Source organism: Flavitalea sp. (assembly GCF_035489435.1).
In the GTDB taxonomy this organism is placed as follows: Bacteria; Bacteroidota; Bacteroidia; order Chitinophagales; family Chitinophagaceae; genus DATHKG01.
This window is the reverse complement of the sequence record NZ_DATHKG010000091.1, coordinates 1-57,671: the sequence shown is the minus strand read 5'-3', so window position 1 is coordinate 57,671 and position 57,671 is coordinate 1. Positions and strand designations below refer to the sequence as shown.

Annotated in this window: 42 protein-coding genes, 2 tRNA genes and 1 pseudogene; 18 read left to right on the top strand and 27 right to left on the bottom strand. The window is 41.5% G+C overall.

The features are described 5' to 3' along the window. Positions 1 to 56 precede the first annotated feature (56 nt). The gene (locus tag VK664_RS14230; protein ID WP_461399343.1) at positions 57 to 515 is read left to right on the top strand and encodes a response regulator; all 459 of its coding nucleotides are present in this window, start codon (positions 57 to 59) and stop codon (positions 513 to 515) included. A 97-nt stretch (positions 516 to 612) separates the two neighbouring features. On the opposite strand, the gene VK664_RS14225 is transcribed toward VK664_RS14230, so the two are convergent. The 8 genes from VK664_RS14225 to VK664_RS14190 all read right to left on the bottom strand — a co-directional run bounded on the left by VK664_RS14225 (position 613) and on the right by VK664_RS14190 (position 13,559). Further along, the gene (locus tag VK664_RS14225) at positions 613 to 1,530 is read right to left on the bottom strand and encodes a pirin family protein (RefSeq protein WP_461399342.1); all 918 of its coding nucleotides are present in this window, start codon (positions 1,528 to 1,530) and stop codon (positions 613 to 615) included. 218 nt (positions 1,531 to 1,748) lie between these two features. Further along, a complete protein-coding gene (locus VK664_RS14220) occupies positions 1,749 to 2,243 on the bottom strand; it encodes a hypothetical protein (protein ID WP_461399341.1) in 495 nt (164 codons plus the stop codon). Positions 2,244 to 2,629: 386 nt separating this feature from the next. Next, a complete protein-coding gene (locus tag VK664_RS14215) occupies positions 2,630 to 3,790 on the bottom strand; it encodes a Gfo/Idh/MocA family protein (protein WP_461399340.1) in 1,161 nt (386 codons plus the stop codon). Positions 3,791 to 3,892: 102 nt separating this feature from the next. Further along, a complete protein-coding gene (locus VK664_RS14210; RefSeq protein ID WP_461399339.1) occupies positions 3,893 to 4,810 on the bottom strand; it encodes a DUF6807 family protein in 918 nt (305 codons plus the stop codon). 2 nt (positions 4,811 to 4,812) lie between these two features. After that, positions 4,813 to 6,186, bottom strand: a complete 1,374-nt coding sequence (locus VK664_RS14205) for a 3-keto-disaccharide hydrolase (protein ID WP_461399338.1) — start codon at positions 6,184 to 6,186, stop codon at positions 4,813 to 4,815. Between the two features lie 55 nt (positions 6,187 to 6,241). Beyond that, entirely contained in the window at positions 6,242 to 8,596 is a 2,355-nt protein-coding gene (locus tag VK664_RS14200; protein WP_461399337.1) for an outer membrane protein assembly factor BamB family protein, read from the bottom strand. Beyond that, positions 8,559 to 10,253 carry a RagB/SusD family nutrient uptake outer membrane protein gene (locus VK664_RS14195; protein ID WP_461399336.1) on the bottom strand — a complete coding sequence of 565 codons (1,695 nt, stop codon included), beginning with the start codon at positions 10,251 to 10,253 and terminating at the stop codon, positions 8,559 to 8,561. Before VK664_RS14195 ends, VK664_RS14200 begins: the two co-directional genes overlap by 38 nt. Before the next feature lie 33 nt (positions 10,254 to 10,286). After that, positions 10,287 to 13,559, bottom strand: coding sequence for a SusC/RagA family TonB-linked outer membrane protein (locus VK664_RS14190; RefSeq protein WP_461399335.1), 3,273 nt, complete (start codon positions 13,557 to 13,559; stop codon positions 10,287 to 10,289). A gap of 150 nt (positions 13,560 to 13,709) precedes the next feature. On the opposite strand from VK664_RS14190, the gene VK664_RS14185 reads away from it, so the two are divergent. Further along, complete coding sequence (locus VK664_RS14185; protein WP_461399334.1) at positions 13,710 to 14,600, top strand: AraC family transcriptional regulator; 891 nt, start codon at positions 13,710 to 13,712, stop codon at positions 14,598 to 14,600. Between the two features lie 157 nt (positions 14,601 to 14,757). Here VK664_RS14185 and VK664_RS14180 read toward each other — a convergent pair. From VK664_RS14180 to dnaA, 3 genes are all read right to left on the bottom strand, one after another. Then, positions 14,758 to 14,831, bottom strand: a tRNA-Pro gene (locus VK664_RS14180). 209 nt (positions 14,832 to 15,040) lie between these two features. Further along, positions 15,041 to 15,131, bottom strand: a tRNA-Ser gene (locus tag VK664_RS14175). A gap of 206 nt (positions 15,132 to 15,337) precedes the next feature. Beyond that, complete coding sequence (gene dnaA, locus VK664_RS14170; RefSeq protein WP_461399333.1) at positions 15,338 to 16,771, bottom strand: chromosomal replication initiator protein DnaA; 1,434 nt, start codon at positions 16,769 to 16,771, stop codon at positions 15,338 to 15,340. Between the two features lie 656 nt (positions 16,772 to 17,427). Between dnaA and VK664_RS14165 the strand changes: the two genes are divergently transcribed. Beyond that, complete coding sequence (locus VK664_RS14165) at positions 17,428 to 18,999, top strand: NAD(P)/FAD-dependent oxidoreductase (RefSeq protein WP_461399332.1); 1,572 nt, start codon at positions 17,428 to 17,430, stop codon at positions 18,997 to 18,999. On the opposite strand, the gene VK664_RS14160 is transcribed toward VK664_RS14165, so the two are convergent. Continuing rightward, entirely contained in the window at positions 18,959 to 20,014 is a 1,056-nt protein-coding gene (locus tag VK664_RS14160; protein ID WP_461399331.1) for a zinc dependent phospholipase C family protein, read from the bottom strand. The genes VK664_RS14165 and VK664_RS14160 overlap by 41 nt on opposite strands. Before the next feature lie 207 nt (positions 20,015 to 20,221). On the opposite strand from VK664_RS14160, the gene VK664_RS14155 reads away from it, so the two are divergent. The 3 genes from VK664_RS14155 to VK664_RS14145 all read left to right on the top strand — a co-directional run bounded on the left by VK664_RS14155 (position 20,222) and on the right by VK664_RS14145 (position 23,551). Continuing rightward, complete coding sequence (locus VK664_RS14155; protein ID WP_461399330.1) at positions 20,222 to 21,157, top strand: ABC transporter ATP-binding protein; 936 nt, start codon at positions 20,222 to 20,224, stop codon at positions 21,155 to 21,157. 9 nt (positions 21,158 to 21,166) lie between these two features. Next, positions 21,167 to 22,474, top strand: coding sequence for an ABC transporter permease (locus VK664_RS14150; protein WP_461399329.1), 1,308 nt, complete (start codon positions 21,167 to 21,169; stop codon positions 22,472 to 22,474). A gap of 159 nt (positions 22,475 to 22,633) precedes the next feature. Beyond that, positions 22,634 to 23,551, top strand: a complete 918-nt coding sequence (locus tag VK664_RS14145; protein WP_461399328.1) for a hypothetical protein — start codon at positions 22,634 to 22,636, stop codon at positions 23,549 to 23,551. A 569-nt stretch (positions 23,552 to 24,120) separates the two neighbouring features. Here VK664_RS14145 and VK664_RS14140 read toward each other — a convergent pair. Both VK664_RS14140 and VK664_RS14135 read right to left on the bottom strand, forming a co-directional pair. Continuing rightward, a complete protein-coding gene (locus VK664_RS14140) occupies positions 24,121 to 24,540 on the bottom strand; it encodes a carboxypeptidase-like regulatory domain-containing protein (protein ID WP_461399327.1) in 420 nt (139 codons plus the stop codon). Positions 24,541 to 24,666: 126 nt separating this feature from the next. Further along, positions 24,667 to 25,665: a sugar phosphate nucleotidyltransferase gene (locus tag VK664_RS14135; protein WP_461399326.1), complete on the bottom strand. Its 999-nt coding sequence runs from the start codon at positions 25,663 to 25,665 to the stop codon at positions 24,667 to 24,669. 209 nt (positions 25,666 to 25,874) lie between these two features. Between VK664_RS14135 and VK664_RS14130 the strand changes: the two genes are divergently transcribed. Both VK664_RS14130 and VK664_RS14125 read left to right on the top strand, forming a co-directional pair. After that, positions 25,875 to 27,155, top strand: coding sequence for a serine hydroxymethyltransferase (locus VK664_RS14130; RefSeq protein ID WP_461399325.1), 1,281 nt, complete (start codon positions 25,875 to 25,877; stop codon positions 27,153 to 27,155). 55 nt (positions 27,156 to 27,210) lie between these two features. Continuing rightward, on the top strand, positions 27,211 to 27,630 hold the full coding sequence (locus tag VK664_RS14125; protein ID WP_461399324.1) for a DUF4293 family protein: 420 nt from the start codon (positions 27,211 to 27,213) through the stop codon (positions 27,628 to 27,630). 128 nt (positions 27,631 to 27,758) lie between these two features. On the opposite strand, the gene VK664_RS14120 is transcribed toward VK664_RS14125, so the two are convergent. Further along, positions 27,759 to 28,250 carry a hypothetical protein gene (locus tag VK664_RS14120; RefSeq protein ID WP_461399323.1) on the bottom strand — a complete coding sequence of 164 codons (492 nt, stop codon included), beginning with the start codon at positions 28,248 to 28,250 and terminating at the stop codon, positions 27,759 to 27,761. A gap of 422 nt (positions 28,251 to 28,672) precedes the next feature. Here VK664_RS14120 and VK664_RS14115 point away from each other — a divergent pair, with 422 nt between their 5' ends. After that, on the top strand, positions 28,673 to 29,575 hold the full coding sequence (locus VK664_RS14115; protein ID WP_461399322.1) for a T9SS type A sorting domain-containing protein: 903 nt from the start codon (positions 28,673 to 28,675) through the stop codon (positions 29,573 to 29,575). A gap of 68 nt (positions 29,576 to 29,643) precedes the next feature. Here the strand turns inward: VK664_RS14115 and uvrA are convergent, their stop codons facing one another. Continuing rightward, positions 29,644 to 32,469, bottom strand: coding sequence for an excinuclease ABC subunit UvrA (gene uvrA / locus VK664_RS14110; RefSeq protein ID WP_461399321.1), 2,826 nt, complete (start codon positions 32,467 to 32,469; stop codon positions 29,644 to 29,646). Positions 32,470 to 32,734: 265 nt separating this feature from the next. Here uvrA and VK664_RS14105 point away from each other — a divergent pair, with 265 nt between their 5' ends. Further along, positions 32,735 to 33,316: an RNA polymerase sigma factor gene (locus VK664_RS14105; RefSeq protein WP_458925463.1), complete on the top strand. Its 582-nt coding sequence runs from the start codon at positions 32,735 to 32,737 to the stop codon at positions 33,314 to 33,316. Between the two features lie 420 nt (positions 33,317 to 33,736). On the opposite strand, the gene VK664_RS14100 is transcribed toward VK664_RS14105, so the two are convergent. The 5 genes from VK664_RS14100 to VK664_RS14080 form a co-directional block, all read right to left on the bottom strand. Next, positions 33,737 to 35,680, bottom strand: coding sequence for a protein-disulfide reductase DsbD family protein (locus VK664_RS14100; protein WP_461399320.1), 1,944 nt, complete (start codon positions 35,678 to 35,680; stop codon positions 33,737 to 33,739). Next, a complete protein-coding gene (locus VK664_RS14095) occupies positions 35,677 to 36,129 on the bottom strand; it encodes a protein-disulfide reductase DsbD domain-containing protein (protein ID WP_461399319.1) in 453 nt (150 codons plus the stop codon). Before VK664_RS14095 ends, VK664_RS14100 begins: the two co-directional genes overlap by 4 nt. Before the next feature lie 66 nt (positions 36,130 to 36,195). Further along, a complete protein-coding gene (purQ, locus tag VK664_RS14090) occupies positions 36,196 to 36,921 on the bottom strand; it encodes a phosphoribosylformylglycinamidine synthase subunit PurQ (protein WP_461399318.1) in 726 nt (241 codons plus the stop codon). Positions 36,922 to 36,958: 37 nt separating this feature from the next. Further along, positions 36,959 to 37,945 carry a DUF6427 family protein gene (locus VK664_RS14085; protein ID WP_461399317.1) on the bottom strand — a complete coding sequence of 329 codons (987 nt, stop codon included), beginning with the start codon at positions 37,943 to 37,945 and terminating at the stop codon, positions 36,959 to 36,961. 111 nt (positions 37,946 to 38,056) lie between these two features. Then, a complete protein-coding gene (locus VK664_RS14080; protein ID WP_461399316.1) occupies positions 38,057 to 39,535 on the bottom strand; it encodes a hypothetical protein in 1,479 nt (492 codons plus the stop codon). A gap of 384 nt (positions 39,536 to 39,919) precedes the next feature. Between VK664_RS14080 and VK664_RS14075 the strand changes: the two genes are divergently transcribed. The 3 genes from VK664_RS14075 (at position 39,920) to VK664_RS14065 (ending at position 43,666) form a co-directional block, all read left to right on the top strand. Next, entirely contained in the window at positions 39,920 to 41,908 is a 1,989-nt protein-coding gene (locus VK664_RS14075; RefSeq protein ID WP_461399315.1) for a KUP/HAK/KT family potassium transporter, read from the top strand. A 158-nt stretch (positions 41,909 to 42,066) separates the two neighbouring features. After that, positions 42,067 to 42,852 (top strand): alpha/beta hydrolase, encoded by a 786-nt coding sequence (locus VK664_RS14070; RefSeq protein WP_461399314.1) that lies wholly within the window; start codon positions 42,067 to 42,069, stop codon positions 42,850 to 42,852. 1 nt (position 42,853) lies between these two features. After that, the gene (locus tag VK664_RS14065; RefSeq protein ID WP_461399313.1) at positions 42,854 to 43,666 is read left to right on the top strand and encodes an alpha/beta hydrolase; all 813 of its coding nucleotides are present in this window, start codon (positions 42,854 to 42,856) and stop codon (positions 43,664 to 43,666) included. A 141-nt stretch (positions 43,667 to 43,807) separates the two neighbouring features. Here VK664_RS14065 and VK664_RS14060 read toward each other — a convergent pair whose 3' ends face one another. From VK664_RS14060 to VK664_RS14050, 3 genes are all read right to left on the bottom strand, one after another. Then, positions 43,808 to 44,716, bottom strand: a complete 909-nt coding sequence (locus tag VK664_RS14060; protein ID WP_461399312.1) for a S66 peptidase family protein — start codon at positions 44,714 to 44,716, stop codon at positions 43,808 to 43,810. A gap of 189 nt (positions 44,717 to 44,905) precedes the next feature. Continuing rightward, positions 44,906 to 45,928 (bottom strand): S66 peptidase family protein, encoded by a 1,023-nt coding sequence (locus VK664_RS14055; protein WP_461399311.1) that lies wholly within the window; start codon positions 45,926 to 45,928, stop codon positions 44,906 to 44,908. Positions 45,929 to 45,954: 26 nt separating this feature from the next. Next, on the bottom strand, positions 45,955 to 46,386 hold the full coding sequence (locus tag VK664_RS14050) for a VOC family protein (RefSeq protein WP_461399310.1): 432 nt from the start codon (positions 46,384 to 46,386) through the stop codon (positions 45,955 to 45,957). Between the two features lie 207 nt (positions 46,387 to 46,593). On the opposite strand from VK664_RS14050, the gene metG reads away from it, so the two are divergent. Beyond that, positions 46,594 to 48,861: a methionine--tRNA ligase gene (gene metG, locus VK664_RS14045; protein ID WP_461399309.1), complete on the top strand. Its 2,268-nt coding sequence runs from the start codon at positions 46,594 to 46,596 to the stop codon at positions 48,859 to 48,861. Positions 48,862 to 48,890: 29 nt separating this feature from the next. Here the strand turns inward: metG and VK664_RS14040 are convergent, their stop codons facing one another. After that, entirely contained in the window at positions 48,891 to 50,213 is a 1,323-nt protein-coding gene (locus tag VK664_RS14040) for a glycerate kinase type-2 family protein (protein WP_461399308.1), read from the bottom strand. 146 nt (positions 50,214 to 50,359) lie between these two features. Between VK664_RS14040 and VK664_RS14035 the strand changes: the two genes are divergently transcribed. The 4 genes from VK664_RS14035 (at position 50,360) to VK664_RS14020 (ending at position 55,666) form a co-directional block, all read left to right on the top strand. Continuing rightward, positions 50,360 to 52,765, top strand: coding sequence for a 3-hydroxyacyl-CoA dehydrogenase/enoyl-CoA hydratase family protein (locus tag VK664_RS14035; RefSeq protein WP_461399307.1), 2,406 nt, complete (start codon positions 50,360 to 50,362; stop codon positions 52,763 to 52,765). 44 nt (positions 52,766 to 52,809) lie between these two features. Further along, positions 52,810 to 53,484: a peptidase M10 gene (locus VK664_RS14030; RefSeq protein ID WP_461399306.1), complete on the top strand. Its 675-nt coding sequence runs from the start codon at positions 52,810 to 52,812 to the stop codon at positions 53,482 to 53,484. 270 nt (positions 53,485 to 53,754) lie between these two features. Continuing rightward, complete coding sequence (locus VK664_RS14025; RefSeq protein WP_461399305.1) at positions 53,755 to 54,651, top strand: ABC transporter ATP-binding protein; 897 nt, start codon at positions 53,755 to 53,757, stop codon at positions 54,649 to 54,651. Between the two features lie 232 nt (positions 54,652 to 54,883). Beyond that, a complete protein-coding gene (locus VK664_RS14020; RefSeq protein WP_461399304.1) occupies positions 54,884 to 55,666 on the top strand; it encodes an ABC transporter permease in 783 nt (260 codons plus the stop codon). 96 nt (positions 55,667 to 55,762) lie between these two features. Here VK664_RS14020 and VK664_RS14015 read toward each other — a convergent pair whose 3' ends face one another. Continuing rightward, entirely contained in the window at positions 55,763 to 56,689 is a 927-nt protein-coding gene (locus tag VK664_RS14015) for a TIGR01777 family oxidoreductase (protein ID WP_461399303.1), read from the bottom strand. 171 nt (positions 56,690 to 56,860) lie between these two features. Continuing rightward, positions 56,861 to 57,671 (bottom strand): annotated as a pseudogene (locus tag VK664_RS14010) (cell division protein FtsZ); the annotation flags it as partial.

Here is a 57,671-nt window from a genome sequence, read left to right as displayed (position 1 = left end):
CCCGGGTAAACAGGTTTTTCAAATTTCTTATCTTTGCGTCATTAAATTCATTTCAAATGGACCTTTCGAAAACTAGAGTACATTCTATTTTGGTAATAGATGATGACATGGATGATTATGAACTGGTGGCCGAAGCGGTGAAAGACATAGACCCGGCCATTAGGGTTTCATATTTTAGTTCTTTCGAACAAATAGAGAAAGCTACCAGCAATTCCTTCGACCTGGTGTTCCTGGATATTAACATGCCAAAACATGATGGCTTTCATTGGCTGAAGGGTATCCGCGAGATGGGAAACCAGGAATTACCAGTAGTTATGTTTACCAATTCAATGTCGCCAACCCATATTTCCCGCGCCTACAATGAAGGGGCAAATCTGTATTTTTCGAAACCAGAAAATTATCCTGGTCTGCTTGAAGGGCTGAAGCAAATCATTGAAATGGATTGGTCAGATCCATTGTTAATCACTCAAAAATATAATCAACAGGGACATTATTCAACTTTCCAGCTTTCATAATTTTCCAGCTTTCATGATGAAAGTTGATATCAGTATTCAGGAAAATAAATGCCTCCTGAAATCTATCAGCTGTTACTGTCTCCGAATAAATCTCCAATTAAGATAAAGGTTCCGGTCTCGGAGCAGTGCCGGCAGGTCTGGAATCGTCTTCCGGTAGCGGTATAAATTCTTTGTTATCGGTTGGGGGCAATATTATGCGACCTTGTTTCCAGTCTTCTTTAGCCTGCTCGATTCGTTCCTTACGGGATGAAACAAAGTTCCACCAGATAAACCGTTCGCCCAAAGGTTCTCCACCCAGCAGCATTAAGATGGTAATTTCTTTTGCAACGATAAGCGGGTCAACACCTTTATTAAACACAAGCATTTGCCCTTCTCTATAACTTGTTCCCGATATTTCAATGCTTCCTTTTACAATATAAAAGCCGCGTTCTGAATGCTCTTTTGGAAGACCGAAACTTGCATCTTTCTGAATTACCACGTGCAGATAACATAGAGGTGAGTTTGTTTTTACATCGTTGCCAAGGCCGTATGCGGTACCCGCGATGAGTCGCATCCACAAACCCTTGTCTGTATATACAGGGAGTTGATCCGGTGTGTAATTATTAAATGAAGGGTTCGCTTCTTCGTATTTTTCAGGAAGAGCTACCCAGGTCTGTATCATTTCCAGGTTCCCACCTGCAAGTGCAGCCGGATCTTCAAACCTTTCTGAGTGAGCAATCCCCCGGCCTGCTGTCATCCAGTTCACCTCACCAGGCTTGATAATCTGTTCCACTCCTAAACTATCACGGTGTGTGACCTGCCCGCCAAAAAGGTAGCTAACAGTCGAAAGACCGATATGTGGATGTGGCAGTACATCCAATGATGATGATGCTGAAGGTACTTCTGTAATCGGTCCGGCATGGTCCATAAAAATAAATGGACCAACCATTCTTCTCAACCGGAAGGGAAGAATCCGTTTAACCTTCATTGATTTACTGATAGCAGCATTCCGTGCTTCTATTACAATTTCCAGCATAGCTAAATGTTTGATCTATAAAATTATTGGCCCAAACAAGCCAGAATTAATGATCTACCAGTTAACGGGAAGTATCCGCCCGCGCACGATATAACACATTTGCAACTGGTTTTATGGGTTCCTGGTTTTGTTCATCGCCAAAGTAAGTAAAAAAAGGGTTCCGTTAATGCAATCATGCTTTGGGGAATGTTTTTACTTTCCTCTCGTTTCAACAGCGATCAGTTCACCTCATATCCATTAACCAGGTAAATAGGAAGATCGAATTTAATTTCGCCGCAATCGGTTGACTGATCATAAAAATAAAAACCAAGATTCCATCGATTGCTATCATTGTTAACCCATGTATTCTTCAAAACAAGCTTACCAGTACAATTATTCCAAATGGATTCATCGCTGATTTCACCTTCCAGGGGAAACACCAGGCCATCACACGATACTTCATCAAGATCAACTGCGCCTGGCGATAAAATATTCATTTGCATTTGCAATCGCTTTTTGTATGCAAAAAGGTATTGGTTCTCAATGTGGCGACTGAAGTGTATTATACATTTCATGTCAGCCTGCACTGCCATTTTCCCTGCAGCGAAATCAATCTGCACTTGCAGCAATGGCAATTCGCTTTGCCTCCGGGATTTTAAACGCTGATTATTCCTAACTCCCAAGAGATGGTAACTTTTAAATTCAAAGTTTACAAGCATGTTTCTTTGTCCCATATCGTTATTTTTTTTAAGTGAAAGCAAGTGTTCCTCTAAAGCGATGAAATGGACCAGTGAATATGAATGCAATACCAATCGTTGTGTTAGAATGAAGAATGTAGAGAAAGACTCCGTTTGCACAGAGGACGGAATTAAAACCAACTGCCTATGAGAATACTTCCTTGAATGTAAAAAAACATCGAAAAACTGGATGATTTCTGGAGATTTGCTGCAGCACTGACAGTTCAACAGTATTATATGAATTGACCTGGCGAGTTTAAAAACAAAAGAGCCTGCAAATCAATGAGTTTGCAGGCCCTTATTTGGTCCTCTTTTATTTTTTAGTTCGATCAGATGAATATCCTTTATAGGGATACAAGGAGATATGGCCACAGACTATTTATCTACAATTGTTTCATCGGGTTTACCAGTATCTCATTTTCAGCCTGGCTTTTTAAGAAAGTAAACTCGGGCAGGTATTTTATTTCCCCCCCGTTCATAGCTGATTCGTGGGCAAGAATCCCAACACAGGTTATGTTAGCAGATTGGCTGGCATTTGGGTAGGGTTGACGTTTTTGTAAAAGTGAGTTTAAAAATTCATTGACCAGGTGTGGGTGTGATCCACCATGTCCCGATCCCTGTATAAATGAAAGGTGTTGATTTTCCTCCTGATCATAAACGCCCGAGGTAGTAAAAGCCTGAATTTCCGGTGGTAATAAATGTGCATAATCAGGGATCTTCACACGCGAAGGAATTTCACCGACATGAATAACACTGTCCTCATGCTCAATTAATGTCCATTCGAAAGATTTTTTAGAGCCATAAACATCGAAACTTTCCCTGTATTGCCTGGCGGTATTAAATAGTGACCTGGTTATCTCTGTTGAAAGGTCTGAATTGCGAAGTTTAATATGGCAACTTTCTACTGCAAAAGGAGAACCGTACTTTGAAATTAAATTTTCAGCTATTGTGCCTGAGCCAAAACATGAAACATATTCTGCTTCAGCATTTGTGAGCGCCAGCACCGGGCCAACACAATGAGTAGCATAATACATAGGAGGTAGTCCTTCCCAATAGCCAGGCCAGCCAGCCATCTCCTGCTGATGCGAAGCCCGGAGAAACTGGATCTTTCCTAACTCACCTTTTTCATACAATTCCTTAACAAATAAAAATTCACGGCTATATACAACCGTTTCCATCATCATGTAGGTTAGCCCGGTTTCTTTAACTACTTCAACAATTTGCCGGCATTCTTCAACCGTAGTTGCCATAGGAACAGTACAGGCAACATGTTTACCAGCCCTCAGGGCTGCAATTGTTTGTTTCGCGTGATGTTGAATGGGTGTATTAATATGAACAGCGTCAATTTCAGGATCCTTTAGCAATTCGTAGTAATCTTTATAAGTTTTCTCAATTCCAAACGCTTTGCTGATGTTCGCCAATTTTTTCTCGTCCCGTTGACAAACCGCATACATATTTGCAGAAGGGTGTCTTTGATAAATTGGGATAAATTCAGCTCCGAATCCTAAACCGACAATCGCTATATTGATCTTTTTTTGATTCATATGGGTATAAAGTTTTCTTTAGGTTATCATCATATAACACATAAACATTCCGATAGGAAACAGTGCGATAGTTTTCTTAGAGTTACTTTTAAAATCAGTTCGTTATTCACAGATATATGCTTTCCATAATTTTGTTAATTGTTTATCATCACGGTTACCTGTATATATTACTATCCGATAACGAAAAACTTCTGTTTGACCTTTATTCAATTTCCAGTCGCCCAGAATTTGTCTCGATGGTCCTATCCCCAGTTGAGTATCTACCCGCCATGGAACAGGGAAATCTGAATTATCGGGGTGATCGAATACAGTCATGTGACCCCAATCATCTCTTCCTGCTATCTGCACACCAACGTCTGCCCATATGGCGCGCTGCGCTTCCAAAGCCATGTTACGCTGCCCGATGGCATTGACAATTTCTCCCGGGGTGCCCTTACTCCAGGGCATCCTGATAAACAGTCCGCCCACATAAAACTTTCCAAAAGTTATATCCGTTTTTGCTTCTCCTCTCCATTCAAGATCCAGTAAATATCTGCCGTCTTCTTCCTTCAACGACCAATTGGAAGTTTCAACAAGTGTAATATTCGCTTTCTCATCAATCAGGTTATAAACGGTTTGCCATTTAACCTGGTGCCCGTTATTTTTAATAACGTTTACCAAAACACGCTGCCAGTAATCACCCTGCCATTTCATAAAATAATCCCGGCCATTTACCAGTTTCAGTCCCCAATAAATTCCTGTTTGATGCGGATGATGTTCCGGACGGTATTCGGTAAGCACACCCTTTCCGTCGGGAGCATTAATAGGATGGATATAAGGTCGCTCATCAGCTTTTGCTACCTGTGTTAATACGGTATCTTTCCTGTCCTGTTTCAATACAAAAATAGCTCCCGAAACTGCATCCTGTTTCAGCAACAAACTTTTAGCCGGACTAATTCCGGCACCTTCAGTACCACGAGGAGTTTCACAGCTAAATGTAAAAAGGATGATATAGAGGTATAAAAAAATTGGTCTGATCATTATTAATGCTTGTTGAGTTCCTTAATTTTTATACTACGATAAAATACTGTTCCTCCGCGACCTTCCAATAGAATATGGCCTAAGGCAGGCTTAGCGAAATCCGGCAGGTTTTTGTACTTACTATTTGCAACGAGATTAGTAAATTCAGGTGATCCAAGTTTATAGCTAAGAATTTTAAAACCATTTAACCAGTATTCCACCTGGCTGCCTGGAAGCACTTTTATAATGCCCTGATTCCATTCACCTGTTTTTCGTAGTGCAAACCTGTTTTTTTCGGGAGCTAACAAATCTGCCAGTGATCCAAGTGTACGGTTGCCGGATATGCCGGGCACGGAGTCATCAACAATCTGGTATTCCAAAGCGGCAACTGCTTCTCCCGCTTGTGAATTTTTACTTTGATTCACTACAAAATATTTAATCCCGCTATTCGCACCAGTAGTAAGTTTAAAATCAAACTTTAATATAAAAGTACTGAACTGTTTCTTAGTCATAATATCAAACCCGCTGCCATTTCCTGATCGGTCGGGCGTTATCAATGCACTATCCCTTATAGCCCATCCCTTTTCAGGAATTGCTGATCCGTATTTGTCTGTCCAGCCACTTGTCGATTTTCCATCCCACAACAATGAATATCCTGTTGTTTTTTCGTGTTGCGAGAGATTATTAGGAATAGTATTCACCACATAGATATCCTGTTCAGGGGAAGCTTTTATATTTTTTGTTTTTATTCGGATGTTACGAAACCTCACCTGGTTGCCGCCTGGTGGATCAGTTGGATTATTTGCATGAAGCTGAAGGCCGATAAACCCTTTGAGTGATTCAGCATCTACCAAATAAGAGATGGGAATATTATTTACCCATGTTCTTATAGTGGTTCCGAAACACTCAATTCTATATTTATTCCATTGATTATTTTTAAATGCGGTTTTGCCTGGCACATTTAGTTCTGTAGTATATAGCCATCCGCGTCGTCCTCCTTCATCGTAGATACTTCCGCTCCATCTTTGTGGTTTGGGATCTACTTCCATCTGGTATCCATGTACACGTCCGTTAAGATAATCAGCCGTGCTACGGGTTCGAAACTGGATACCCGAATTATTCATGAGGGTATCAATTGAAACCTCCAATTCAAGAATAAAATCTCCATACTCCTTTTCGGTGCAAAGAAATCCATTAGGCTGATCATGTACGTCCGTTCCGATGATCATACCGTCCTTTACTTCCCATTTATGTTTGCCATTCAGTTCTCTCCAGCCTGTAAAGTCTTTCCCGTTAAAAAGCACTTCCCAGTCACCGTTAGACTGTGCCAGCACATCTGAACACAAAAATTGTACTATTACTCCCAGTAAGACCACTGAAAATTTCATCTTTCTCATATTCAAACTTTGGGTAAATAATAAAAACATGTTTACTTTTTGGGATGAGAATTTATCATTGTTTGCCAGGCAGTGCAAAAGCAACATATTTATCACCCGACTTTGTTCTCTGTTTGCCTCCACCACCACAAGCTATAACTACATATTGTTTGCCATTCACTTCATACACGGAAGGAGTTGCAATACCTGCAGCGGGCAGATCTGCTTCCCATAATAATTCCCCAGTCCTTTTATTGAAAGCCCTGATTTTTTCATCTCTCGTTGCAGCTATAAATATTATCCCTCCCGCAGTAACAGCGGATGATCCGAAGTTTTCACTGCCGGCATGAATGCCTTTTGCTTTCAATTCGGGATAGTCTCCAATTGTCTTTTTCCAAACCTCTTCTCCAGTATTAAGATTAATAGCTGTAAGATGTCCCCATGGTGGTTTTACCGCCGGGTAGCCCTGGCTGGTTAAAAACTTACCACCTTCAAGGCGGTAAGGACTTTTAAAATAACTGGGCTGTTTTTCGTCATTTTCTGAAACCCTAAACTCCTCTTTTTGTTTGGAGGTAATATTCAGCACATAAGAAGCTACAGCCGTTTTTTGTTCTTCATTCAAATGACCAAAAGGCGGCATATTATTTCTTCCTGATGTAATGAGGCTTTTAAAAGTTGCTTCAGTATATTTCACGCCGGTATTTAAATTGCTTCTTTTTTCGATTCCTACCAATGATGGGTTCGCCGCCAATGCCGGATTGGTTTCCCCCCCTCTCCTGTCATTGCCATGGCACCCGCTGCACTGTGATTCAAATAAAGATTTCCCGACTTCGAGGTTTGTTCTCACTCGCCTTGTTTTATCAGGTTGATTAACATCTGTCAAGCGAACTACCCAGGGCGACTCATTGCCGTTGACATACATGATGCCGGTTGTTGGATCATAAGAAGGCCCTCCCCATTCATTTCCACCATTCCATCCAGGATTTTGCAAAGTTCCTTGTGAAGAAGGCGGATTCCACATATTACCTGTTTTATAAGATCTGAATTTTTGCAGGATATCCTGATACGAAGAATCAGATATGCCTTCCCGAAACAGGTCATCTTCCGTAAGTACCTGGCGTACGAATGGTTTAAAAAATGTAGGAACCGGTTGCGTTGGCGAAGTCTTTTCTCCATCAAGAGTTGAGGATGGTACAGGCACTTCCTTTATTGGATGAATAGGTTTACCTGTTACCCTGTCGAACATAAATATAAATCCCTGCTTGGTTAACTGCACTGCGACATCTACTTTCTTGCCATCTTTTGTTATGGTAGCCATGATGGGATGTGTAGGAATATCATAGTCCCAAAGATCATGATGCACAACCTGGTAATGCCATATCAGGCGGCCTGATGCGGCATCCAGCGCCAGTACCGAGTTCGCGTAAAGATTATTCCCTTTCCTGTTACCGCCATAAAAATCCGGTGTAGCAGAACCCGTGCCCGCAAACACCATTCCTCTTTTTTCATCGAGGCTGAATCCTCCCCACACATTGGCTCCACCTACATATGTATATGCATCTGGATTCTCCCATGATTCATAACCTGGTTCACCGGGATGTGGAATGGTATGAAATATCCATCGTTGTTTTCCGGTATGTACATCATAGGCCCTGATATGCCCGGGTGCAGATTGCGCTGCTTCAGATAAACGGGAACCCATAATGATCAGATCTTTATAAATAATTCCCGGGCTGGTATTGCTTATATGCAAATCATCCGCATTTTTTATCTCTAAGCCATCATGCAGATCAACGATGCCATTATTTCCGAACGATTTAATAAGCTTCCCGGTCAGTGCATCGATGCAATATAATGCATGTCCTCCCCCGGGTGTGTATAAGATCCGTTGGTCGTTCTCACCACCATTATAATAAGCAACGCCTCTTGAAATTTTTGTAGAAGTGGCGAAATTGCCACGGCCAATGTTTTTACCTTTCTCCGGAACGGTTCCCGGATCATACACCCATTTTTCTTTTCCGGTAGCCGCATCCAGCGCAAATAATTTAAGTTGCGGATTAAGTCCGTAAAGAATACCATTTACAACAATAGGATTTGTTTTCATATCCGTTGTATTAGTGGCAGAAGCCTGTCCGGAGGCATAAGTCCAGGCAACCGTGAGTCCCTTCACATTTAGTGTGTCTATTTCCGTTAGGCCTGAGTATTTTATATTTTCGCTGCTACCGCCATATGCCTGCCAATCTTTATAAGTCTTACTATCTTCGTTACAAGCGGTTGCAGTAAGGAAGACAACACCAACCAACATCATCCTCGCCGAATCGATAATTTTAATACGGATCATCTCCTGGTTTTTTCTTGTTTTAATTTGTAATATTTTTTGGTTAGCAGCCTGTTCAATATCCTGGGTTCTGCGTGAGAACTGATTTTCCATCTTTTTTCGACAGATCAATCTGGGTCTGAGGAATAGGTCTTACTTCGTGTTGGCCTACCAGGAAAACTTTATTCGCTAAAGACGGCAATATTTTACCGTCAACACTCAAGTACTTGTTCAGCACTGGTCCAATAATCCCCCAACGTACCAGGTCAAAAAATCTTGCACCTTCACACGCAAACTCAAGTCGCTCTTCATGGCGAATAGCCAGTCTTGCCGCAGCCTGTGTTGCAAAATCTCCGGGATAAGGTTCTACTATATAGTTAGCTGCGGGATCGCCGTTGCTAAACCTGACCACAGAAGATTTTTTGGCCCTGTTCCTGATCTCATTAACCAGCGTAGTGGCATTATGAATTGAACCTATTTCTGTTTCACATTCTGCGAGCCAGAGAATAACATGACTTAATTTATATTTACGAAAGTTATTCGCATTAGCTCCGGGACGAACAGTGGTGCTGGAAAAAATATTCTTCTCAGATTTCAGATAGGTTGATTTTTTTGAATAATAAGGCCCCCCATTAGCCGGGTCACGAATCCAGGAGATATCCGGAATTCCCCAATCAAAATCCGGAACGCCTGGCCTGGCAATAGTCCAGTCAAGACGTGGATCCACGGGAAGTTTATAGGGAACAGTTTTGCCTGTAGGATCAAAAGGAAGAATTTCATTTGCATTATAGGTAGTAGCATCCGGATTCAATGGAAGGCCATTGTTATCAACTCTGAAAGCGCTTACCAATGCATGTGAGGGCTGAAAAAAATTGCTCGATGATTTAAAAGTCGGAGAATTGAGTGCGTCTGCAATGTTTGCATTATCCGCGCCAAAACCATCGTTCACAGCATATTGAATTTCAAAAATTGATTCGGAATTATTGACGGTTGCAATCAGGAAATTCTGGATAAAATCCGGAACCAATGTATATCCTCCATTTGTGTATACATCTCTGAGTAACGGCATGGCCTTGTCATATTTTTGTTGCGACATATAAACCCTCGCAAGAAATGTTTTCGCTGCCCAGCTTGTTGCTCGTCCTTTATCAACCCATCTTCCCGGAAGATTTGTTATTGCAAATTGCAGGTCAGCTTCCATTTCTGCCCAAAGCAAATGATCATTGGGAACCTCTGTTGGATTAGGGGTATTTTCGTCTATATAGGGAACTTTTCCGTGAACAATCGTTAGTTCATTATAAAAATGAGCACGAAGAAAACGCGCCTGCGCCTGTGCCTGAAGTTTTTCAACATCTGTCATTCCTGTTGCCAGTTGAACAGCCTTCAGAACATCATTACAACGAACTACTCCATCATACCCCAGCATCCAATGGCTATTCACGTATGTATTATCGGCCGTTAAATAAAAGCCTGCAATATCATTGATTAATGCCTGGTCGCCGGAATTAGAGCCCTTATATGCATCTCCACCTGCAACACTTCCCCAAACCCAATTCGACACACCCGAAGACCATGCCTGGGGCTGCGCACTTTTATTATTTGCACCATCTACATCTGCATAGGCGCCAATCAAAAGCAAATTAACACCATCCTTGTTCAATAAAGTTTCAAAGCTGGCCTGGCCCTTTGGCTTAATGGTCAACCACTCCTTTTTACATGATGTAAGTAAGAGTATAAAACTTGTCAATGTAAAAACCAGTATCTTTTTCATATAACAATTATTAGAATAGTTAAGCTAGCCTGTTTAGAATTTCAAATTTACACCGAGCATAAAAATTTGGGAGGTGGGATAAACAGAATTATCGACCCCCTGTTCTGCCACTTCGGGATCTAAACCAGAGTATTTGGTTATTGTAAAGAGGTTTATTGCCTGTACATAAACACGCAGGTTGGTTACTTTGATCTTCGAAAGCAGCGTCGGTGAAAAGTTATAACCCAACTGCAGATTTTTTAACCTGGCGTAGTCCCCGTCCTCAACAAAAAAAGTAGAGGGTAATTGCATGTTAGCATCGCTATTAATAGTAATGGGAACGGTTATTTTTGAGCCGCTGGCGTAACGCTCAGGGGTCCATGATTCATAAAGTCTTTTTCTGAGGTAGTTACCATCGTTACGTATAAACAGCATATTACGGCTAACAGAATTGATAATTTTTCTTCCCTGCAGCCCCTGCAAAAAGATATTCAGATCCCAATTCTTATAACTCAGGTCAATATTAAATCCATAAGTATAGTCCGGGTATCCATCACCAATAAATGTACGATCCAGGGGAGTTATTTTTCCATCGCCATTTACATCCTGGAATTTAAATACACCGGGCATGCTGTAAACATCCACCCCAGCCACATTCGGGTTATATTTTGGCCATTTGTTAACCTCTTCCTGCGTATTGAATATACCTTCTACTACATATCCATAAAATGCATCAAGCGGTTGCCCTGTTACTGTAGCGGTATTAAAGCTTGCTTCTGTTGCATTTCCATAACGGATTTCCGAAGGATTCCCATTTAATTTAACCACTTCGTTTCTGAAGTGTGAGATATTGGCATTTACCGAGAAATTGAAATCCTTACCCACTTTACCACGGTAAGTTAGATTGAGGTCAAAACCTTTATTTTGCATTTCGCCGATATTAACATTAGGAAGATTTACTTCGCCCCATGTAGCCGGCTTTTGATCATTATAAAGCATATCTGTAGTAGAACGCGTGTAAACATCCAGGCTTGTTTCAAATTTTGAATCGAACAATACTAAGTCAAGCCCCAGGTTATTAGCTACGCTGGTTTCCCATCTCGCATTAGGATTGCCAAGTGTGGATTGGTGAATACCCGCAACAGAAGAACTTCTGCTTGAACCGGAAATATTGTAGTAAGATTCACTCCCATTGGCTATGTAGGTCGTATATGCATTGTAGTTACCCACATTGTCATTACCATTTTTTCCCCAGCCCACCCTTAGTTTCAGGTCATTAATCCAGCTAACATCCTGCATAAAGTCTTCCTGTGAAATTCTCCAGCCAACAGAGAATGCAGGAAATGTTCCTGACTGGTATTGATTGATAAACCTGGAAGAGGCGTCCTGGCGAAGCGTTCCTTCGAAAAGATATTTTCCCTGGTAATCATAGTTTATACGTCCGAAATAAGAAAAAAGTCTTGATTGATCAAATGTGCCTGAATTGGTCACATCTTTCTGACCCGAACTTAACACCATATAATTAGGATCTGTAAAAGCATAGGTTGAACGACCACCGGTTACGAATTCTGAATAGTTGTCGACAGCTTCCATTCCCACAAGGACACTTACACGGTGATCGTCGTGAATAAGCTTCGTGTAGTTTAGGGTGTTAGCCCAGTTGTACTGCCTTGCGTTTGTGGCAGTGGTGCTTAATGTACTTACGAGTTGTGTCTGGTTGAATTCAGGATCCATCAGGTTACGGTCTAAGGAACTGTTTGCATCATAACTAAACCCAAACAGCGACTTAAATACGAGATCCTTCATTAAAGATATCTGAACATAGGAACTGGCCTGTAAGAGCAAACCCCGTGTATAATCATTATTGTTACGAACAAGATCCGCAACTGCGTTCCGGCCGTTCCCGGTGACTGGCGATTTTGACCCTGCAAAATTTCCCCGAATATCATAGATAGGAATTAGCGGGCTAAGCGTAAGCGTTGTATTGATTGGACCCGTTCCGTTTGTTCCTGTGAAATTGTTAAAAGTGGCACCCATGCTAATTCCTGCTTTCAGCCATTTGTTCACTTTTACATCGCCGTTAGACCTTAGAGAATAACGTTTATAGCCATTCGATGTGCGCCCGTTTATATCATCTCCACCATAATTAAGGATACCTTTCTGATCCAAATAACCGGCAGATAAAGAATAATTATTTTTACCGGCAGTTCCTCCACTGATATTAATATTATATTCCTGTACCGGAGCCCTGCTGAATATTTGTTCATACCAATCGATATCTCCTTTATTGGTTTTGGTGATAGCATTATAAGGATTAGGCCAGCTATAAGTACTTTCATCTACCTGCCCCACCATTCCGCCTGCCGGCAGTATATAATCCGGAACTACCGGGGTAGCTCCATAGCCGTACTGTGCAGTACCCCATCCCGGATCACCTTGACGAAGACCCATGTTTTTAAACTTCTGCCACAAATTCTCCCCGGCTTCTGCAGAGTTCATCAGATCCGGGCGATTGGTTTTTTGTTGAAAACCGGTACGGACATCAAAACTTAAAACCGGCGCACCGGATGTACCGTGTTTAGTGGTAATAACAATTACACCATTTGCGGCGCGCGATCCATATATGGCAGACGAAGACGCATCCTTCAATACCGTCATGGATTCGATATCGTTCGAATTAATATTATCCATGGTCGTTCTCGGAATACCGTCAATAATATATAATGGGTTATTATTACCCAGCGAGCCATAACCCCGTACCCGCACACTGGATGTGGCACCCGGGGCATTATTGTTTGTAACGGTAACACCGGCTACCCTGCCCTGGAGTCTTGAGGCAGGATCACCGACAGGACTAACGCGCAATTGTTCTTCTTTAACCGTAGCAACTGCACCGGTCAGACTCTTTTTAGTTTGAACACCATAACCCACCACCACCACATCCTGCAGAGCCGAGCCGTCACGAACCATCGTTACATCAATAATTGACTTGTCAGTAACCGGCACTTCCTGGGTGGTGAATCCAACAAAGGTAACCACGAGTACTGAAGATGAATTAGGAACACGAATAGAAAAATTACCACTTGAATCTGTTAAGGTGGCAATGTTTGTATTTTTTACACTAACACTGGAACCAGATAACTCTTTTCCATCCTGGTCCAGAATTCTCCCGGTAACCTGGTGATCCTGGGCAATTACCTGAAAGGAAAAGTTCATTAAGAGAAAAAAAACGATGATAAAATGTTTGCTTTTCGCGGAAAAGAAAAAACGATTTTGGCCAGTTGAATTGGCATTCCCCCGGGTAGGGTTCAGTTGAAAATATTTCATATAAGAAGCAATTAAGTTTGGCAGAAAAAAAATGCTGGAATAAAGGAAATCCATTTTAACTACAAAGGATTGCTTTTTAATATCCGATTATAACTGAATTATATCAGAATATATGACAAGTGTGTTATGTTTATGAAAAAATTTGCCTATATGAAGTTTATTCAAAAATCTCCTATTCCAGAATCAAAAGTGTTTGTAGCAAAAGAATTGCATCAGCCTCATTTCGATACTACTTTTCATTTTCACCCGGAGCATCAATTATTTTTAGTTTTAAAAGGAGAAGGAATGCGGTTTGTGGGTGATGTAATAAAACCTTTTAAGGAAGGAGACCTGGTATTTACCGGCCCGAATGTACCCCATGTCTGGAGGAATGATATTGCCTACTTTGATAAGAAAAATAAACTCGACGCAGCCGGAATCGTGATCTATTTTCATGATCATTTTTTAGGTGAGACCCTTCACCATAAAGAAGAACTTGAAAATATTCATCATTTGTTGCGAAAATCTGTGCGTGGTCTGGAAATAACTGGTACAACAAACCAGGAGGTGAGCAGGATGATGAAAGATTTATTAAAGTTATCGGGTGTTGATAGTATTATCCAGGTTTTAAAGATTTTGGATTTAATAGCCAAGTCCCCGGAATGCCATTTTATTACACATACACACTATGTTGCTTCTCATACTGATGAAGAGAAGGATAGAATGAACAAGGTGTACGAACATGTAATCAAAAACTTCCAACGTAAAATAGCGCTTAAAGAAGTTGCAGATATCGCCAATATGACCCTTACTTCATTTAGCAGGTATTTTAAATCGCGGGTTAATAAATCATTTTCTGATTTTTTAAAAGAGATCAGGATTGATTACGCAGCCAAACTCCTTAATGAAGGAGAATTAAGTATTGAACAGGTATGTTATGAATCCGGCTTTTCTACACTTTCTAATTTTAATAAACAATTCAAAGGTGTAACAGGTAAGCAACCGCTGAAATACAGGAACGAGTACATGAAGGTAAAAATCGATGCTTACAGTGATTTTTAAAGAAAGTTGCGCTGTTAATACTCTCTGTAATACCAAGGTGAATCCCGATGGCAAATTGAGCAAGTTGTTCGAAGATTGCTATGACATAAAAAAACCCACCAACTTAATTTAAGCCGGTGGGTGAAGTTCACCTTTGCTAAAGCTACGGTGAACAATGTCGGGGCGGCAGGATTCGAACCTGCGGCCTCCAGGTCCCAAACCTGGCGCGATACCGGGCTACGCTACGCCCCGATCCTGTTACCGCTTTTTATATTTTTAATCTGCAATCTCTCTCACCTTTTAATCCCCACTCCTTACTTACTAATCTTCAATCTCCCTTTCTAATTCCTGTTCCCATTTACCTTTCTTCACTGGCGGACCGCGTCCGCCATAGCTCGCCTCACAAATTCACTTTCCATTTAATTAGCCCACCTGTTCTAAAAAAAGCCGGTGAGCGACGGCGGAGAGGGAGGGATTCGAACCCTCGATACAAGTTTAAGCTCGTATAACGGTTTAGCAAACCGGCCCTTTCGGCCACTCAGGCACCTCTCCGAGCCCTTTTTTCGGGAGGGCAAAAATAGGGAAAAGTATTGTCAATTGTAATTGTTAACTGACAATTTCACAGATTTTTTTTCGGAGAGCCGGAAACTCGTTCCTGCCACTGATTCTGAGTATCAAAAATACAAAAAGAACTATGGGACCATATTGCCACTTTTAACAAATACCAAATGGATTCAAACCCGGAAAACTGCTGCCTGTTACATAGCAGCCAACTGAACTTTCTGCTGGAGTTCCACTACGCTTTCACGGAACGTGCTATCAGTATCCATCAGATCTTTCACAGTCTGGCAAGAGTGAATGACTGTTGTGTGATCGCGTCCGCCAAAATGTTCACCAATGGTTTTGAGTGAATTTTTTGTAAAAGCTTTGGCAAGATACATTGTGATTTGCCGGGCCTGAACAATTTCCCGCTTGCGGGTTTTCTGAAGAAGTTTATCGTAAGGAACATCGAAGTATTCGCATACCATTTTCTGGATGGTCTCTATCGTTATTTCTTTACTGCTTGTTTTCACAAAATTTCTGAGTACGCGTTTCGCTAAATCAAGGTCAATTTCACGCTTGTTGAGCGAAGACTGTGCCAACAATGATATAAGTGCTCCCTCAAGCTCCCGGACATTGCTGTTGATATTATAGGCAAGATATTTAACCACTTCACGCGGCATATCCAAACCATCATTTTTCATTTTTCTTTCGAGGATCTCGATCCTTGTTTCATAATCCGGAATCTGAAGATCTGCACTTAAACCCCAACGAAAACGACTCAACAATCTTTCCTGTACGCCCTCAAGATCTTTTGGCGGTTTGTCTGAAGAAAGTATAAGTTGTTTACCACTTTGGTGAAGGTGATTAAATATCGCAAAAAAAGCATCCTGTGATTTTTCCGCACGATTGAAGAACTGAACATCATCAATGATCAACACATCTACCAATTGATAAAAATGTATAAAGTCATTGATTGCATTATTGCGGCTGTGATCCTGGAACTGGTTAATAAATTTTTCAGAACTCACATACAAAACCACTTTATTTGGCATCATACGTTTTGTTTCGTTGCCAATCGCCTGGGCAAGATGCGTTTTACCAAGACCCACGCTACCATATATAACCAGCGGATTAAAAGAACTGGAACCAGGTTTTTCAGCAACCGTTTTACCGGCCCTGCGTGCAACCCTGTTAGAATCACCTTCAATAAAATTATCAAATGTATAGATGGGATTCAATTGCGAATCGATCTGCATTTTTTTCAGACCGGGAATCACAAAAGGATTCTTAACGGGATTGTGTATGATTAAGGGAAAATCCATTTCATTATTCGAAAAGGTTTTATACCCATGAGCAGGAACATCCATTGTAAGTGGTTTGTGGGCATGATTACCACTGTCAACCATAATGCGATATTCTAATTGAGCATCTTTACCAAGTACACGACGCAAAGTCTTTGCCAATAAATTTACATAGTGTTCTTCAAGATACTCATAAAAGAACTGACTTGGAACCTGAATTACCAGGATGTTTGATTTTAATTCAACCGGGGCGATAGGTTCAAACCAGGTTTTGTAATGCTGCCACTCGACAATATCTTTAATTATTTCCAGACAATTACTCCAAACTTTATCGAAGGACTTAGCCATTATGCAATAGCGATTTTTAGAATGAGTTAAAGTTTTTTACTCCTCCATTAACACAATTTCACAAGACTTAGATAATAAGTTCTCCACAAAAAATTAACGTAGGGGAGCGAATATCAAAACTTTTTTTTGAAAAAAAAATTTTTTATTCGTTTGATGTTTCAACTATACAACCATGCGTCTTAATCCCATTGTATATTTGTTTGGATGATACCATTCGCACTAGACTGAAACACTGACCGGTAGCGGGTTTTATTAAAACCGTCGTTTAAGAAAATAATAAGAAAAATAAGTTGGCATAATATCTTTTTTTAAAGGGCTTGATATTTATCAAGAATAAAAAACGGCTATGGATTTATGCAACAAGTTGTGTTTAGAAGGGACTATCAACAAGGAAAAAAAATCTTAAAAATTAAACGGATGACGTTATGGGGATTTTTTTTCGATATCTCTTGAAGATACAAATTATTTTAGTCGGCTGATGGTTAAAATTTCTTTTTAAAAAGAATTAGACAAACAATAAGCTTTGCATTGTTTTCATCCAGATTTTGCAAGAAAAAACCCGACAACGTTTCTAACTATTTACATTTCAATGACCCCAAACCGGGAATAATATAGTGTATTTTTGCTGTAATATTTTAGGATAAATACCTAACACCATGCAAAAATCAATTTCGCTAAAATTGCTTCCTTCAGAAGCAAACGATGATAACATTATACAACAGTATGCTGCTCAATCACTCAGCATCTCCCCAACTGAAATTTCAGGCTTCATTATTAACAAAAAATCTATTGATGCACGCGGAAGACAAACTTATATTCTTCTCAATCTTCTAATATATATCAATGAGCCATTTCATAATGAGAAAGTGATCAGGATCAACTTTCCCGATGTTACCCAGTCACCCCAAAAAATTATTGTTGTCGGTGGTGGCCCTGCAGGGTTGTTTGCTGCCTTGAAACTAATCGAAAATGGAATCCGGCCTATTGTTCTTGAAAGGGGAAAAGATGTTCGGTCAAGGCGAAGAGATCTTGCCGCACTTAACAAGGACGGATTGGTGAATCCTGAAAGTAATTATTGCTTTGGTGAAGGCGGAGCCGGAACATACAGTGATGGAAAGTTATATACCCGCAGCACAAAAAGAGGAGATTTACAAAGAGTTCTTTCCCTTTTGTTTCAGTTTGGTGCACCTGAGTCTATTTTATACGATGCTCATCCGCATATCGGAACCAATAAACTGCCGCAGATTATTACTGCTATGCGTAAACAAATCGAAGATGCGGGGGGATTATTCCTATTCGAAAAAAAAGTAACTGATTTTATAATTAATAAGGATCGCATAAATGGCGTTACTGTCGAAGGCGGGGAACAATTCGATGCAAATGCAGTGATCCTTGCAACAGGTCATTCGGCACGCGATATATTTATGCTGCTTCACCGGAAGAACATCCTGGTTGAAGCAAAACCGTTCGCTTTGGGTGTCCGTATAGAACATCCCCAGCAACTTATTGACTCCATCCAATATCATTGCCCTGTTCGTGACGAGTTTCTGCCTCCGGCAGCTTATAGTCTCGTGCAACAGGTAAGTAACCGGGGCGTATTTTCATTTTGTATGTGTCCTGGCGGTATAATCGCTCCCGCAGCTACTAATCCGGGAGAAATAGTTGTAAACGGATGGTCACCATCAAAACGAAACAATCCTTTTGCAAACAGTGGCATGGTTGTGTCTGTCGAACCAAAAGATTATTGGGATGGAGAAACCAGCAATCCACTTGCTGCAATGGAATTTCAGGCCAGCGTTGAACAAAAGGCATTTATCGCCGGAGGCGGGAGCCTGGTAGCCCCGGCCCAACGGGTAGTTGATTTTGTTGAGGGAAAAATTTCAGCATCTTTACCTGACTGCTCCTATCTTCCAGGCATCCGATCAGCAGAGCTAAATACAGTACTACCACGGTTTATCAGCGATTCTTTGCGTGCAGCACTGCCAATGTTTGGCAAGAAGATGCGGGGATATTACACAAACGAAGCAATAATGGTTGCAACAGAGTCAAGAACCTCTTCACCTGTGCGCATTCCACGCGATTCTTTAACGCTTCAACATCCGCAGGTAAAAAATCTCTATCCATGTGGTGAAGGTGCGGGTTATGCGGGCGGTATTGTGAGCGCAGCAATGGATGGAGAGCGCGTAGTCAGCGCGATCCTGGCTGTGTTGAATCCGGTTGGTTCTTAACATCGTTGTTTAACTCATTATCAGTTTTCTTCTTTGCTAACAGCAACTGATTTTTGATCAGGGTGTTTTTTTTATGAGAAATCTTTTCAGACTTAAGATCTCTTTTGTTCTTTTGATTTTTATCCATTAAGATATCGAGAGACGGCTCCCCCGCATCAACCCAGCAGGTATACCAGAAATCTGCGACAAGATTCACAGCCAGCAGCATTTGCAGGTTAACGCTCTTGCCTATGCGTTGATAGTAAGCCTTTGCAAAATCTGTATTGTATGTTTTAACTGTCTTACCTTTTCTTACCTGGATACGATACCTGGAATCGCCGGGGAAATCTTTGGCAGTTAAAGCTTCTTTCTTCAACATATCATCTACAAGCAGGTATGAAGTCCGGAGTGCACCCCAGATCGCCTGTTCGGGATTTTTCAGGTAAGTAACCTTATATGGAATGTACAATTCAAACTGATCCAGGTAGAGCTCGGGCATCATCGATTCCCATAAACTATGCAAACCCTGCTGGCCGGTAAGTTGTCCATCATAATTCAAAGTGGTATGCAGCGGTACATGTGCATCAGCCACATAATGTGCAAGATCAGCAGCATGAAAAAGTATGGAATCTTTGTCCCATGCTTTAAAAGCCGCGGTGAGCCTGTTTTTCGATTCAATCACCTGGTATGGAAGGTACCCATATTTCTGGAGTGAATCTTTGCCATATTTCGCAAGGGCATCTGTGTATTTGAAAGGCATTTTCCATGCTCCCAGCTGATCCGGATCATAGGCTTCAAAATCAATAAAATGTTTTGGCGCTTCGAGTGAATCTTTGTCTCTCCGGGTATCGGCCCTTACTGATTCCTTTACCAGGTAGTCAAGATTCTGATGGAAAAACAAGCCCATTGAGTTGGGAAGAATGTAAATAGCTAATTGGTTTATGGACCGGTGAACCAGGAATCCCCAGCTGGTACAACAGAAACTGATCACAACCAGGATCAATAACGAACAGAAACGGGAAAATGGTTTTTTCATAACTGCAACAAATAAAACATAAATCTGCGACTGATGAGAATGGAAATTTCAAACTTATGTATCAATAAAACGCATTGCCGGCCAAATAATTTTTCGACCACTCAATAATAAAACCCGAAATTGCGATGCACTCATTCATAGTTTTTGTATCATCACAAAACTAACTGGAGTCACATGCCCGGGGCTCCCCAATTAAACCTGTTTGTAATGAATATTCTCGAAGTAAAAAATCTTAAAAAATATTATGCAACCCAGAAAGCGGTTGATGATATAAGCTTCTCACTCGCACCCGGAAGCATATTTGGACTGCTGGGGCCAAACGGCGCAGGGAAAACCACCCTGATCCGGATGATTACCGGTATATTTTACCCGGATGAAGGTGAAATTCTTTTCCAGGGCAAACCTTTTAATGCAGCTGACCATGTGATTAATATCGGTTATATGCCAGAAGAGCGTGGACTCTACAAAAAGATGAAGATTGGTGAACAAGCGGTTTATCTCGCACAATTGAAGGGCCTTAGTAAGTCAGAAGCCATGCGAAAGGTAAAAGAATGGTTTGTGCGTTTCCAGATGGAGAGCTGGTGGAACAAAAAAGTGGAAGATCTGAGTAAAGGCATGGGCCAGAAACTGCAGTTCGTGACAACCGTGTTACATGAACCCAAACTTATTATACTGGATGAACCCTTCAGTGGACTGGATCCTGTTAATTCAAATCTGATTAAGGACCAGATCTATCAGTTGGCGAAAAACGGAAGTAGTATCATATTCTCCACCCACCGCATGGAGCAGGTAGAAGAGATCTGCGATCATATTATCCTTGTAAACAAAGGACAAAAGGTTGTTGATGGTACTGTGCATGATGTTAAGCAGCGGTATAAAGAAAATCTTTATTCCATCAGTATTGACAGATTACCAGCAATTATTGAATCTCCTTATTTTGAAGTGATAGGTCAGAAAGACAATCATAACCTGGTCGTGAAAATACAGGATGGATACAGGTCGAACGATGTGTTAAGACATTTCATCCAGGGTGAAGCCAATGTAAACAGCTTCCACGAGATTCTCCCTTCCCTGAATGATATCTTCATAAAACTCGTTGAAGGGACCCCACTTACACGCCAATTTCAAAAAGTAACTGCTTAAAAAAACTTCATGAATAAGACATGGCTAATTGTACAAAGAGAATATTTCTCCAGGGTACGTAAAAAATCATTTTTGCTGACCACTATCCTGGTGCCGCTTGTTATCATAGGCTTTTATGCAGCTATAATAGCGATATCGGTAAGCGACAACTCAGAAACCGTTAAAGTCGCGGTGCTGGATGAAGCCAACCTGTTTAATAAAAATGTTCTGAAAAGTAAAAACGATATCATTGCGTATGATCTTATAAAAAGCGAAAACGAACAGACTTATAAATCGAAATACAAATCATCGGGATATAATTTTTTTCTGTATGTCCCTAAAACTGACTTTAATAAACCTGCCGGGATCAGGCTGCACAGCGAATCCGCTGTAAGCCTGGGTACGAAGAATAAAATCGAAAGAACGGTTAACCAGGCAATTGAAGCAAAACGACTCGAAGCTGCTAACATTGATCCTGAAAAATACAAAGCAATTAATGCAGATATCAACCTTCAGAACATTATCGATTCTGGAAAGGGTGAAAAGAAAGGCGTAGCTGGCGTTGCTTATGCTATTTCTTTTGCCTGCGGTCTTCTTATATATATGATCCTGATGATCTACGGCACCATGGTAATGCGCGGTGTTATGGAAGAAAAAACAAACCGTATCGCTGAAGTCATCGTTAGTTCTGTAAAACCATTTCAACTGATGATGGGCAAGATTCTAGGTATTGGCGCTGTAGGCATCACACAATTTGTAATCTGGATCGTATTACTTGTCGGTCTGCAGTTTCTTATGCCCGTTTTTTTTCCGGAAATGGGCCAGGAACTCGCACAACAGGCAGCTGCAGGCGCTACACAACCTGAATCCTCAGGTATGTTACTGACAATTACAGAAGGACTCAGTTCAATAAATGTCCCGCTGAATATATTTTGCTTTTTGTTCTATTTCGTTGGTGGATACCTGTTATATGCTTCACTGTTTGCGGCAATAGGCAGCGTGGTAAGTGAAGACCAGTCTGAAGCGCAGCAATTGGTTTTCCCGGTTATGATGCCTATCATACTTGCTTTTGTAATTATGACAAAGGCTATTTCAGAACCTAATAGCAGCCTGGCGGTTTTTGGCAGTCTTTTTCCTTTGACTTCTCCTATCGTGATGATGGCCAGAATCAATTATGATGTTCCGGCCTGGGAATTGATTTTGTCAATGATTTTCCTGGTTATCGGCTTCCTGCTTTTCACCTGGCTAACAGCAAAAATCTATCGCACCGGTATCTTATTATATGGCAAACGGGTAACCTGGAAAGAGATGACGAAATGGGCGTTTAAAAAAAATTAATTATATAACCTCTTTAATGTTCTGCCGCGGGATTTTTTTTAATCCCGCGGCATTTTTTTTATAGATTATCGAAAGTTTTTAAAGCCGGAAACATTTTACGAAATCAATCGTACTTATATACGAAAACAATCGTAATTTGAAATTCTAAAGCTTCTTGTCATGATAATCAATCCTAAACAACATCCTCGTTCTATTGCCATTGCCACGGCCGGGCTGTTCTGTGTAACGCTCATTGCCTGGAATCATGAGCCGGTTTACCAGTCAGGGGATACAATATATTACCAGGACACCGTTCCTTCACAGCGTCCTAAAACTTCCGGACTACGTGATCTTGATGTTGAACTTGAAAAGCTTGACCGGGCAATCGAAAGACTGGAACATTTAAAGACCAGGGACTGGGACCACATATCAGAAAGAGTTCATGAGCAGTTAAACAAGATCAATATTGAGGAGATGTCAAAACAGGCAGAGCTGGCGATGAAAGCTGTTGACCTTAACAAAATCAACATAGAGGCGCAAAAAGCTCTGAAGACAATCGATGTAGAGTTAGTGCAAAAACAGGTTAATGAAGCGATAGCCACCGTAAAAATTGATACCGATGCGATTCAAAAAGCTATGAATGAAGTAAAAATCGATACTGATGTAATTCAAAAAGCAATGAATGAAGTAAAAGTAGAACTCGATAGGGAACTAGCTGAAATAAAGGATCTCAACACTGAAGAAATAAACGAAGCAATGGATGCAGTGAAGGTCGAACTGAAAAAAGCAAAGGAAGAATTAAAAGCTGAAAACAAAGATTTTAAAAAAGAACTGGATAATGCTAAAACTGATATCCAGGAGGCGAAAAAAGAGATCCGCGGATACCAGGATATGATCTATTCAATGGAAAAAGAAGGTTTAGTTGATACAAAGAATGATTATAAAATAGTTTACCGGGATGGTTCAATTTTTATCAATGATAAAAAACAAACAGATGCTGTGACGGCGAAATACAGAAAGTATCTGAAAAATAATATCACTATAAAAAAAGAGAATGGACGTTTCAACATCGATAGCAAGCAATCCAAAGTAGATTGATCGCATAACTATTCGATCGCTTAACTATTCAATCGCATAAATTCTTACAAAAATTTTTCTCTCATGTGACTGTTAGAAATCGGGGCTGTTCTCAGCCCTGTGTTTTTTAGTGGTGAGCTGTGAGTGGGGTAGAAAGTGGTGAGTGGTAAGTGGTGAGTGCAGTTATGAATGAATTGAGTTATGAATGTCAAATAGGTAATTTGTTAATTGGATATGATTATTATCAAATGCGGCCTGGATAGAAGTGTGGGAGTTCCATTCTGGATATGTTAGCTACAATAAAATTTGGAGAGCTAAATTGACTTTAGACTGCCAATGAAAACTATCAAAGTCGAGCAGAGTGAAGGCCCACTGGAGTGAATACAGAATCGTCGATACGATTAAGATTATACAGAAAAAAGCTTAAACTATTAATATATCCCGAAGCGTTGAGATTCGAATTTTAGCAAAGAAGCCTATAAAAAAATATAAAGGGGAATTTTAGAAACAAAATCAAATAACCGCACTCACTCAACAGACACATTCATCACTCTCTTTCATCACTCGTCTCATAACTCATAATTCATAATTCAGTTGAAGTCCATCATTCGCATCATTGGATGAAAATAATCACTGTCTTCTCCCCTGTCTTCTGATTTAAGGTCCATGTTTAACTTTAGGGTGAGACCTTCTTTGATGATAACACCTTCACGACGACAGCTTTTATAACCCTTCTTTTCAAGAACGATTGTTACTTCACCGGATGGCATTTGATTAACTTTAAAGTTGCCACTTGCGTCAGTTGTATATTCTCTCTTATCACTGTTACGTGATCCCATTACAACAACAAGTACACCTGCAACAGGCTTTTTTGTTGAAGCATCCGTAATGCTGCCATGCAAAACCGGCTCGGATTTCCCAAATCCGGCTATTGGCAACTCATTGGCCTTTACAAAAAGGCTCAGTGGCAGGAAAGAAAGGGAAAGAAGTATTTTTTTGACGCCTTTCATATAACAGGTTTTGAGGGCATTTGAATAAAGACAACAACTATTAGGGATATGTTGCACTTCCTCTCAGAAAGTTACTTCAATTATTTCACCACACAAAGCAGGTAAAAAAGATATTCTTACAACTTATCATGATTCACCAAGATCAATCTCAGTGTTGTCGCCGATATTCAGGCTTCTGGCCTCTCCTTTTACTTCGGTATCGCTCCCAATCAGGGAGTGGGTCAAAACTATATCGTAGAGGTCCGCGAAGGACCCGATAATGGAATTTTTTATGATGGAATAGCTGACTGTTGTTCTTTCACCGATTGTCACGTTTGGGCCGATAATGGAATTTTTGATATCGCATCCCGATGAAATGCTGACTGGTGGTACAATGATGGTATTCTCGAACTGATGATCGTCGGCGATAACTCCCCCGAATTTTTTCAGGAGGATGGCATTTGATTCAAGCAGGGTTTCTTTTTTACCACAGTCGAACCAGTTTTGAACCTTGAATGACTTGAATTTTGCGCCCTGGCTAATCATACATTCAATCGCGTCGGTGATGCTGAATTCGCCACGGCTACGAATACCGTTTCTTATATTGTTTTCAATACAGTCAAATAATATTGAAGTTTCTTTTATCCGGTAGATTCCAACAAGCGCCATGTTTGATTTTGGAATCTGTGGTTTTTCAACCACCCGGCTGATCAGGCCGTCCTCTCCAATTTCTGCCACACCGAAATCGCGGGGATCATCCACCCTTTTAACAGCCAACACAGAATATGGAACGTTCAAAAGTTCCTTTACATCATATTCGCAGATGGTATCGCCCAGCACCACGAATATTTCATCATCAGCTACCAGCTCCCTGGTAAGCTGTATTGCATGAGCAATACCATGCCTGTCTGCCTGGTGAACAAAATGACTTTGCAGATCAGGATATTTTTCTCTTATATAATCTTTGATTTTTTCCCCCAGGTAACCAACAATGAAAATGAATTCTGAGATCCCTGCCTCCTTCAGCTGGTCCACGATAATGCTGAGGATTGTTTTCCCGGCAAGTGGTATAAGTGCTTTGGGTTGTGTATATGTATGAGGACGTAGCTTCGTTCCTGCGCCAGCTACTGGGATTATTGCTTTCATTTGTTTAGTGTTTGACACCATGGCCGTCCGAACGCTACGATAGCCATACTACTAATCAGTAAAGGCCATTCCTGGTGTTTAAACTGGTAAGACCCTCCCTTAAGGCGTGTGAAAATAGTGAATTTTGATAAGAAATAATCTTGGGGGTTATTTCCTTAGGTTTATTTTTGCGGTGAATTTAAAAGACCTACTCTTAATATTTATAAATCATGCAAAAAGACACCCAGGTATTTGACCTCATTCGCAAGGAACTTGAACGCCAGCGCCGTGGTATAGAATTGATCGCTTCTGAAAACTTTACCTCGCTACAGGTTATGCAGGCGATGGGTGGCGTTATGACCAATAAGTATGCAGAAGGTTATCCTGGCAGAAGATATTATGGTGGATGTGAAATTGTGGATCAGACTGAGCAACTTGCTATTGATCGTGTCAAACAAGCTTTTAACTGCGATTATGCCAATGTTCAGCCCCATTCGGGTGCCCAGGCAAATGCAGCACTTTTACTCGCCATTATCCAGCCCGGTGATAAGATCCTGGGTCTCGATCTGAGCATGGGAGGCCATCTTACCCATGGATCGGCTGTGAATTTCTCAGGCAAATTATATCAACCCCATTTTTATGGTGTAAAAAGAGAAGATGGCCTGGTTGATTATGACATGATGGAGAAAGTAGCAAAAGCGGAAAAGCCAAAAGTTATTATTTGCGGCGCTTCCGCTTACAGCCGAGACTGGGATTATGCAAGGATACGTAACATCGCAGACAGTATAGGGGCTTTTGTTATGTGTGATATGGCGCATCCGGCCGGGCTGATCGCAAAAGATCTGCTCAGTTCACCGTTCGATCATTGTCATTTTGTTACTTCAACCACCCACAAAACCTTACGTGGGCCAAGAGGTGGTATCATCCTGATGAAAAAGGATTTTGAAAATCCGTTTGGTCAGAAAGACACCAAGGGTAATATCAAAATGATGAGCAACCTCCTGGATATGGCCGTGTTCCCGGGCACCCAGGGAGGACCGCTTGAGCATGTAATCGCTGCGAAAGCTATTGCATTCGGTGAATTGCTGAGCGACGAATTCACTTCCTATGCTAAACAGATTGTAGCCAACGCGCAGGCAATGTCTGGTTTATTTGTTTCGAAAGGATATAATATTGTTTCTGGTGGTACAGATAACCATCTGATGCTTATTGACCTCAGAAACAAAAATATCAGTGGTAAAAAAGCAGAACAGGTGCTTGGCAAAGCGGATATCACTTTAAATAAAAACATGGTACCCTACGATGATAAATCAGCATTCATCACATCCGGTATCCGTGTTGGAGTTCCGGCAATCACAACCCGTGGGATGACAGAGAAACACATGGCAACCGTGGTTGAATTTATTGACAAAGCACTGACCAATGCCGATAACGAGGCTTTACTGGAAAAACTTGCAAAAGATGTAAATGCCTTCATGGATCAGTTTTCCCTGTATCCCGAGTTGGGCTGATGATAGATTGAATGGTTATCTTCGGAATTAATCGACACCTATAATATTTATCCAAATGCTTCAACGTGTTCAATCAATATGGCTGCTGCTGGCTGCAGCAGCCTGTTTTCTTACACTCAAGTTATCATTTTACAGCGGTAATGTGGTCCAGGCAGATCAGACCCGTCTTTTTGAAAACCTCACTGCGATGAGCAATATCTGGCTGATGATCCTGACCTTTCTTCTCGGAACCGGGATCCTGGTGATCGTATTTCTTTACAAGGACCGAAAACTCCAGATGAAACTGACCATTTTCGCTATCCTGCTTTCGATAGTCAACATAGTATTGTTTTTCGGTGAACTAAAAAAGTTTGTGGAAGGTAGCTTCGTTCTTACATCACCGATGGTATTTATTGTGCCCGTTTTCCTGATTCTGGCTTCAAGAGGGATTTATAAAGATCAGAAACTGATAAAAAGTCTGGACAGACTCCGATAAGAAAGTTATGAGTTATGAATTATGAATTATGAAAGTAGTGGTGAGTTGTGAGTGGTGTGAGAACTAACATAACTCAAAAATTTATAACTAAACTCACCACTCACCACTCACCACTCACCACTTATTACCTACCGTCCCAGTTCAAATTCGTAAGATTTGATCCACCGCCCATTCTCCATCTTGTTATTGTTAACTTTTACACGCACGGGTTGTTTACCGTTGTCGAAAACGGTGTGTTTGGAATCCTTGAATTCAAATACATTTTTGGTTTTATAGCCTTTTCCAAGCAGCGCTGACATCATTTTCTGGTATTCGTCCCTGTTATAAGTGCGGTAAGTCAGCACCCGGCTTTTAATATCTTTCAGATTTACATCAACATAGGAAAGCGCCCGAACCCAGGTAGGTGACTGCTCGTTTCTTTCGAGATGGCTGTAATAATACTCTTCGCTTACTGAGTCAACATCTTTTTGCATCAGGCGATAACCCTTTTTCTTCATCAGGGTATCGATTCCAATATGGTCCATATTAACCATGGCAGCCAGCTCATTCACGTTTACTTCCTGGGCTATAACCCGTGCAGGTATTATTATAATAAGTATCAGAATTAACCTTCTCAACATCTCTGGTGTTTCTGCAAAGAAAACTGAATGTGTGCTGATATTATGTTAAAACAGGATAAAGTCAGTCACAAAGCATAATTACAGCTTGCTTTATGGTGCCTGTGAATCCTTTGAAACAAATTGCAACCCTGAAAAACATAGTCGGTTTTGGCTGTTTAAACTGCTATCAGTAAATTGATTACCACGAATTGAGCCTTAAAAAAAAAATTAATCCCCGGGACTTGCACATCATTTTTATTTGTTCTACTTTAGCCTTGTCTAATCCACTCCCTGGAAATCTCAAAGATCCACATCCCCTATTTAAACAGCTACTACCAATCTTCCTACATTAAAGGCCAACACCAATCCTCCTTGTGGTAAACTCACGACTTTACATTCATTTGTATTCGAAACCACTTATATAATATTTAACTTTAATGTACATGAAGAAATTTTACTCTATTCTCAGCCTTTCTATTTTATCACTTGCTTTTTCCGGCAGCGTTTCAGCGCAAGCCCAGAATTGTGCCGACGGTGCCATTCTTGCTTCGGTCGAAGGAAGTAACTGGCCCGGTTCTACTAATTGCCGTATCGTTGTACTCGCTCCAGCGGAGTGGTTTGGTGGCGCTATTGAAGCATACATAGGTGCTGGTTCAAATCTAACAATTGGTACTGCCACCTGGACACTGTCCGGAACCGGCACCCGCCCTGCACGTGGTGTGATTTCTTTCCCTTGTGACCAGGTCGGTGAACCTTTTATCAGCGTTGAAGTGAAATTGAATGGCAATGTTTGTATTAATCAAATTGCATTCAATGCTCCGCTTCCAATCAAATTATCAGCTTTTAACGCAAATCTTCAGGGATCAGGTGTAGTTTTGAACTGGACTTCAGAGCTTGAATCAATGGCTTCACATTATGGCGTTGAAAAAAGCGGCGATGGTAAAAACTTCAATACCATCGGAACAGTTAAGGCTGCAGGTAATTCAGCTAATCCACTGAAATATTCTTTTGACGACAAAAATTTTGCCGGAACAGGATATTACAGATTGAAACTTGTTGATCTCGATGGTAAAAATTCATACTCTAAAGTTGTGTATGTAAATGGTGGATCCGGCGCTTCAACTACACTTTCTGTTTTCCCTAATCCATTCCGTTCTGACGTACAGTTAAAAGGAATCAACGCTTCTGATGTTAACAAAAACAACATCCGCGTGTTCAACGTAGCAGGTAAAGAAGTTAGCTACAGCGTAACAGGAGCCAACTCGATTGCAATAGATGCGAACTTACCAAAGGGTGTATATATCCTGCAGGTTAAAGATCTTCGCTACAAACTTGTTAAAGAATAATTACTTTAAGCTACATATTCAAAAGGCCGGAGTTCTTCGAAACTCCGGCCTTTTGTTTTTAGCGCGTACTATAAATACTTAGCCGTATAACTGCCTTTTACTTTCTTCAAACCTTCGGGCACACCCGCGTAAATTATACTTCCTCCACCATCGCCCGCTTCAGGCCCCAGGTCAATCACCCAATCGGCAGACTTAATAACATCAGTATTGTGTTCAATCACGAGTATAGAATGCCCCTGTCCAATCAGAGCCTGGAAAGAACCGAGTAATTTTTTGATATCGTGAAAATGCAAACCAGTTGTTGGTTCATCAAAAATGAATAAAATATGGCCCTGTGATTTACCCTTAACCAGGAAAGAAGCCAGTTTTACCCTTTGTGCCTCTCCACCTGATAGCGTATCCGAAGACTGGCCAAGTTTCACATAGCCAAGCCCCACATCACTCAAAGGTTTTATTTTTGGGAAGATATCTTTCTCATCTTTGAAAAACTCAAGGGATTCATCGACACTCAGTTCCAGCAATTCATAAATGTTTTTGCCTTTGTAAGTCACTTCCAGCACTTCTTCTTTAAAACGTTTGCCGCCGCAAGACTCGCAGGTAAGATGAACATCAGCCAGGAACTGCATTTCAACAACCTGTTCGCCTTCACCCTTACAGGTGTCACAACGTCCACCATCAACATTGAAAGAAAAATGCTTTGGTTGAAATCCACGCATTTTACTTAATGGCTGCTTCGCATAAAGATCACGTATCTCATCATATGCTTTTATATAAGTCACCGGGTTACTCCTTGAAGACTTTCCAATAGGATTCTGATCAACCATTTCGATCTGCGAGATATAATCCACATCACCGCTGATCAATTTATGAATACCGACCTTATCGCTAAATTCGCCTTTCATCTTGCGTAAGGCGGGATAAAGCACCTGTTTAACCAAGGTGGTTTTTCCACTACCGCTTACACCGCTTACCACGCATAACAAATCAAGTGGAAATACTGCGGTCACATCCTGTAAATTATTTTGTCTTCCGCCTTCAACAACGATTGATCTTTTCCATTTACGTACCTGTGCCGGCGGCTCAATTTTGAGTTTGCCTGTCAGGTATTTACCAGTAAGACTATCAGGATGCGCAGTTATCTCGTCATAATTGCCGCTGGCTACCACTTCACCACCGAGGTGAGAAGCGAGTGGTCCCATATCAATGATATGATCGGCCTCCCGCATCATCATCTCATCATGTTCAACAACAACAACCGTATTTCCAAGATCCCTGAGTTCTTTCAAAACCCGGATCAATCTTTCTGTATCGCGGGAATGAAGGCCGATCGATGGTTCATCCAGTATGTATAAAGAATTGGTCAGATTAGATCCAAGCGAACGCGTTAGCTGTATCCTTTGACTTTCGCCTCCACTCAGGGAATTTGCAAGCCGGTTTAGCGTGAGATAACCCAATCCAACATCCAGTAACGTTTTTAAACGATGATTGATTTCAATAAGAATTCTTTTTGAAACCTGTGCCTGGTATTCGGTCAGCGTTAGTGTCTCAAACCATTTGGATAAATCTTTTACCTGCATCTCACATAACTCACCTATATGCTTACCCGAAATCTGGATATACAAAGCTTCCTTGCGCAGCCGGTATCCATTGCATTCGGGGCAACTTGTCCGCCCACGATATCTGGAAAGCAATACCCGGTATTGCACCTTATAAAGGTTTTGCTCAACTTCTTTAAAAAATGCATTGATCCCTTCCACAAATTCATTCCCTTCCCAAAGTACCCTGTATTGTTCTTTGTTAAGGTCCATGATCGGTTTATGAACCGGGAAGTCGAATTTTTTCGCAGCTTTTATAAACTGGTCTTTCCACAAACTGAGTTTTTCTCCTCTCCAGGGCGCTACAGCGCTTTCGTATACGCTTAGCCGTTTGTCTGGTATTACCAGGTCAGCATCTATACCCAAAACCATGCTGAATCCTTCGCAGACCGGGCAGGCGCCAAACGGGTTATTAAATGAAAACAGGTTTGGAACCGGTTCTTCGAACACAATTCCGTCCAGTTCAAATTTATTTGAGAATGGAAGTTTTGTTGTACTGTTTATTTCAAGTGTCAGCTCGCCTTCGCCTTCATAAAACGCCGTACCGGCAGAATCGGCGATCCGGTGCAGATCATCTTCGTCAAATTCTTTTACAACAAGGCGGTCAATTAACAGGTAAGTATAAATATCAGGCTTCCAGGATGGTGTTTCCAGCAGTTCTTCGAGCCTCATGACTTCACCGGTGCCCTTTGATTTAGGCTTTGGTGCCTGGTATAACCTTGAAAACCCTTTTTGTAAGAGTATATTTAATTCTTCGGTCGTTTGCCGGTTCGCATGTTGCCTGAAAGGAACAAGGATAAGTACCTTGTCGTCGGTTTTCAGCGCACTAATGGTTTTTACAACGTCTGCTACATCGTCTTTTTTTACTTCCCGGCCCGAAACGGGGGAAATGGTTTTCCCTGCCCGTGCGAACAAAAGTCGCAGGTAATCATAAATTTCGGTCATACTTCCGACCGTAGATCGAGGGGTTCTCGTCACTACCTTTTGTTCAATGGCGATAGCAGGACAGAGCCCTTTGATAAAATCTACGTCCGGTTTGCTCATCCGAGCCATGAACTGGCGGGCATAAGCGCTTAAACTTTCGGCATATCTCCGCTGACCTTCAGCAAATAATGTATCAATGGTGAGTGAGGATTTCCCGGAACCGGAAACTCCCGTGACTACAATCAACTTATTCCGGGGAATTTCAACTGAAATATTCTTTAGATTATGAACCCTTGCACCTTTTATATATATGTTATCGGAAGATCTTAGTACTGATTCGCTGGCCGCTTTTGGCTTTTTTGTCTTTACTGGCATATCTGGACTGCAAATTTATTCGATCGAAGCTGGTTTTTAAGTAGAAATATTCATGGAGATTGGGTATAATCTCTAAAAAGATTGCTAAAGTTTTGTTTTCTGCAAAAAGTTAATATCTTTAAACGGTAATTTGTACAATAAATACGAAAACTAAATACATCGCCTATCGAGATCCCCACTTCTACTTATTAAGAAAAGCCGTTTCACACAAAATCCATTTTCACAATTTTTAATATCCTATCACCTTCAAAAACCCGTAGAAGTTATGAATTCTTTACGTACTAAGACCGATCACGAACTCATCCATGATTTCAAGGATGGTAATTTGTATGCGCTGGAAACATTAGTTATCCGCCACAAAGACAAGATGTACACTTCCATTCTGTTCCTCGTTAAGGACAAGTATCTCGCGGAAGACATCTTCCAGGACGTTTTAATTAAAATTATCGACACAATCCGCGGTGGCCGTTACACTGAAGAAGGAAAATTCCTTCCGTGGGCAATGCGTATCGCGCACAATCTTTGTGTAGATCATTTCAGGAAAGTAAAACGTACCCCTGCTATTAAAACCAGCGATGATCGGGACATTTTTGAAGTAATCAACTTTACCGAAGATGGTGCAGACGTTAAAATGATGAAACGTCAGAGCCACGACCGCGTAAGACAGATGCTTGATTTGTTACCAGAAGATCAACGTGAAGTAATCATTCTACGTCATTATGCTGATCTAAGTTTCAAGGAAATCGCTTCTCTTACTAACTGCAGCATCAATACTGCTCTTGGAAGGATGCGCTATGGACTTATCAATCTGCGTAAGATGATGACCCAGAAAAAAATTGCATTATAATCAGTACGAAAGATTATAATAAAGATTATAATTAGATTAAAGTAAAAGTTTTCTATAAAATTTTAACAGCGGCCGTAAAAAGGGAACGGATCGAATGCTTAAATTTGAAGAAAATTATACGCCACGATATTGTCATTCTGTGGCTCCCTCTAAACTCTTTTATTAAATTTGCTTGCTGTTTGGAAGGTTGTTGCAGAATGACGCCTAATTAAAAAGACCTCTGTCGAAAGAAGAGGTCTTTTTTTATTTATACCCGATATTCAGTGATGAGTGATGAGTGAGTTTTGAATGATAAAGTGATGAGTTATCGAGGATGCACTCATAAAGCGAATCCAAAACTCTCTTAACTCATAACTCACTCATAACTCACTCATAACTCACTCATAACTCACTCATAACTCACTCATAACTCATAACTCATCACTTCTTTTTAAAGGCGTTTACCCCACAACTGAGCCATTCCGCAAACTCAGAGGAGTTAGGAGTGTATCCTTTTGTTTTGGTGAGGATTTTTTCGTCCGGGCTGATTATCGCATACTGCGGTTGAGCAACTGCGTTAAAATTTTCCGATTGGAAGGTCGCCCATTTATCACCCACAGTCAGGATCTGTTTAAGCGTTTCGTTTTTCGTCCTATAATTTATCTGGTCAGCAGCGGGAAGTGTTTTGCGTTCGTCAACGTATAGCGACACAACCACAAATTCGTTTTTCATCAACGATCCCACTTTTTCATCCGTCCAAACATTCTCTTCCATTCGCCGGCAGTTCACACAGGCCCATCCTGTAAAATCTATCAATACCGGCTTGTTTTGCTGTTTCGCTAACCTTACTGCTTCTTCATAATCCCTCAGTGGTTCAATGCCCGTTTCACAGTTCACCGGCTTGCCATAAACGCTGTAACAAAGTGGTGGGGGAAAACCACTGATCAATGAAAGATTAGCAGCTTTTGAGTTCGTAACACCCGGGATAAGATAGAGGGTAAACCCTGCAAACATGGCTATAAATACCCACCTGGTTGCACTAAACTTTCCGATCGGGCTATCATGCGGGAACTTGATTTTTCCAAAAAGATAGAGAACCAGCAAAATTCCGATAATGATCCAGGCGCCTATAAAAATTTCTCTTTTTACAAGGCCCCATTGTTCAACCAGGTCGGCGTTTGATAAAAATTTTATTGCCATTGCAAGTTCCAGGAATCCCAATACGACTTTAACGGTGTTGAGCCATCCGCCCGATTTTGGTAGCGATTGCAACCAACCGGGAAACATCGCGAAGATTGCAAACGGTAAAGCCAGGCCGAATCCAAATCCACCCATACCAAAAGTCAGTTGCATTGGACCGCCATTACTTGACAAAGCTCCTACTAACAGGGAGCCCAGGATAGGCCCTGTACAGGAAAATGAAACGATGGCAAGGGTAAGCGCCATAAAAAAGATCCCTGCGAAGTTGGAACCACTCGATTTAGAACCAGCTGTATTCGATACGCTTCCGGGCAGCGTAATTTCAAAGTATCCAAAAAATGAAATCGCGAATACAACGAATACAACAAAAAACAGGAGGTTTAGCCAAACATTCGTGGAAATATTATTCAATATTTCGGGGTTGCCTTCACCTATAAGGTGAAAAGGAAGACTAAGTAATATATAGATCAGGAAGATGAAACCACCATAAACAAGCGCATTCCTTATACCTTTTGAGCGGCTTTGAGACTGCTTTGTAAAAAATGAAACGGTAAGTGGAATTAACGGGAACACACATGGGGTTAATAAAGCAATAAACCCTCCCAATAAACCGAGCATAAAGATCCCAAACAAGCCCTTGCCCTCGGTGCCTTCATCCCCACAATCACTAACCGGGTTATTTAAATCGAAACTATTAATTAAAATTCGCGTTTCCGATTTTGTTCCGCCTTCAAGTGCAACCGAAAAGGGCATTGGGGTCAACGGGTAAAAAGCTTCTCCCCTGCCATAAGTATAGCTCATGGTTCCAATCAGGGTTTCAGGAACTTTGCCAGCAAACTTCAAGGTGACCGCAAAATTGGCTTCTCCATTATAGACCTTAAAAGTCGCGTTATCAAAAAGCGCAGATTTAATACTTTGTGGGCTGCCTTTTTCCTCGAAGGGCTTTAGCGCCTGTATAGAAGAGTCTGAGAACGCGATTTCCACAGCGGGAACTTCAGAGATAATTTCGTTCGGACCATAAAGATCCCAGGCCGCTAAGCCCGGGGTAGTAAAATTCAGCTTATATGTTTTGTCTGCAATCTTCTGACTGCTGACCTCCCATTTAAAAACGGCAGAATCCTGTGCCGCAACTATTGCATAAGTAAATAATAAACAAATTGTAAATAGAAAAACGCGTGTCATCATCCGCCTATGTTTACAGCGAATGGAATTTCGGTGGGCGGTAAACACTGCTTATCATCACAAACCATAAACTCTACTTTCCCTGCAAGATTGGTTTTTGCAGTTCCACGAACCTTGACTACCTGAATAAAATTTACAGACTTTTCGTAGAACCTTACTTCTGACTTGAACGCGTCTTCATAGACCTTTTTCATCTTACCAACTTCCTTAACGTTCCCGTCAAAGCTGAGCAGTGGATTTTTTGTGAAATTAAAAGCTGTTGACAGAGGGCCTTCGCCGGCGTTCTGCGCATACATATGCCAGTTGGAATTGATGTCGGCAGTCATATGGACCTCATAAGTTTTATCTGCAATTTTTTTCGCAGCAAAAGACCACTTAACCTGCTTCCCGGACTGGGCTATCGACAAAAAACATGAGAAAAGAAGAAAACCAATAAGTAAAAACTGCTTCATAAACTATGTTTAGCTATATAACTCAAATCTGTGCTCAAAATTCTATCTTATTATGCTAATAAAAGACTAAAAATTGACCAGATCTGTTACAGGTTTTACAATTTCAGATGGTCTTACAGCGAAAAGCGACTCCAGGATCAAACGACCGTCCGTATTCCCAAGACTGGAAGAACAGGCACGTTCAGGATGGGGCATCATACCAAAGACATTTCTTTCTTTATTACAGATTCCGGCGATGTTACGGGTTGCACCGTTGGGATTTACGATTCCATTAGGATTCACTTCATTGGTGATATTTCCTTGTTCATCGCAATAACGGTAAAGCACCTGGCCATTTTCTTCCAGTTCGTCAATGACGTTTTCAGTTGCATAATAGCGACCTTCGCCATGTGCAACCGGCAGTTTGTAAACCTGCTCAGATTCCGGGCTACGGAGATAAATGTTTTTGCATACGAACTGCTGATTTGCATTTCGCAGCAGCACCCCTGGAAGCAGGTGCGATTCGCATAAAATCTGGAAGCCGTTACAAACACCCAACACTTTTCCACCGGCTTTTGCAAATTCAATTACACTTTGCATCATCGGGCTGAACCTTGCAATAGCTCCGCAGCGGAGATAATCACCATACGAAAACCCACCTGGCAAAACAATACAATCATCCTGTGCAAAAGCGGCCAGGGACTTGTCTTTGTGCCAAAGCATCAAAACTTCCTGGTTTAGATCATTTTGCAGCGCTTCCTGCATATCTCTGTCACAATTGGACCCCGGAAAAACTACAACTCCGAATTTCATTTTAAGCATTTGGTTGAAGAGGTCAAAGATAAGAAAATCAGGGAAGGAAATAATTGACGTAAATGGCAAAAGCGAAAATCATCCAGTGCATCACCACGGGGAACCATTTATTTATTGGGTAATAATAAGCAGCAGCGTGGAAAGCAGCCAAAGGCATCACGGAAAGAGCCCAGTTTACATAATTATTCTCACCGCCGTTTACAACGATTATAAGCAAAGACATAATGAGGAATAACAAAAGCAAACTCCAGTTTTTCCTGCCCTGGATCAGCATTTTATTCAGATTATTCTGAACGAATATTCCCCCTATTATAAACGGAATTACAAGCAGAACAATACTGAAAGTGACTGCCAGGGATGAAGGCATGGTCGGCAACCTGAAAGAGATCGTAGGGAGCATCTGACGCCAATGCCATTCGTTTTGAAAATATAGTATTAAAAGAAGGAAATAATATGGCGCACTGATTCCCAGTAAACCTATCAGCCATTCCTGGATGCGGAACGGACGCATAATATACAGCGCCAGCAGTAAAAGCAACACAAACACTATTGCCGGTTGATATAATAAGGTCACCACACCGAGTATCATCCCTATATTAAAAATGGACGCAACCGGTTTTGGTGTATTATAAAGGTTCGTCATCCTGTAAAAGATCCAGATCAGGAACAGGTTGATGATAAGCGGGGCCGAGAAATAGTTCCATTCGGGAAACAGGGAGGTTAACAACAAATAGGACATAGCCGGCAGAAAATTCGGCTTCGGCAACATTTTCAGCTCATTACAGATCCTGTTGAAAAGTGTTGCCTGCAAATACAACAAAATGAAACTGACGATGGTATAGATGATTGCGGGTAGCCTCAACGGCTCAAGATAGTCGAGCAACCAGGTGTAAAGATAGTGGTCATCCCCGGGGTGACGTACGGGTCCTGACGGATGCAGGAACATGCCGAATTTAAGCAGCATCCCATAAATGATAAGTATTACCGCATTGCCCTGGTTTTTTTGCCTGAAAATGCCAATCACAGAGGATATTTAACTCAATATTACAATTAACTCCATCAAATTCAATCATTCGCGTGAAAAATCGACTGAATTTTTCGGTTTACTAATTGGAAGTATCTACCGGGTGAAAAGTTAGAATTCTATTTTGGCAAACGTCAGGTAATTGCGGTACTGGCAGGGGACAACCATTGCCCTTGCACTGATCTGTTTTCCATATCGTGGCATAAATTCCACTCCCCGTTCCAGGTTCTTAAGTGTAGGGCGCCGGGTAATCTTGCCATCCGGGCTAATGCTCTGATCATTCAGCAACAGGGTCCTTTTTTCGTATTGATTAAACAGGAAATGAAGTTCGCCGCCGGTGTTCATAATCTGGTTGGAAATAAGTGCGTCGCTTTCATCATCATATTGGGTTTTGGGGATGATATTTGTCCATTCTACCCCTCCATCCATATCAAAAGAGATGATCATAATATTTTCAGCATGATAACGGGTCGACTGGCTGCCGCCAAACCTGTTCCATGGCGAACCATAACCATAAGGGCTGTAAAAAGGCGAGTAATAATAGTTTGGTGAACTGAATCCTCCACCCCAGGGATTGTTCCAACCCATATAATCCCATCTGTTAAAAGAGTTGCCTCTTGAACTGGTATACATCGATTCGCTAATAAGCAGGTAGCCGCCATCTTTGCGGGTGATGATATTTTTGATAAAATAATCATTGAAAGCAAGCCTGATATTGGCGTCGGGACCTTTGGCTGTCCGACGCAGATCATCCGAAAAGCCTATAGTGGTTTCTTTGCGGATGCCGTTAATAGCTTTGTCCCAGACAACAGTATAGAGACCTTCAATATTTCCCCTTTTCTGTTTATAGAAGAACCCGCTGAATAAAAAACGCTTATTGGTATTATCCACCTTGATCTTGATCTCGTCGAGTATCCGGTCACCGGTTTTCAGATCAAGCATGATAAACTCTTCCTTATCATGCGGTTTCACACCAAGTTTAAGGTCCGAAATAAAATCATTGTTTCCCTTACGGATGAATTTCCCGAACACCATCTCACCTTCATTATCAAGGAGGAAATCGGTGAAGTAATCATTCTTCTCCTCCATGGGCATGCTGATACGGTGCTTGGTCTGAAGCTTTAGCTCTTCATCAAATAACAGTGTGGTGAAAACAAAATTCTTTTGATTTTTGCTGTTGATCTTAAAGATCATTATTTTCTTTTTGTCGTCGCTGAAGATGGTCGAATAGATCTTGTTATTAGCCGACCAGCCTATCTTGGTAGTATCAAGTTCAATGGGATCCTCCATCATTTTTCCCTGGCTGTTCAGCTTCACACCCATACAATAAAGGATATTTTTATCCTGGTATTGATAGATCATCCAGGCATGGTCTGGATAAGGGATAAAGTCAACATTCACCCAGCGATTACTTTTGTTGAGGTCTATCCTGTCCACCAGTTTCATTTCCCCATCATAAACACAGATGTCGTTCTCTGTGCGGTTATTTTTGAAGACAAGTATATTGTTGCCAACCTTACCGATGATATCAAAATTTGTTCTGCGGCTGTCTTCACGCTCGGGCTCTGAATAATATATTCTTTGTGACATCCCCGCAAATGAAAAACAGGCTAAGAGGAAAAATGAAAGAAGGAAAGGTTTATAATACATACAAGTTTGTTGAAGAGAGATATGAATTATTAGTTATGAATTATGAAAATATCCTCACTATGCCAAATTAAGCATTACGGTACGGGTTCCCAAAATTTGACACCATTTTTAGGCTTTTATAATATACGCATTTTAGCCTTCTATTTTAGCCTTCTAAAATATACGCAAAATTATAAGATGCGGTTAGGTCAGGATCTGTTGGCAGGCAGACATAAAACATCTGTTAAATAGTTTTTTTCCGTATACCTTTGTACGGCGCCGGTGATCCTGGCGCAATTTTGTTAAATTAACCCTTTCACCCTAGCCACACTTAACTATTTTATCGTGGGCAAACAGACGAACAAGGTCACCGCAGCGGGTTTAATCATAGCGCTCGGTATTATTTACGGCGACATAGGAACATCTCCTCTTTACGTTTTCAACGCAATCATTTCAGACAGAACTATTACAGAATCTTTGATCGTCGGAAGTCTTTCATGCATTATATGGACCCTGACGCTGCAAACGACAATTAAATATGTTACGCTGGTTCTTAAGGCAGACAATCGTGGGGAAGGTGGCACTTTTGCACTGTATGCCCTGGTAAGACGTCAAAAAAAATGGCTGGTGCTCCCGGCAATGCTTGGTGGTGCAGCTTTGCTGGCTGATGGAATTATTACACCTCCTATCTCTATAACTTCGGCTATCGAAGGCCTGCGCGAATTACCCGTGCTGAGAGAACTCGGCAGACACGATAACACAATCGTGATCATTGTTATCAGCATTCTAGTTTTGTTTTTTTTCCTTCAGCAATTCGGCACAACTGCCATCGGGAAGCTATTTGGTCCCATCATGTTCATCTGGTTTACCATGCTGGCAATACTGGGTGTGTACCATTTATTTGATGACCCTTCAATCTTTAAGGCCTTAAGCCCGTATTACGCCATCGACTTCCTCGCGACTTATCCAAGCGGATTCTGGCTATTGGGAGCCGTGTTTTTGTGTACTACCGGAGCCGAAGCTTTATATAGTGATCTTGGTCATTGTGGCAGGGATAATATCCGCACTTCCTGGTTTTATGTAAAAAGCTGCCTGCTGCTGAATTATTTCGGCCAGGGGGCTTATCTGCTTGCCAATTACCGTGGTATCACCGTTGATGAAGCCGCAAGAAAACTGAGGGGCATTAATGCATTTTATGATCTGATGCCACACTGGTTTATAATCCCCGGGGTTGTAATAGCCACCACGGCTGCCATTATTGCCAGCCAGGCAATGATCTCCGGTTCATTTACCCTGATCAGTGAAGCTATGCGGCTGAACCTTTGGCCAAAATTCAAGATCCGCTATCCATCTGAAGAAAAAGGTCAGCTTTTTATCCCCGGCATCAACATGCTGCTTTTCATCGGTTGCGTCGGCGTAGTTCTTTATTTCCGGGAATCCAATAAAATGGAAGCAGCTTATGGACTGGCAATTATCGTGACGATGATATCAACCACGATACTTTTTGCTAATTATATGATTGGAAAACGGGTGCCGGCAGTATGGATCTATGTGTTCCTGATCGGATACTTCATCATTGAATCTGCTTACCTGATTGCGCTGCTTCAAAAGTTTACTCATGGTGGTTATATCACCCTGATAATGGGTGGTGTGATGTTTGGAATCATGTACGTTTGGTACCGCAGCAGGAAGATCAAAAACCGCTACGTGGAATTTGTGAGGCTGGAACATTATATTCCACAAATCCAGGAACTTAGCAATGACAGAACAGTACCTAAGTATGCCACTCACCTGGTTTATCTCACCAGTGCCAATAACCCAAAGGAAATAGAACATAAGATCATTTATTCTATCCTGAATAAAAAGCCGAAACGGTCAGATATCTATTGGTTTGTTCATGTCGACACGCTCGATGATCCTTATACCTGTGAGTACAAAGTGGATCACATCATCCCAAATGACATTATTCGGGTGGAATTCAGGCTTGGTTTCCGTATGGAACCAAAGATCAACCTAATGTTCCGTAAGGTGGTAGCTGACCTGGTTGCAAACAAGGAAGTAAATATCACGAGCCGGTATGAGTCGCTGGAGAGAAATAATGTAGTAGGTGATTTCCAGTTTATCGTCATGGAAAAATACCTAAGCCAGGATAACGAACTGCCATTTTTCGAACGGGTTGTTATGAAATTGTACTTCTGGCTCAAAGAACTTAGCTTGTCTGAGGAAAAAGGATTTGGGCTCGATACGGCCAACGTAACAATTGAAAAATTCCCGCTGATCGTAGCACCGGTTACGAACTTAAAACTGAAGCGAATACACCCAATAGAATTATGAATTATGAGTTATGAATTATGAAAGTAGTGATGAGTTGTTTGAGTGATGGGCGACTGATAAGTGATAAAGTCGAACCGGAAATTTAAGAATTAACTCATAACTCAAACAACTCATAACTCACTCATAACTCATCACTCATAACTCATAACTATATTCACATGGTTTTCTGGGTTTATGTTATCGGGGCTGTCGTTTTGCTGTGGATACTGATCTACTTTATTCAGGATCGTTTTATTTTTAAGCCTGAAAAACTCAAACAGGATTTTCAGTTCAGGTTTGATGTGCCTTTCCGTGAACTATTTTTTGATATCGGTCCTAAGGTAAGAATCAACGGACTGCATTTTTACAGAAAGGACCCTTTGGGCCTGATATTTTATCTGCATGGCAATACGAGGAGTATAAAGGGCTGGAGTAAATATGCAAAAGATTTTTATCGCTATGGCTATGATGTGGTGCTTGCTGATTACCGGGGATTCGGGAAAAGCACCGGCAAAAGAAGCGAGGCTGACCTGTTGGGAGATATGCAATTTGTTTACCAGAAACTGGCAGAACAATACACAGAGCATCATATCCTTGTTTATGGAAGAAGCCTTGGGAGTGGATTTGCCTGCAAGATTGCTTCTGAAAACAAACCTCGTTACCTGATTCTTGATTCACCATATTACAATTTCCTAAAAGTGGTCGGAAGGTTTCTTCCACTCCTACCCCTTAAATGGGTGCTACGTTATCATCTCCGTACGGATAAATGGATCCGGCACGTGAACTGTCATACTTATATTATTCATGGCACAAGGGATTGGTTGATTCCTATACGTCATAGCGAAGCTTTACAAAAAATCAATCCAAATAAAATCACATTGATACGCATAGACGGTGGCGGTCATAATAACCTAACTTCGTTCCCCGAATATCACAACTTCATCAGGGATATTCTGCAGTACTGATATGAACAGAAAAAAAGTATTTCGCTGGCTAAGAATTATCATATTAATTTATGCTTCAACAGGCATCCTGATTTATTATCTGCAGGATTATATTTTGCTTCATCCCAAAAGCCTGCCCCCGGATTATAAATTTTCATTTTCCCAGCCTTTCAAAGAGTTGAACATTCCTTATAATGCCAACTCAAAAATGAACATCGTTCAGTTTAAAACTGCCGATAGCGTAGTGAAGGGTGTGGTACTTTATTTTCATGGTAATCGCGAAAACATAAACAGGTATACAGGCATTGCACCTTTGATTACAAAACATGGCTATGAAATATGGATGATAGACTATCCGGGTTTTGGCAAAAGCACCGGTAATTTTTCAGAACAGGTTTTGTACGATTGGGCACTGACTTTTTATAAACTGGCAAGAGCGAGATTTAAACCGGATAGTATTATCATTTATGGTCGTTCACTTGGTTCCGGTGTTGCTGCGCAATTGGCTTCCATCAGGGACTGTAAACGGTTGATCCTGGAAACACCCTATTATAGCATGCCTTCAGTTTTTAGTAGTTATGCCCCGATTTATCCGTTTAATAAGATCATTCACTACCAGTTCCCTACCTGGCAATATCTTCAAAAAGTGGATGCACCGGTAACTATATTTCACGGTGAAGATGACGGGGTCATACCAATGCGGAACGCAAAAGGACTTCAGCCTTTACTGAAACCAGGCAGTGAATTTATCATAGTCGAAGATGGTAGCCATAATGATCTTTTCAGGTTCCCGACATTTACCGCAAAACTTGATTCAATCCTAAGCCTTCATTAAAAAAGCAAGGCCTGACCCAGGCCTACATAAGCCTTTTAATATTCAAAGCCTGACTAAGTCTTATCGAAGCTTTCCTTAAATAAATGAGTACAGCTCAAAATAAATTCTTAAATAAATGTAAAACTCACTTGATATTTTCTGTTAATCTCCCAAAGTGACTTTCATTTTTCCAACCTTCAGCTCGTAACTGATCCCGCTTTTCAGTGCATAATTTTCTTTATTATGACTCACCGGGAAACCAAAACAAACCGGGTATTCATAATCTTTCACATGATCGTGGATCAATTCGTTGATCGTTTTACCAAACGGCCTGTCCGTATCTTTCATGTCAGTGAAACCTCCTATAATTAGCCCCGCAAGATGATCGAGTTTACCAGTTCTTTTTAATTGCACAAACATCCTGTCTATGCTGTATAATTGTTCTCCAATATCCTCCAGGAAAAGGATCTTGCCTTTGGTTTTAAGTTCTGATGGAGTTCCCAGAATGTGAACAATAAGCGCGAGGTTGCCACCAACCAACTCCCCTGTTGCCCTGCCCTTGTTGTTGAATACGTGAGGAACACTACTATAAACGGCGGACTTGCCTTCCATTGCATGTTTTAATGATAGCACATATTCGTTCATATAACCGTCATCATTAAATGCAGCCGCCATCGGGGCATGCAGCGTCGCTATCTTGTAATTCCGGTTTATATGTGCATGTAAAACGGTTATATCACTGAAGCCGATAATCCATTTCGGTTTTTTTTTGAACTTGCGAAAACTCAGCCTGTCTATGATTCTTGATGTGCCATAACCGCCCCTGGCGCATAAAACCGCGTTTAAGCTGTCATCATCAAGCATTGACTGGAGATCTTCTAAGCGCTCCTCATCAGTGCCTGAAAAATAATTTGCTGAATTGCTTTCGAGTGTCTTCCCTCTTTTCACTTTATAACCCCAATCCTGCAGAACTTGTATACAGGTTGCTGCTTTTTCTGCATTCATAAAACCGGCAGGGCATACAATCCCTATGGTATCGCCTGGTCTCAGATATGGGGGAATCCGGATCATTGTTATGTTATTAATTCTTTGAATTATTACTTATCTCTTTAGTTTGCCACGCTTATCACTTTAGCTTGCCAATCTTATCTCTCCAGCTTGCTAAAATTATCTGTTTAGCCTGCCAACTACCAGCATTTTATTGATCTTTCCAATCTTACTTATAAAGGTATGTTTGTCGGTAATGATTCATTTTATCCATTAATCTCTCAACTCTTTCAATGTTACACTTTTTTCGTTCACATCCAATTCATGTTTTACACCACATTTCAGTGCATAATTATTCTTTTGATGGCCCACCGGAAAATCAAAACACAATGGGTAATTGAAATCACGGATCTGGTCCCGGACAATATCATATAATGTTCTGCCAAAATCCTCACCCGGATCATCAGGTTTTATTTTGAAGCCTCCAATAATGATGCCGGCCAGCTGATCGAGTTTTCCGCAACGTTTAAAATGACGAAACATCCTGTCTATGCTGTATAGGTTTTCATTGGTGTCTTCTACAAATAATAAACAATTTTTAGTATTGAGGTCCGACCGGGTGCCCGTGAGGGTTTCAAGGGTTTTCAAATTACCACCCACCAATATACCACTGCCGATGCCTTTTCGGTTCTGGGGATGAGGGATCGTATTATATACGCGCGTCTTTCCACTAAGCGCGTCACGGATCGATAAAATTGTATCCACCTGCATAGGATCAGCCAGGTTCCAGTCATCCGGAAAGCTATTACACATTTTTGAATGGATGGAAGCAACCTGGAAATTTGCAGCCAGATGGCTATGGATCACCGTTATGTCGCTAAACCCGATGATCCATTTTGGATTGGTTTTTATCTTGTCAAACTTTATCTGATCAATGAATCTGACTGCTCCATAACCACCGCGGGCACACATGATAGCCCTGACTTCCGGATCATCTATCATATCCTGCAAATCCAGCATGCGTTCCTGGTCGGAGCCACCAAAAGTAAAATCCCTCTTGCCCACCGTATTACCAATTTTTATACGATAACCCCAGCTTTCCATCAGGTTTATAGAAGGCCTGATAGCTTCATGTGAAATAAAGCCCGCCGGGCAGGTTATGCCAATAAGGTCACCTTTTTTAAGATATGGTGGAACAGTAAAAGTTGAAGTTTCTTTCACAAAGTCTTTTGCAAACGATAAAGATGGAATTGAGAGGGCACCGGTAACAAAAGAGAGAAATGCTTTTCTATGCATCTTTAAAAGTAAAAAAAATCGGTGATTCAGCTGAAGCTACCTGTCAGTTCAAACTGAGGATTCCAGACTACCTCCCATAGATGATCATCGGGATCTGCAAAATATCCCGCAAAACCTCCATAAAAAGTATCCTGGGCCGATTTAACGATTCTGCCACCAGCCTTTGATACCTCATTCAAAACTTCAATCACTTCTTCTTTTGTGCCAACATTATGGCCGATTGTAAACTCGAGTGAACTCGCAGGCACAACCGGAATATTCGTGTCAGCAGAAATACTTGATTTTGGCCATAAAGCAAGTTTAAGACCGTTCTCAAGATCGAAAAATGCTACTGCACCATTTTCGAATTCTCTTCCTATGATCCCCGGGGTGATCAGCCCCAGGCCTGACTGATAGAAATGGACAGACTTCTCAAGGTCTTTCACCCCAAGTGTTAATACGGTTATCCTTGATTTCATAAATTTTATTTTGATGATTAATGCTTCATTTGATGATTAAAACTTCAAATGTATATCAATCCTATCCAGCGATTCTGTCATATGAAAATTTGTAGAAACCCATTTAAGCCAGGGAACCGATGTCTGTAAAAATTGGGGCGTTGCGATGGATACGGTATTTTTGCAGACTCAACCGGTCAATACCGGCTGATATAATGCGTCTTAACTATGACAGATTACAAAAGAATTCTGGTTACCTCAGCCCTGCCTTATGCAAATGGCCCGGTTCATATCGGTCACCTTGCCGGATGTTACCTCCCATCTGATATTTATGTAAGATATCAGCGTGCCAAAAAAGCCGATATAAAGTATGTATGCGGAACCGATGAACATGGTGTACCTATCACCATCCGCGCAATGAAAGAAGGGATCAGCCCGCAGGAGGTTGTCGACAAATATTATACCATCATCAAAGACAGCTTCGAACAGATGGGCATCTCGTTCGACATTTTTTCACGCACCACAAATAAAACGCACCACGAGACGGCTTCTGATTTTTTTACGACGCTTTATAAAAAAGGGTTGTTTGAAGAAAAAGAAACAGAGCAGTATTACGACGAAAAGACAAATACTTTTCTTGCTGACCGGTACATTACCGGTACCTGTCCCGTTTGCGGGAATCCAAATGCGTATGGCGACCAGTGTGAAAGATGTGGAACCAGCCTGAGTCCTGAGCAATTGATCAATCCAAGATCAACCTTAAGCGATGCGGTACCAGTGAAACGAAAAACAACACACTGGTATTTTCCACTGCAACAATTTGAACCCTGGCTTAAGGACTGGATCATTGAAGGACATAAGGAATGGAAAAACAATGTGTATGGTCAATGTAAAAGCTGGCTCGATGCAGGTTTGCAGCCAAGGGCAATGACCCGGGACAGCAATTGGGGAGTAAAAGTGCCTTTGCCCAATACCGAAGGAAAAGTGCTTTATGTCTGGTTCGATGCACCAATTGGTTATATTTCTGCTACCAAGGAACTAACGGCCGATTGGGCAGATTACTGGTGCAAGGATGATACAAAGCTTGTGCATTTTATCGGGAAGGATAATATCGTTTTCCATTGTATCATTTTTCCTGCGATGTTAAAAGCACATGGCGGCTTTGTATTGCCTGATAATGTACCGGCGAACGAATTCCTTAACATCGAGGGCGAGAAAGTTTCAACCAGCAGGAACTGGGCGGTATGGGTACACGATTATATCAAGGATTTTCCGGATCAGCAGGATGTGCTCCGTTATGTACTCTGTGCAAACTCACCCGAAACAAAAGACAATGATTTTACCTGGAAGGATTTCCAGGACAGGAATAACAGCGAACTTGTTTCCATATTCGGAAATTTTGTTAACCGCACCTTTGTGTTAATGCATAAGCTCTGTAATGGCAAGGTACCACCATTACATGCCGAGGTAACCGATGCGCGTGATCTGCAGATGCTTGGTGAGTTTGAAGCCACCAGACTAAAAGTAGAGTCGCTGCTGGAACAATATAAGTTCCGTGATGCTTTGTTTGAAGTGATAGATCTGGCCAGGAAGGGTAATAAGTTTATGCAGGAAAGAGAGCCATGGATCATCGCCAAAAAATTAGCTGAACAACCCGATCTGCAAAAGAGGATAGATAACTGTCTGCATATTTGTTTGCAGTTAACTGCAAATCTTGCTATTCTCATTTCGCCTTTCCTACCTTTTACTTCAAAAAAGATGCTTTACATGATGAAGGTGGTGGATAAGATGCTCGACTGGGAAAACGCCGGAAAAACAAAACTTTTAAGTGTAGGATATTCGCTTCGTCCGCCGGAACTATTATTCCGGAAAATCGATGATGCAGAGATAGCTGCGCAGGTTGAAAAACTCAAAGCGGGACTGGTAAAGCCTGCATCAACAACAACGGAAATCGACGGCGCAACAGGACAAACTAAACCGGGGTCAGATATGGACAAGGAAACAACAACAGGTAAAACAAATAATGCAGTTGCAGATAAAACTGTTGCAAATAATGATGTTACAAATAGTGATGTTACAAATAGTGATGTTGCAAATAAAACTGCAGCAACCCAACCAGGAAACGAACAATCAGCAAAGACTGAACAGGAAACCGGAACGGCAGCCATAAAACCGGAGATCGTTTATGATGATTTTGGAAAGCTCGATCTTCGGGTAGGCAAAATCGTTAGTGCCTCGAAAGTTGAGAAAGCTGACAAGCTATTGAAACTTTCAGTGGACCTGGGATTCGAAACCCGGACTATCGTCTCCGGAATTGCTTTACACTTCAAACCTGAAGATATTGTGGGCAAACAGGTAGTGGTAGTTGCAAATCTTGCTCCCCGCAAAATGCGTGGTATTGAAAGCAATGGTATGATCCTGATGGCTGAAGACAAAGGCAAGCTAAGTTTTGTAAATCCTGACGAGGAAGTTGGTCCAGGCGCTAACGTCAGTTAATCCAGTTATGAGTGATGAGTTATCATAACTCAAAATACCAGGCCAATAACTAAGTCCATAACGTTTGTCTGCGTCGGCCCTGTTTTTATCAGCCCGCCATACTTTTCAAAAAAATGATAGGCATCATTGGCAGATAAAAACTTTTGAGCCAAATCCTCACCTCCCGCGGCTTTGAGGATATTCGACAGCCCGGCATCTATCATAGCTCCTGCCGCATCTGTAGGGCCATCGGTACCATCAGTTCCGCCTGACAAAATCACCGGGACCTGGTTGGGATCGACATCTTTTTTTATTAGCTCACAAAGCGCTGCCAGCACAAAATGTTGATTTCTTCCCCCCATTCCTTTTCCCCTGATAGTAACCGTAGTTTCTCCGCCCATCAGCAGGCATGCAGGTTTTGTGCCGGTGTATAACAGGCATGTCTCCACGAACTTCGCGGCTTGTTCTTCTGCTTCCCCTTCCAACCTTGTATTTAGAATTAAGGGATGATATCCTTTTTCAGTCGCAGCTTTACACGCCGCCTGCAGGCTGACACCGTTTGTTCCAATAAGGAAATTACTTGTGTTGCCGAATGCCGGATCACCCGGTTTCGGTGTTTCCGGAACCAGCCCGTTAGTACCGTCTTGCAAAAATCGCAATATAGCAGGCTGCACCCTCGCAGCAAGATTATACTTGTTCAGTATTTCAATCGCCTCCGAAAAAGTGGAAGGATCTGATACTGTTGGTCCGCTGGCAATAACAGATAATTCGTCGCCATTCACATCGCTCAAAATCAGTGATACAAGGTTGGCGGGGAAAACCTTTTTTGCAAGATGTCCTCCTTTGACAAGCGAAAGATGTTTACGAATACAGTTGATCTCATCGATAGTCGCACCAGATGCAAGCAGTAACCGAACAAGATCCTGCAAGGCTTCCGTGGACAGGCCGGGAGGAACATCAGCCATCAAAGCCGAAGCACCCCCACTCACCAGGAAAATTACAAGATCATTTTTCTCCAGATTTTCAACCAGGCTTAAGATTTTAAGGGTGGCTTCAATGCCATTTGAATCGGGTACAGGGTGACCCGCTTCGAGGCACTCTATTTTTTCCAGTGGTAGCGAATGACCATATTTAGTGATAATCAAACCGGCACTTATAACAGGCATTAACACCCGTTCAACGGCCACCGCCATAGCCGCGCTGGCCTTTCCTGCACCAATAATTATCACCTTACCCAGGGCCTCCCTTCTAAATGAACGGTCACCCACAATCAGCAAATCTTTATTTAATGAAACATGACCAGGTATAAGCCGGGCTGGTTGAACGGATCCAACCCCAGCCATGAAAATTTCTTTTGCATCTTGTAAAGACATTCGCCAATAATATCAAAGATTGCTCAATAAATTCCTAATTGCTTTGGGCTATGGCAGAAAATACATTTTTGTTATATCTTCGGAGTAAATAGTTGTTTAACTAACTAATTTCCGTTGGCCCTGGCAAAAAATTAAAATATTATCAGATGAAAAGAATAATCAGGAAAGTTGCAGTGCTCGGATCTGGTGTGATGGGATCAAGAATCGCTTGCCATTTTGCAGGTATCGGTGTACCTGTTTTGTTACTTGACATGATTCCAAAAGAGCTAACCCCAGCCGAACAGGCAAAAGGCGCTACTCTTGAACTTCCTGCAGTGAAAAACAGGATAGTTAATGAAGCGCTTGCTGCAGCTGTGAAATCGAACCCTTCCCCGCTTTATTCAAAAGATGCCCTTAAGAAAATATCAACAGGGAACTTTACTGATAATATGAAAGATATCGCTTCCTGCGACTGGATCATCGAAGTGGTGGTGGAAAGGCTGGATATCAAACAACATATATTTAAGGAAGTTGAACAATACCGCAGGCCGGGAACGCTGATCACATCAAACACTTCCGGTATTCCCATTCATATGATGGACGAAGGGCGAACTGATGACTTCAAAAAACATTTTTGCGGTACACATTTTTTTAATCCGCCGAGATATCTGAGATTATTAGAGATTATTCCAACTCGGTTTACTGATCCCGCCGTTGTCGATTTCCTGATGAACTATGGAGACCTGCATCTCGGGAAAACGACAGTGCTTTGTAAAGACACACCTGCTTTTATAGCAAACAGGATCGGTGTTTATGGCATCATGTCAATCTTTGGCCTTGTTGAAGAGATGGGTTTATCAATCGATGAAATTGATGCGCTTACGGGCCCTGTAATTGGCCGGCCGAAATCGGCTACATTCCGAACTGCCGATGTAGTTGGCATCGATACCCTCGTTAAAGTAGCAAAAGGAGTTGCGGATAATTGTCCTGCTGACGAACAAAAGAAAAAATTTGATATACCAGCCTGGCTTAACAAAATGGTTGAGAACAAATGGCTCGGTGATAAAACAGGACAGGGCTTTTTCAAGAAAATGGCGCCAAATGCGAAAGGGGAAAAAGAAATCCATGTTCTGAACCTGGCTACAATGGAATATGAACCAAGAAAGAAACCAAAGTTCGCAACCATTGAAGCTGCGAAACCGATCGATGATCTTAAATCAAGACTTAAAGTACTTGTTGGCGGCACAGATAAAGCCGGTGAATTTTACCGGCAATTTCACTGGGGCTTGTTTTCCTATATTTCGCACAGGATACCTGAGATCTCTGATGAATTATACCGCGTTGACGATGCTATGATGGCTGGTTTTGGCTGGGAGATTGGTGCATTCGAAAGCTGGGATACACTTGGGGTTGAGGCATCGATAAAAAAAATGAAGGAGGCCGGATTTACAGTAGCTGCATGGGTAGAAGAAATGATTGCTTCCGGGGCTACCACGTTTTATAAGGTCGAAAATGGCAAGCGCTTATTTTATGATGTTGCGACAAAATCTTACAAGCCATTGCCTGGCGCTGAAGTTTTCATAGTGATGAAAAATTTCGAAAATCAGCTGGTCTGGAAAAACAGTGCATGCAGAACTTATCACCTGGGCGATGATGTACTTGGCCTTGAATGGTATACCAAGATGGGAAGTATCGGAGGAGAGGTGCTTGAAGGGGTTCAGAAATCAATTGCACTGGCTGAAGAGAAATATAAAGGATTGGTAATTGCAAACGATGCACAGAACTTTTCTGCCGGTGCAAATGTGGGGATGATTTTTATGCTGGCGGTAGAACAGGAATATGATGAACTGGATATGGCCATCAGGCTGTTTCAGAACACCATGATGCGCGCCAGGTATTCCAGCGTTCCTGTAGTAGTGGCGCCACATGCGCTTACTCTTGGAGGAGCCTGCGAACTTAGCCTGCATAGTGATAAGGTTTGTGCTTCTGCTGAAACTTATATCGGTCTCGTGGAACTGGGAGTTGGCCTGATACCTGGTGGCGGCGGTACAAAAGAATTTGTTTTGCGTGCAGCTGATGAAATGCACGAAGACGAGCCGGAAACTATAACATTAAAGAACCGTTTTCTTACTATAGCTACTGCAAAAGTAGCAACCTCTGCCCAGGAGGCTTTTGACCTGGGAATATTACGAAGGGGACAGGACGAGATTGTATTTAACCAGGCAAGAAGAATTGCAGAAGGGAAAAGAAGCGTAACAGAACTTTTTGACAGCGGCTATACATTACCCGTACAACGTAAGGATATTAAGGTGCTTGGCCGTTCTGCGCTCGGGGCGTTGCTGGCCGGCATTAACGGCATGTGGCGCGCGGGTTATGCTACTGATCACGATGCTCTCGTTGCCAAAAAACTAGCCTATGTGATGTGTGGTGGTGATCTTAGTGAGCCAACCCTGGTTTCTGAGCAATACCTGCTTGACCTGGAGCGGGAAGCTTTTATGAGCCTTTGTGGGGAGAAGAAAACCCTGGAACGGATCCAGAGTGTTTTAAAATCAGGTAAGCCTGTACGTAACTAAATGAAGGGCACTGCGACTAACTCATAAATAATTCTTTAGCTTGAATGAATATGGGGGAAGCCGAATTATCTGACGGAACCAGGGAAATAATCATCCGTTCGATACTTATCTTTTATGGAGATGCTGCAAACGCTGACCTGGCAAATAGCCTGGGCCAGGATGTTGCGCGATATTGGAACGAACCGGCGGGGTCGGCGACAGTCAGGAACAAAACTTATCTCGTCCGGTTTGATGTGACTGGTGTTTTTGATCCTGCCCTCGAACCCGAAAAAGTCTGGTATAACGATGACCCTTGTTTAAATTTTTTCAGAATAGAAGAATATGCATCCGGCAACATTTCCTTTGTGGATGGTCTCGGTTGCAATACAGGATATTTCAAACTACAAAACCTTCAGCAAACCCCCACTACTATTGCTCATGAGTATGGCCATACTATCGGCCTTGCACATCCGCAGTTACTTGATGTGAGGGGCAAGGGTATTCCGGGTATCATGTATCCAAGGGGAACCTTGTGTGATGCGCCTATGCAGTATGATCCACTGGCCGCTGCGGGAGCCTATGGCGGTGTAATGGACCCTGCGCACAGGAAGGTGTTGAAAAGTGATATAGCCGCGCTTAATTTACACAAACTTGATTTTGACAGTCGCGGCTTTGCGAAAGTCGGCGAATTCTCAAGTTTTTATCACCAGAAGCACCAGGACCCGGACAGTAATCAATGAAAATAAATCCCTTTTAAGAAAATAAACCCTTTTAATATTTTCAGGCTCATATAATTGCTTCATCTTAACCAAATCAAAAATTCACCCTAAGGAAATCCATCACAGTTTGGACATAGCTAAATCAATCAACCTTTAACCTAACAAATCAATCAAAGCTTCAACCTAACAAATCAATCAAAGCTTCAACATAACTAAATTAATCAAAGCTTACATATCATTTTACCAATCAGAACATAACCAATCAGATATTTTTACCCGCAAACATTACATATGGCTATATTAAAAGTTGAAAATCTCCAGAAAAATTACGGTAGTATACAGGCATTAAAGGGGGTAACTTTTTCCGTACCTCAAGGCTCCGTTTTTGGCATCCTCGGACCAAATGGTAGTGGTAAAACCACCCTGCTTGGAATAATTATGGATATAATCAAAGCCACTGCCGGCAGTTTTCAGTTGTTTGATGAAAAACCCGGACCTCAACATCGCAGGCAGATTGGCACCTTACTTGAAACACCAAATTTCTATCATTACCTGAGCGGGGAAAAAAACCTGCGTATAGCAGCATCAATAAAAGGAAAAGGCGAAAATGACATTGCCAGGGTTCTTGAACTGGTAGATCTTACCAAACGCAAAGGTTCTAAATTCAGTACTTATTCACTGGGTATGAAGCAAAGACTTGCGATCGCCTCAACCTTATTGGGAAACCCGGAGGTCCTGGTATTTGATGAACCAACCAACGGTCTTGATCCTGTTGGTATCGCAGAAACCCGCGAACTCATAAAAAAACTTAACAGGGAAGGCAAAACCATTATCATGGCCAGCCACTTACTTGATGAAGTCGAAAAAGTATGTACCCATGCAGCGATTCTTCAAAGAGGTGTTTTGCTTACACATGGTCATGTAGACGAGATTCTCATAAATGAAGATATCGTTGAGCTGGGAGCAGAGAACAAAGAACAACTACAACTACTGATGGCAAACTATCCGCACAGTATCTCAATAAAAGAACATGGCATTTACCTGGACGTTGTATTTGCGTCGGGTAAAGCTTCACTTGCACAGATCAATGAATTCTGTTTCAACCAGGGAGTTGTGTTGAATCATCTCCGGCTTCGCAGGAAAAGCCTTGAAACTAAATTCTTTGAACTCACCAGCAATAATAATTGATAATAGAATCCCAGGAATTAACAATAGTATTCTAAAAACTAAAATATATTCTACAACCAACAATAGAACACAACAACGAACAATAAATCATAACAGCTAACAATAGAACACAACAACGAACAACAGTACCATAACAGTTACCAATAGAATCATAACAACTAATATAGTATCAATTTCCAGCGGATATTTTCCCAACAGAAAATCCCTGAATTCACCAGCAACAACAATCATTATGATCAATAATTTAAAAACGGAATGGCTCAAGATAAAAAATTACAAAGCATTCTGGATCTTCCTTAGCTTATACCTGGTTAGTATTATTGCCATTAACTACATAGCCTATACCGTTTACCAGCAAACAGTAAAACAGGAACCGATGGCCGCTGCTATGATCAGCGACCCCTATGCATTTCCGAATGTCTGGCTAACTGTGAGCTATATGGGTAGCTGGTTGCTATATTTCCCTGGCATCATTATCATCCTGTTGACTTCAAATGAATTCACCTTTAAAACACATCGCCAGAATATCATTGACGGCTGGTCGCGAAAGGATTTTGTGCACACAAAATTATTGCTGGTTTCAATCCTGGCTATAGTTGTTACCATCATCACTGCCATCACCGCCGCGGTTTTTGGAATCGCCAGTGGAGAATCTTTTTCACCTGATGGAATGGTGAATATATTTTACGTATTGTTACAATCCCTTTCCTATATTACTCTTGCTTTGTTGCTGGCAGTATTGTTCCGGAGAAGCGGAGTAGCTTTGATTGTGTTTTTCCTGTATGGATTAATCTTCGAAACCATCATTTATGGATTGATAAACCGGTATATCCATAACCAGGCTGGTTACTTCCTGCCTTTACAAGGTACAGATGTTCTACTTCCCATGCCATTTGGTAATAAGATTTTCTACAACCACGCTCCTGAACCTTATGTACTGGTTATCTCATCATTAATCTATCTCGGCCTGTATTATTTCTTCCTGATGCGGAAGTTCGAGAATGATGACCTTTAAAGAGAGATATGAATTATGAATTATGAGTTATGAAACTAGTTATGAAATATAATAATGGTTATCTCATAACTGCTTTCATAACTCATAACTCATAATTCATATCTCTCTTATTAAGTGGTCGAGGGCAGAATCGATGGAAGGATATAGGAAGGTGAAACCCTGGCGGTGCATTTTGGCGGTGCTTACGGTTGTGCTTTTCAGGATTTCTACGGTTCTTTCACCCAGCATAATCTTTAATACGAACACAGGTACGTTTATTGGTACATAGAAAGAGCCCTTGCTTTTTTTTGCAAGCTTTAGTGTTAGTACTTTATTAGACACGGGTGATGGAGCAACGGCATTGTAAATCCCGCTCAACATCTTATTTTCGATCGCATATATGTATTGCCGGCAAAGATCTTCTATGTGAATCCAGCTGATGATTTGTTTACCATTTCCCAATATACCGGCAACACCCATGCGGACAGGCTTTCTGAATTCTGGGAAAGCACCGCCTTCATTGCTTAACACGATCCCGGTTCTTAGTTTCACCAACCTAATAAGGGTACTGTTTAACGGTTCGAGACTCTTTTCCCAGAGACAACAGGTTTCGCCAAGAAAACTTTCATCATGTTTTGCTTCCTCAGTAAAAGGCGAGGGATTAGGAACCACCGGATCTTCGCCGTACCAGCCGATTGCGGAAGCACCAATAAGGGCTTTTACTTTATTTGGGACTTTCGCCAAAGATCTTACCAGCAACTCCCCGCTTTTCACACGGCTATCAACAATCTCCTTTTTTCTTTTTGTAGTCCATTTCTTATCTGCTACCCCTGCTCCCGCCAGGTGAACCACATAATCAGCTTCACGTATAGCTGTTTCATCAATTGTTCCTTTGTTTATATCCCAGGTAGCATAGCGGATCTTGTTTTCTGCCGGCCGCGGGCTGCGGGTTAGTATGATAACCTCATATCCTTTTGCAACAAGCATCTTTGACAACTCTTTTCCAATCATGCCAGTGCCTCCTGTTATAATTACTGTTTCCATAAAAAGTATATAAAGAAGAAAATTAACAAAAGTAAAGCTCAGATTATTACAAGAGAATGGACTATTGGTTCAATGCAGACTTTATACACAAAAAATCCCTCCCGTAAAAACAGGAGGGACACAACTAAAAAAATAACAATCTATCTAAGAGAAACTTAATTGGAACTTTGATTAATCAGGCTTTTTACCATCTAAGAAAGTATTGATGGTCGAGATCTGGGCTTTATTGTTTTCGTCAGATTTTACTTCATAATTGCTGTAGAAATTTTCTACATTATTTATGGTTCCATAAAGCTCAAGATTACGGCGGATATAAGCCGGCACAGTTTCAAACTCATTGTTAGGATCTGCAGCATTGATATTGAATGACAGATTACGTAATTTCTGTATTCTCTCTGCTGCACGTCTTTTTTGTTCCCCTACTTCGTCCTGCATCGCAGGTTCCTCAGTAGAAGCAGTTGTCTTAACATGGTTTGGAGTTTGGTAGGCCCCAGGCTCTTCCGCCGCTGGAACATCACTTCGGAATACCAGCTGCATTGGTTCAAGGGAAGGATCTTCTTCCTTAAATGGTTGCTTAACCGGTTCTTTAGTAACCTCCTTTAATGATTGGTTTTCAGGAATGGACTTGTCAGGTTTTGGCTCAGCATAAATATTTGCAGGCTTAGCCAGGTATCCTCCGGACGCTGCAGGCGATGAAGGATTATTTGAGGTTGCCGGCTTTTGATAACCGGTAACTGGATTGATATTAATCTCGACGGGAACCGTCGCTTGCGAATGTATCCATTCTGTTTTTCCCTCAGCTTTGTTTTTTTCCACAGTATTTTTACGGTGGTCCTCATTAGTAAAAAGCACAACCGGAGGTGTTTGCATGCCCGCCTGGGTCATTGATACCAATGGTTTCCTGATCTCCGGAACAATGGTTTCCTCTTCAGGAATAGCCAATTGATGATAAACAGGGGCTTCGGGTGACGGCATTTTTGTC

Excerpts from the sequence above, each read along its gene's own strand:
- VK664_RS14230 (WP_461399343.1), top strand. The coding sequence starts at position 57 with ATGGACCTTTCGAAAACTAGAGTACATTCTATTTTGGTAATAGATGAT.
- VK664_RS14225 (WP_461399342.1), bottom strand. The coding sequence starts at position 1,530 with ATGCTGGAAATTGTAATAGAAGCACGGAATGCTGCTATCAGTAAATCA.
- VK664_RS14220 (WP_461399341.1), bottom strand. The coding sequence starts at position 2,243 with ATGGGACAAAGAAACATGCTTGTAAACTTTGAATTTAAAAGTTACCAT.
- VK664_RS14215 (WP_461399340.1), bottom strand. The coding sequence starts at position 3,790 with ATGAATCAAAAAAAGATCAATATAGCGATTGTCGGTTTAGGATTCGGA.
- VK664_RS14210 (WP_461399339.1), bottom strand. The coding sequence starts at position 4,810 with ATGATCAGACCAATTTTTTTATACCTCTATATCATCCTTTTTACATTT.
- VK664_RS14205 (WP_461399338.1), bottom strand. The coding sequence starts at position 6,186 with ATGAGAAAGATGAAATTTTCAGTGGTCTTACTGGGAGTAATAGTACAA.
- VK664_RS14200 (WP_461399337.1), bottom strand. The coding sequence starts at position 8,596 with ATGGAAAATCAGTTCTCACGCAGAACCCAGGATATTGAACAGGCTGCT.
- VK664_RS14195 (WP_461399336.1), bottom strand. The coding sequence starts at position 10,253 with ATGAAAAAGATACTGGTTTTTACATTGACAAGTTTTATACTCTTACTT.
- VK664_RS14190 (WP_461399335.1), bottom strand. The coding sequence starts at position 13,559 with ATGAAATATTTTCAACTGAACCCTACCCGGGGGAATGCCAATTCAACT.
- VK664_RS14185 (WP_461399334.1), top strand. The coding sequence starts at position 13,710 with ATGAAGTTTATTCAAAAATCTCCTATTCCAGAATCAAAAGTGTTTGTA.
- dnaA (WP_461399333.1), bottom strand. The coding sequence starts at position 16,771 with ATGGCTAAGTCCTTCGATAAAGTTTGGAGTAATTGTCTGGAAATAATT.
- VK664_RS14165 (WP_461399332.1), top strand. The coding sequence starts at position 17,428 with ATGCAAAAATCAATTTCGCTAAAATTGCTTCCTTCAGAAGCAAACGAT.
- VK664_RS14160 (WP_461399331.1), bottom strand. The coding sequence starts at position 20,014 with ATGAAAAAACCATTTTCCCGTTTCTGTTCGTTATTGATCCTGGTTGTG.
- VK664_RS14155 (WP_461399330.1), top strand. The coding sequence starts at position 20,222 with ATGAATATTCTCGAAGTAAAAAATCTTAAAAAATATTATGCAACCCAG.
- VK664_RS14150 (WP_461399329.1), top strand. The coding sequence starts at position 21,167 with ATGAATAAGACATGGCTAATTGTACAAAGAGAATATTTCTCCAGGGTA.
- VK664_RS14145 (WP_461399328.1), top strand. The coding sequence starts at position 22,634 with ATGATAATCAATCCTAAACAACATCCTCGTTCTATTGCCATTGCCACG.
- VK664_RS14140 (WP_461399327.1), bottom strand. The coding sequence starts at position 24,540 with ATGAAAGGCGTCAAAAAAATACTTCTTTCCCTTTCTTTCCTGCCACTG.
- VK664_RS14135 (WP_461399326.1), bottom strand. The coding sequence starts at position 25,665 with ATGAAAGCAATAATCCCAGTAGCTGGCGCAGGAACGAAGCTACGTCCT.
- VK664_RS14130 (WP_461399325.1), top strand. The coding sequence starts at position 25,875 with ATGCAAAAAGACACCCAGGTATTTGACCTCATTCGCAAGGAACTTGAA.
- VK664_RS14125 (WP_461399324.1), top strand. The coding sequence starts at position 27,211 with ATGCTTCAACGTGTTCAATCAATATGGCTGCTGCTGGCTGCAGCAGCC.
- VK664_RS14120 (WP_461399323.1), bottom strand. The coding sequence starts at position 28,250 with ATGTTGAGAAGGTTAATTCTGATACTTATTATAATAATACCTGCACGG.
- VK664_RS14115 (WP_461399322.1), top strand. The coding sequence starts at position 28,673 with ATGAAGAAATTTTACTCTATTCTCAGCCTTTCTATTTTATCACTTGCT.
- uvrA (WP_461399321.1), bottom strand. The coding sequence starts at position 32,469 with ATGCCAGTAAAGACAAAAAAGCCAAAAGCGGCCAGCGAATCAGTACTA.
- VK664_RS14105 (WP_458925463.1), top strand. The coding sequence starts at position 32,735 with ATGAATTCTTTACGTACTAAGACCGATCACGAACTCATCCATGATTTC.
- VK664_RS14100 (WP_461399320.1), bottom strand. The coding sequence starts at position 35,680 with ATGATGACACGCGTTTTTCTATTTACAATTTGTTTATTATTTACTTAT.
- VK664_RS14095 (WP_461399319.1), bottom strand. The coding sequence starts at position 36,129 with ATGAAGCAGTTTTTACTTATTGGTTTTCTTCTTTTCTCATGTTTTTTG.
- purQ (WP_461399318.1), bottom strand. The coding sequence starts at position 36,921 with ATGAAATTCGGAGTTGTAGTTTTTCCGGGGTCCAATTGTGACAGAGAT.
- VK664_RS14080 (WP_461399316.1), bottom strand. The coding sequence starts at position 39,535 with ATGTCACAAAGAATATATTATTCAGAGCCCGAGCGTGAAGACAGCCGC.
- VK664_RS14070 (WP_461399314.1), top strand. The coding sequence starts at position 42,067 with ATGGTTTTCTGGGTTTATGTTATCGGGGCTGTCGTTTTGCTGTGGATA.
- VK664_RS14065 (WP_461399313.1), top strand. The coding sequence starts at position 42,854 with ATGAACAGAAAAAAAGTATTTCGCTGGCTAAGAATTATCATATTAATT.
- VK664_RS14060 (WP_461399312.1), bottom strand. The coding sequence starts at position 44,716 with ATGATCCGGATTCCCCCATATCTGAGACCAGGCGATACCATAGGGATT.
- VK664_RS14055 (WP_461399311.1), bottom strand. The coding sequence starts at position 45,928 with ATGCATAGAAAAGCATTTCTCTCTTTTGTTACCGGTGCCCTCTCAATT.
- VK664_RS14050 (WP_461399310.1), bottom strand. The coding sequence starts at position 46,386 with ATGAAATCAAGGATAACCGTATTAACACTTGGGGTGAAAGACCTTGAG.
- metG (WP_461399309.1), top strand. The coding sequence starts at position 46,594 with ATGACAGATTACAAAAGAATTCTGGTTACCTCAGCCCTGCCTTATGCA.
- VK664_RS14040 (WP_461399308.1), bottom strand. The coding sequence starts at position 50,213 with ATGTCTTTACAAGATGCAAAAGAAATTTTCATGGCTGGGGTTGGATCC.
- VK664_RS14035 (WP_461399307.1), top strand. The coding sequence starts at position 50,360 with ATGAAAAGAATAATCAGGAAAGTTGCAGTGCTCGGATCTGGTGTGATG.
- VK664_RS14030 (WP_461399306.1), top strand. The coding sequence starts at position 52,810 with ATGAATATGGGGGAAGCCGAATTATCTGACGGAACCAGGGAAATAATC.
- VK664_RS14025 (WP_461399305.1), top strand. The coding sequence starts at position 53,755 with ATGGCTATATTAAAAGTTGAAAATCTCCAGAAAAATTACGGTAGTATA.
- VK664_RS14020 (WP_461399304.1), top strand. The coding sequence starts at position 54,884 with ATGATCAATAATTTAAAAACGGAATGGCTCAAGATAAAAAATTACAAA.
- VK664_RS14015 (WP_461399303.1), bottom strand. The coding sequence starts at position 56,689 with ATGGAAACAGTAATTATAACAGGAGGCACTGGCATGATTGGAAAAGAG.